Origin of the sequence: Pseudoalteromonas maricaloris (assembly GCF_024746855.1) — a bacterium.
GTDB classification, from domain to species: domain Bacteria; phylum Pseudomonadota; class Gammaproteobacteria; order Enterobacterales; family Alteromonadaceae; genus Pseudoalteromonas; species Pseudoalteromonas maricaloris.
Genome location: NZ_CP024625.1, coordinates 417,501 through 475,171, shown reverse-complemented (window position 1 = coordinate 475,171; position 57,671 = coordinate 417,501). Strand labels below are relative to the sequence as shown.

Sequence of the window (57,671 nt, the reverse complement as noted above, 5' to 3'; positions counted from 1 at the left end):
AACGATGTTGATTTAACCCGTCATTACACTTGGCTTGAGAACCCATTTACGTCAGCATACACCGTAGAAAGTAAGGCGATTTTTGGTCAATACGTGCATCACCTTTCAGACAAAACTCGCCTAATCGGTGGTCTTCGCGCGGAGCAATATGACGCTGACTATATAGATAGTAACGGCTTTAGTATCGAAACCGATGATGTAATGTGGGGCGGAAAAGTCGCGCTTGAATATCAAGTTGTACCGCGCACTATGATCTACACCAGCCTTACTCGCGGTTACAAAGTCGGCGGTGTAAACGGCGAAGCACTGGCAAAAGCCAAAGATGAAGGTTTAAACATTCCGGCCGAACACCATTACTTTGACCCTGAGTATGTTTGGAACGCTGAGTTTGGTGTAAAGGGTGAGTCTGAAGACAAACGTCACCTTGTGCGGGTTACCGCGTTTTATATGCAACGCGATGATATCCAGCTAAAACAATGGCAAGTTTCTAACCAGCAATTTGCAGGCTACATCGACAACGCCAGTAAAGGCAGTAACTACGGCCTAGAAGTTGAAGGTAACCTACAATACACGGACCGTCTTGGTTTTAGTTACAGCGCAGGCTATTTAGAGACCGAGATTGAAGACTTTGTGGCTGCCAGTGGCCTCAACCTTGATGGTCGCGACCAAGCACAAGCGCCAAATTATCAATACTCGTTTGCCGTCAATTACGAGTTAATGGATAACCTAGTGGTTGAATTAGGTGTGGAAGGCAAAGACAACTATTACCTCTCGGATAGTCACAACGAGCAAGCGCGTAATCATAACCTGATCAACGCAAGCCTTAGTTACTATGGCGACAACTGGTCATTAACGGCTTGGGGTAGAAATCTTGCAGACGAAGACATTGTGGTACGTGGCTTTAGGTTTGGTAATAATCCACTAAACGGTTGGCAAGACAATACCTATGTACAATACGGCGAGCCACGCGTTTATGGTTTAAGTTTTACTTACGAACTGTAGTACGACCCATTTATCGCCTACACATAAGGCGATAAACACGCACAAAAAGAAAAAAGGGGGAACGTAAAATTAGAGTAAAACGTTCCCCCTCACCGCAAAAACTCAAAAAGCAATTACCCTTTTAGTTATTCCATGCTTGGGGCACTGGAATACACCAACTCAACCAGATTATTCATCGTTTTTGACTTCTGCATGTAAGCCTTTTCCATATGGGCAAGCTCTTGCAGTTCAAACAAAGTTGTTTCCACCAGTGCTAACCATTTAGTTGTGGTGTCTGGCACCTCGTCACCCTGCCTTGCCGCCTTCTTGAGGGCATCGTAATAAATCGTTAAGTCATGATATTGGCGTAGATAATCCATATTGCTCTCCAACATGTCACTTTATTTCACACTAAAGTAACAAAAGCTTCGAGCAAAAATCTGCGCGAAGAAAATTTTTTTGAATTTATTTGTAAATTAATTAAAAACGCCAAAATCATCATCGCAACACCTCAGTTAAATAATGAGTTACTCATCTCAGGCTTCGCCTAAAAAATCGAGCGAAGATTAATTAAATGCAACAAAATGTTCATTTTTAGACGGACTACTCTTGAAAAAGAAATTTTCTACGATAGACTCGCGTTTACGGTTTAGATACAAAAATGCAACTTGGTTAAGCGAACAATAGAGACAAACAGATAGTATACATCCGGCTACATAGGGACTGATGCTGTTTGTGACGCGAGTGCGATAGGCAAAAAGGATTGAGTTGGTGGGGAAATTTGATAAGCGCTTTACAGGGGACGACCTGCGCCGCATGCGCAAAGTCGCCGGCAAAACCACGCAAGAAATGGCTAACTTGGTCGGCGTGGAGCGTGGCACTTACGAGAACTACGAAAAAGGCGTAAGCAAATTTCCCTACGAATATTTTGAAGTATGGTGCGACGCCTGCGGCATCAACCTCAACCCACTTAGAGAACAAATCCTTGCCTTAAGAGACAAAATTGACGATGCCAAATTATGGCGCAGATCTCCAACACCACGAAATAACAAACCAAGCAACGAGGATAACGGCAAATGAAAGATGCGCACTTTCATAGCCTCTCACCACAATGGCAAACGATAAAGTTACAAATAAAGTCTATTTGCAACACGATGTTTTCAACATTGTTTTTAAGGGGTAAAGTGGAGTGGACAATAATCACCGCAAAACTTAACTTAGAAAGGACGTCATTATGCGCTTTTTAACAAAAAATAAATCATGTCAATTTACACGCTTAACTCCACTAACTAAAAGCCAAATTAACATAGTATCTGGTGGTACCCTTGGAGGTAAGACAAAGGATCCTAGAGGTGAAGAAGCTTCAGCGAGCACAACGGCTAATAGGCTATTACTTGTGGAGAATAAATGAAAAACTCTTGGTACTTTTGCATATTGGCTATATTAATGACAGTTGCATTTTCAGCTCTTCATTATTTTACAGATTTTGCCTATATGATTCATATAATGGTCTTACTAGTTGTCGTGACCTTTGTGTCACGCCGACTAGTAAACTTACAACATATAAGCGTAGTACTCTTATTTATTACTGTTATTGAGTACGCATTTGTTCGCTATATATTTGAATTAAGCGCTTCAGGTTTACCTCCATATAAAACAAACGCCTTCATCTTTGGTGCTCACTTTTTACTGGACTTAATAATTTTTCTCTTGCTCAAACATAGAGTTTTATGGTCATTGCGCTTTATACGTCTCACTAATCCAAATAACTGGCGTAGTATTTATATGACCTATGCAGACCCAATTCTATACGGTATTTTCTTTGCATTTATATTGGTTGATTTGGCAGCCTTTGGTGAAAATCTAATTCGCAATATGGATCTTTTCTTTGGTGTGTCCGAAGAAGCCTCTAAGCCCTATTGGAGTTGGGGCTGGGTATATAAAAACTACGAAATCCTGAAATCAATTTTATCAGCTCTAGTATTGACGACCATACTGGCCACTAGCTTTGTCGAACGACAGCGCCCTGATACGCCTGATGAGGAATCAGAAAGCGAATCTTAGTGACTTTATAACTGTCACCTTATAATCAGGCACAGTTGTGCTCTATGCGCTTATATGATGACTTAACAAGAAATTTCAGACATTAAAAAAGGCGCTTGCGCGCCTTTTTTAATTCCTTAATTTACCGCTGATTATTCAGTTTCTGGTAAATTGCGACCGTAGAACACTTCCTGAATTTCACGATTCAGCTTAAGACGAATTTCTTCCTCTTCGTCTGCATCTAAATCATCAGTACTAATTCCAAATAGATATGCATTTAGGTCTGTTTCCTTAAGCATCATCTTAGTATGGAATAGGTTCTCTTGATACACGTTTACGTCTACCATGTGGTATGCGTCTTTAGTATCTTCCGTCATGTAATTCTGGATCGAGTGAATTGCGTGGTCGATATAGTGTTTAACACCATTAACGTCACGAGTAAATCCACGAACACGATAGTCAATCGTCACCACATCTGACTCTAAAGAGTGAATTAAGAAGTTAAGCGCTTTAAGTGGCGAAATAATACCACACGTTGAAACTTCGATATCCGCTCTAAAAGTACAAATGCCATCATCAGGGTGCGCTTCAGGATAAGTATGAACACAGATGTGACTCTTATCTAAGTGTGCTACCACTGACTCAGGAAGTGGACCTGGTGCTTCATTACTATCAAAAGTCTGTTGATCAACAGGCTCTTCTGATACTAATATCGTCACACTCGCCCCTTGTGGTTCATAATCTTGACGTGCGATATTCAGTACGTTTGCACCGATGATATCCGTTACGTCTTTTAGAATATCCGTCAAACGATCAGCACTATACTGCTCATCAATGTATTCTAGATATTCTTTACGTTGCTGCTCGGTCTTGGCGTAGCAAATATCGTAAATGCTAAAGCTTAAACTCTTAGTTAAGTTGTTAAAGCCATGGAGTTTAATTTTATCAAAGGGCTTGTTCACGATAGACCCACCTTAATACAAAAAATCTGCGCTGCAGAAACAAAAGTTCGCGGATTTTATACGAAAATAGCGCTATGAAAAAGCGTTATTTTTCGTCAATTTCAACCACCTCATGGCTATGCGTAATTTCTACTGCTTTTTCAAGCATTAATGCCACTGAGCAATACTTTTCAGCGGATAAACTTACGGCTCTTTCTAGGTGTTTTTCAGAGACATTACGCCCTTTCACCACGAAGTGTAAATTGATCTTGGTAAAAACCCTAGGTGCGCTTTCTGCGCGCTCTGCGGTTAATTTTACTTCCACGTCGGTAACATCCTGACGCGCTTTTTGTAGAATGCTGACTACATCGACTGACGAACAACATCCCGCTGACATTAATACCATCTCCATTGGACTTGGCGCAGCACTATCAGAACCGGCATCAAATACCACATTATGTCCCGACGCAGAGCGACCGATAAAGGTATCTCCTTCAACCCATTTTACGCTAGCTAACATAGTTATCCTCTATAAAGCATAACACCGCCAAATGGCGGTGTATCTTAAACCTAGAATTGCCTCTAAGTGTGTTTTCTACACTGTCGATAGTGATTGTGCCAAGCTATACAGCAGAATCAAACAGGTTTTTGACCAAACCCGCGAATTCTTCGATAAATTCTTTTTGTTCTACGGTGACACGTCTATCAACAACACTTGATAGCACTTCTTGTAAGTCGTACACAATGCCATCTACCTCACGCACGATCATGCTGCGCTGCTCTGTAGATAACTCAGTGTGCTGCTCGCATATACGGATAACGTTTTCAGCGATCACATCTTCGATTAATTCCATGACTGTTGGAGCCCCTGGTTCAACCGTCCCAGACTTCTCAAACAAGGCTAAGTTTTGCGTCAAATACATGACTAAATCATCGTACCCTTGTTTATCTAAAACCATACTTTGCTCACCCGAACCTATCAAAGACATCTCCTATTGATTTAAGCAGAAAGTTTTTTCGATTGCTACTTTTGTAGTCAACTAGACACAAAAAAGCAGCCGAAGCTGCTTTTCTTATCAATTTTTATTGAGTAAACCTCAATATTGGCATTTTAATCCAAAGATAAACCTGGGCTCAAGCTAGAAGGTAAAGTTACCTTTTCCAGTTCCACAGAAGCCACTGGGTATGCACAGTAATCTGCCGCGTAGTATGCACTTGCACGGTGGTTACCTGATGCACCGATACCACCAAACGGAGCTGCACTTGAAGCGCCAGTGATTGGGCGGTTCCAGTTTACGATACCTGCGCGAATACGACGTAAGAAACGGTCGTAGTCAGCTTCGTTGTCGCCAAGCAGGCCTGCAGATAAGCCAAAGCTTGTCTCGTTCGCTTTTTCGATAGCAGCGTCAAAGTCTGTGTAGCGGAATATTTTTAACAGCGGACCAAAGTGTTCTTCATCAGGAAAGTCTGCAATGTTAGTACATTCGATGATCCCTGGCGTCACAAAGCCCGTGCCCTCTGTGTGCGTCAGCTCGATAAGCGACTCACCACCGAGCTCAACAAGCTGTTGCTGTGCTTTTACCATGCCAGCGGCGGCTGCATTTGAGATCATTGAACCCATGAACGGTTGATCTGCATCGTCAAAGTTACCCACTTTAATCGCTTTAGTTGCTTTGATCAGTTGCTCAAGGATTGTGTCACCTTGTTCACCTGCAGGAAGGAATAGTTTACGAGCACAAGTACAACGTTGACCACTTGAGATAAACGCAGATTGAATAATGTCGTGTACTGCCGCTTTGGTATCCGCTACGTCTTTTACGATAAGTGGGTTATTACCACCCATTTCAAGCGCTAGGATCTTACCCGGTTGACCTGCATATTGTTCATGTAGCAAGTGACCCGTACGAGAAGAGCCAGTAAAGAATAAGCCGTCAATACCCGCGTGTGATGCAAGTGCTTTACCTGTTTCAACTTCACCCTGAACTAGGTTAATCACGCCAGCAGGAAGACCCGCTTGTTGCCAGTATTTAAGCGTTAGCTCAGCAACATAAGGCGTCAGTTCAGATGGCTTAAAGATAACCGTGTTACCAGCAAGTAGCGCAGGTACGATGTGGCCATTAGGTAAGTGACCTGGGAAGTTATATGGGCCAAATACAGCAACTACACCATGCGCCTTGTGACGGATCACGGCACGGCCAACTGGCATTGGATTTTCCACAACGCCTGTACGCTCTTGATAGGCTTTCTCAGAAATCGCGATTTTACCTACCATAGCACCCGCTTCTGTACGAGTTTCCCAAAGTGGCTTACCCGTTTCTTTAGCAATTGCAATAGCCAGCTCTTCGCTATTTTCTTTTAGTACTTCAGCGAAACGCTTAACAATTTCTAGACGCGCTTCAAAGCTCATGTCGCTCCATGAATAAAAAGCTTCACGAGCCGCTTTTACTGCGCCATCAACTTGCTCAGCAGTAGCTGCGTTTGCGCTCCAAATAACGTCGTTGTTTGCTGGGTTTACAGAGCTAAAGCTTGCGCCTTGTCCTGCAATCCACTCACCATTTATTAGTTGTGCTGCATGTGTTGTCATAATCTGTTCCCAATCTTAAATCTTTACTAGGCTTACTTGATCGCCTTCTTCAACTTTTAGCGCCGCGGCAACATGTGGAGCAAGCGTCACTTCATTGCTATCAGTCAGGGCTAACTCGATTACCGCCGCGCGATAATCAACAAGTTTACCATTTGCGACCATAACAGGGAATCCACCGTTGCTTTCGCCTATTTTCACAGTACGAGTTTCACTATTGCGAACCGTGCGGATATTCCCCACTTTTGCTTCTACCGTTGGACCCGCGTCGAAGATATCAACATAACCATTAAATGTGAAACCTTCGCTTTTTAGTAGCTCAATAGCAGGACGCGTATTGTCGTGAACTTCACCAATCACCGCTTGTGCTTCTTTACTAAGCAGGTTCACGTAGATTGGGTACTTAGGCATTAATTCAGCAATAAAGACCTTTTGGCCGATCCCCGTTAGATAATCCGCTGTCGGGAAATCCATCGAGAAGAAATGCTCTTCAAGCCATTGCCAGAACGGACTTTCGCCTTGCTCGTTAGAAACACCGCGCATTTCCGCGATAACGGTTTCAGCAAAACGATCACGATGTTGATTGATAAACATAAAGCGAGAGCGAGACAGCAATTTGCCATTTGCGCCTTTGCGATAGCCATCTTTTAAAAACAGAGTGCATAATTCCGTCGCGCCAGTGTAGTCATTACATAGCGTTAAAATATCCACTGCTTTATAAACATCGAGTGTGCGTGAAGAGTGGATCACTTTGCTTAGGTGATAATGATAAAACGCATCATCTAAACCAACCGCAGCTTCGATACCGCTGGTACCAACCACCTCGCCTGTTTCAGTATCTTCTAATACAAATAAATAACCTTCATCAAAAGGCTTGTCAGCTTGCTTGCCAAAGGAAGCAACTGAGCGTGCAATCTTCTTCTGTAATAGCTCTTCGTTTACAGGCAAAGAGGTAAAACCGTGACCTGATTCGTGAGCAATGTTTAAAAGCGCTGGATAATCGCTTTCTTGGATTGGGCGAAGGATCATCATGAGCCCGCTTACTCCTCAAAAATGTGGATAACAACAAGGCCACCAAAAGGTGACCTTGCAACCAGTATTAAGCGTTGTTAGCAACTACCGCAGCAACGGCTTTTTCGAAGCGTGCCATCCCTTCGCGGATGTCAGCTTCTGGAATAACAAGAGATGGAGTGAAACGTACTACGTTTGCACCTGCAACAAGTGACATCACGCCTTGCTTGATACCTTCAACCAAGAATTCTTTTGCTTTGCCTTCGTACTTTTCAGTGACTACACCACCAAGCAATAGACCTTTACCACGTACTTCGGTGAATACGTTGTACTTTTCGTTGATGTCGTTTAATAGTTCACGGAACAGCTGCTCTTTTGCTTTTACGCCATCAAGTACAGCTGTTGTGTTTACTGTGTCAAATGCCGCTTCTGCAACCGCACACGCCAGCGGGTTACCGCCGTATGTAGAACCATGAGTACCTACTTTTAGGTGCGCAGCAATCTCTGTTGTTGTGATCATCGCGCCGATAGGGAAACCACCGCCAAGCGCTTTAGCCGTTGTTAAAATATCAGGGGTTACGTTTAAACCTTGGTATGCATACAAGTCACCAGTACGGCCAACACCAGTTTGCACTTCATCAAAAATAAGTAGCGCATTGTGCTTGTCACACAGCTCGCGAACACCTTTTACAAACTCAGAAGTTGGTGAAATGATACCACCTTCGCCTTGTAGCGGCTCCATCATCACGGCACAAGTGTTGTCTGAAATAAGTGCTTCAAATGCCGCTAAATCGTTATAGTCTGTATGAACAATGTCGCCCGGCTTTGGACCAAAGCCATCAGAGTATGCAGCTTGACCACCTACAGTTACAGTGAAGAAAGTACGGCCGTGGAAACCTTTGTTGAAAGAGATGATTTGCGACTTTTCAGTACCAAACTTATCTAGTGCCCAACGGCGTGCTAGTTTAAGCGCCGCTTCATTCGCTTCTGCACCTGAGTTTGCAAAGTAGACTTTCTCTGCGAACGTCGCATCAGTTAGCTTTTTCGCTAAACGTAGTGCAGGCTCATTAGTCATCACGTTAGACAGATGCCAAATTTTCTCGCCTTGCTCTTTAAGCGCGCCCACCAAAGCTGGGTGACAATGACCTAGACAGTTAACTGCGATACCACCAGCAAAGTCGATGTACTCACGACCTTTCTGATCCCATACTCGAGAACCTTCACCTTTCACTGGAATTACCGCTGAAGGTGCGTAGTTAGGTACCATTACGTCGTCAAACAATTCACGATTGATAGTCATTTTATTTCCTCATATTTGGTGAGTGAAAGTGCAAACAAGGAGTCATTTCCTTTTGGAGGTCGGCGCGTTGCCGCCACTTGATAGGATATTTATTCACACCAATTCGGTGCTATGTATTTTGACCCGCCCCTTGATGGCACAAAATTCATACGCTCATTATTCCAGAAAAAGCGCCATTTGTCTCACTTATACCACGTTCTCAGCCCTTAGTATTCAAGGGTTTAACATATATTCTCAACTCAAGTGAATAACTATCTAGGGCAGATATTTAGGGCAAAGCAAGCGCCGTGCAGCCTTGCACAGATCATTTAAGATTAGGTTTTGAATGAATAGTCGCAAAAAAAATTTCAATTTTTTTTACAAAATCGTCAACTGCAGGTTATGGAACGCACATTTTGCCAATTGCTGACGCATTTCCTCGGTAAGTTCTAAATGATTGAGCAAAATCTCGGCTTCGTCATCTTCAATTAACTGACTATCTTTTAAAACAAGCAGTTGTGCGTAGCCATAGGCTTTTTGCATCACTTGTGTCAGAGGTAATGGGTCAGCAATGTTTTTATGCGCATTTGGTAGATAAGTTTGCGCATACTCTTCCATGACGGCATTAAAGGGCAAATAACGTAACTCCATTTTTTCAATTAGCTTACGTGAAATCTCTGCCGAATGTTCTATCAACAAGTTACGTAAAAATAATGGATCAGGAGATAACTCCATTAATGCGGTGTGTAGGTCTTTTTGCTTTTTGTCTCGTGCTATTTGTACCTTGGCTTGCCACACTTTTTCGAAGGTGCGTAAATAAAGACGGATCAAGGCCACTTTCCCAAGCTCTAGTAACATGCCTAAAGTAAATGCATGCTGTTCTTTTACCCCAAAAAATGGTGCCAGCTCTTTTGCCGCAATGGCTGTGCTCATGCTCAGCTCGCGTAATTTACGCTTCATTAAGCCAAATGGTTCTGTAGCATGCGGCATCCAGTGTCTTACCGCCATTGTCGGGATCACCATTTGCAAGTTCTCAAGGCCTAAATACCTTAATGCTAATGCTGGAGTGTCGACCTTAATGGACGTGCCTTTACTGTTTTTTTTGCGATACTGTGGCAAGTTGACTAGCGAAACCAGCTCACGACCCAACCAACTTAAGTCATTGACCAAAGGTTCTAAACGCCCAACCGAAGCTGAGCGCACAGCTAGAATATCTAAGATCGCAGGAACGGAGTCTTGAATGCCAATGACTTCATGATAGATGTTATCAAGGTCATGCAGTTGCTTTGTGATAACTTCTTCGATAACGGAATGTAGATGCTTACTCGCTTTGGCAATATATTTATGATGACTTGTGCTGCTCTCTTGGCGTTTTGCAGCCGCAGCAATTTCCACCTCTAGCATAGTGCGCTGTGCGATATTCTCACCGTAGCTAATATCAAATGTATGGATATAGCCTATTTGCTTCTGCGCAAAGTTGAGGCTGATAAGAAGGTCATGGGCACGTTCGGACAGCGCTTGTGCCATTCTAATTTGCTTATTTTCTTGCGTCATGCATGCTACTTATCTAAAAGAAAAACACTGAGTTAAGCACTCACAGAATCGTCTTACTGATTAACATTATACCAGTAAAAGCAATATTATGATTTGATATTGCGCACAATAGAATCAAAAAGTTATGTATCAAAAACTAGACCCTAGTCTAACCAACAAAAGCGCGGCAAATATGGATATATAACACCTAGGCGAAACTCTGTTGGATTTGTTTAAACTTTAGAAGCGTTTTATAAAGTTATCAAGTAATGCTAAGCCGTGTTCAGTGAGGATAGCTTCTGGGTGAAATTGCACGCCTTCTAGTGCTCTATCGGATGCTACGAGTCCCATAATTTCATCACGTTCACCTTCTTGCGTCTGTGTCCAAGCCGTTACGGCTAGAGATTTTGGTAAGCTACTTTGCTCAACAACTAAAGAGTGGTAGCGGCATACTTCGTATGGTGATGGCAGACCTTGAAATACACCCATATTGTTATGGTGCACTTGCGACGTTTTACCATGCATCACTTGTTTTGCTCGAATGATTTTACCACCTAAAGCTTGTGCAATAGTTTGATGACCAAGGCAAATGCCAAGAATAGGGATTTGTCCCTGTAGACGTTTTACGACTTCAAGCGAGATCCCCGCTTCATCAGGACTGCAAGGGCCAGGAGATAGCACAACATATTTGGGATTAAGCTGCTTGATTTGTGAGGCGCTGATTTCATCATTCCGCTTTACCAGCACGTCCACGTCTAAGCGCTGAAAATACTGCACTAGGTTGTAGGTAAAGGAATCATAGTTATCAATCATCAACAGCATGTAGGTACCACTAAAAGAACCAAGCAGCCTATTCGCCACTAGGGTAAAGATGTTCGTTATAAGTCTATTTTATCACGAACTCAACAGGAGGGTTTTCTTATATCTAGTATCTGCTTTAAACCAAGGGGCAATAGGCCCTTGTAATACAAAAAGACACCATAAATGGTGTCTTTCTTTGTGTTTTATTAACCGCGAGGAATAAAACCGACGGCGTCATACACAGCTTTAAGCGTTTTTTCGGCACGAATACTTGCTTTTTCCGCACCTTTTTTCATGATTTCGTTCAGCAGAGTTTGATCTTCACGGATTTCTTTAAAGCGCGCTTGAATAGGCTCAAGCATATTCACTACCGCATCGGCAGTGTCTTTCTTCAAATGGCCGTACATTTTGTCTTCGTACTCTGGCACTAACTCTTCAATTGAGCGTTTAGTTGCAACACTAAGTAGAGTCAGTAAGTTGGATACACCAGGTTTTTCAACACGATCAAAGTAAATGCGTGCTTGCTCATCTGAATCCGTTACCGCTTTTTTCAGCTTTTTCTCTATCTTCTTAGGTTCATCCAACAGCATCACAAAACCATTTGGGTTTTCGTCTGATTTTGACATCTTCTTGCTCGGATCTTGCAAGCTCATAACACGAGCGCCAAACTCTGGAATATAAGGTTCTGGGATCTTAAAGACATCGCCATACAGATTGTTAAAGCGCGTTGCGATATCGCGGGTCAACTCAAGGTGCTGCTTTTGGTCTTCACCAACCGGTACTTGATCCGCTTGATACAATAAAATATCCGCAGCTTGCAATACTGGATAGGCGAATAAGCCAACGTTTACGTTATTGGCGTGCTTTGCTGACTTATCTTTAAACTGCGTCATGCGGTTTAATTCACCCATTTGTGCATAACAGTTCAGTACCCAACCTAGCTGTGCATGCTCAGGAACCTGTGATTGTACAAATAGTGACGATTTATCTGGGTCGATGCCGCAAGCGGTATATAGTGCTACGCCGTCTAATACGCGATCGCGTAGTTGCTGTGGCTCTTGGCGAACCGTAATGGCATGCAAGTCAACCAACATAAAGTAACAATCATGATCGTTTTGTAGTTTAAGCCACTGGTTAATGGCACCTACGTAATTGCCTATTGTCATACCACCGGTTGGCTGAATACCACTTAATACTACAGGTTTACTCATGTCGTTCCTTTATTTCTTCATTGAATTAACGTTGATTGATAATGGGAATAATATCTAAGAATCCATCACAAAGGTACTGTGGATTGAACTCTTTCAAATCGAATCCCTGATTATACCCATAATTTAGCGCAATCACAGGTATCTTAGCGCCCTGAGCGGCCAAAATATCGCTTTTAGAATCTCCAACCATAATAAGCTTATCCGCTGGTATACCAAGACGCTCGGCAGCCAGCAATAGCGGAGCTGGTGATGGCTTTTTGTCAGTATCATCACCACAGACGATACAATCAAAATGCGATGTGAGATTTAATTTATCTAGCAGCTTTAGCGTAAATGCACGATTTTTATTGGTCACGATGGCTTTTGGCACTGCGGCAAATGCAGATAACCCCGTCTCAACATGCGGATATAAACCTGCATACTGACCAACTAATTCATCATAATGCACTTTAAAACGCTCAATGGCGGTGTGCGCTAAACTTTCGGATAGCTCTTCGCTAACTTCATGGCTACCGCTTAGGCCTCTTTTTACTAACATATCGATGCCGTTACCTACCCACTCACGCACCAGAGCATGACTAACAATTGGATGAGCAAGCTCAGACAGCGTTAAATTGAGCGCCATGTACATATCCTCGACGCTATCAACTAACGTGCCATCGAGGTCAAATAAAATACCCTCAAAACGCATTATTTTACCTTTGCTAATTCTTGACGCATGGCGTCTATTACCGCTTTGTAATCGGGTTGATTAAAGATAGCGGAACCCGCAACAAACATGTCTGCACCGGCAGCTGCAACTTCAGCAATGTTGTCCACCTTAATCCCCCCATCCACTTCAAGACGAATATCGCGACCGGACGCGTCAATGCGTGCTCTCGCTTCTTTTAATTTTTCAAGTGTATGTGGGATAAAACTTTGGCCGCCAAAACCAGGGTTTACCGACATCAAGAGGATTTGATCAATTTTATCCATCACATGATCGAGATAATGCAGCGGTGTGCCTGGGTTAAATACCAAGCCAGCTTTACAACCTGATTCTTTAATCAGCGCAAGGCTTCTGTCTATATGCTCGCTGGCCTCTGGGTGAAATGTAATAATGCTCGCTCCGGCTTTAGCAAACTCGGGAATTAAACTATCTACAGGCTTTATCATCAAGTGTACGTCGATAGGAGCTGTAATTCCGTAATTTCTTAATGCGTCACAAATCATTGGACCAAAAGTTAAATTTGGCACATAGTGATTATCCATTACATCGAAATGAACCACGTCGGCACCTGCTGTCAGTACCTTTTCAACATCTTCGCCTAACCTCGCAAAATCTGCGGATAGAATGGATGGTGCAATTAAAAAATCAGACATACTTTTCCCCTAAACGTAAGACCGCGATACTGTACCGTAAATTGCCCAAAATGTCTGCGATTTAAGGCGCTTTATGATTGTGCAATAAACGAACATTGTGTATCATTATGTGATATCTAACTTCTGGGGATAGGGTTATGGTTTCTAGATATAAAGCACGGATTGCTCTGCTTGGGACGGTATTAGCCGTGTCGGCAGGGGTATTTTCTTTCGACAATGATGAAAGTCTTGCCGCAAATTACTCCGCATGCACTTGTAGCACTGGCAATTTAAGCAGTCGAATAAATGCAGTGGAATGTCAGCAAGAAGCGCACACCAGTTGGGCTGCGTGGTTGACTGGCGGTAGTTCGAGTGGCCAATTCCATTATTTGGATTTGCTTGAGCTATTACTTGGCTCTAAAGACAATCAAAGCAGTAGTAAAGTTTCATCTCCTTACTAATACCAGTTGAGCCAATCAACTGGTAAGAGGTAAACACTATGGCTTCTTCCAATAGTAAATTCGCATTAGTTCAAAGTGTCTGTGCAGCAATGTTTGGTGTGCAGAGTGGTCAAAAACAAGCATATGACTTTAACAAAAAGCATTTTTGGCCGTTTGCTTTTGCAGGCATCGTTTTTGTCGCCGCCTTTGTCATTGGCTTAATTTGGTTTGTGAATGGTGTGGTTTTGGCTTAGTCCTTTATGCCGCAGCAAATTACGGACGGTGATATAACGCCATTAGTTCGTCAACTTTATTCCGCCCATTACCTTTAGGGCTAATTGTACGTTTCACCTTGATCACATCTAGCTTCGCTTGATTATAAATCTTTCGTGTCCATACCGTATCGTGATTGGAGATTAACACTGGCGTTTGTTTTTCAAAAGCCGCGGTTTCCGCAAGATTCGCCAATTGCGCTTGGTCATCTAAGTTAAAGCCACCTTTTGCATAGCTAGTAAATGATGCTGTTTTGCTCAGAGGCACATACGGTGGATCGCAATACACTACCGCATTTTTTGGCATAGTTTCAAATACTTGGCTGTAACTTTGACAGGTAAAAGTAGCCTGTTGAGCCTTTTCAGCAAACACATATAGCTCACGCTCTGGAAAGTAAGGCTTTTTGTACTTACCAAAAGGGACGTTAAAGATCCCCTTTAAGTTATAACGACATAAACCATTGTAGCCATGGCGGTTCATATATAGAAATAGAATCGCACGCTCATACACATCAATGCTTTCGTTAAACTGTTGTCGATACGCGTAATAAGCATCTGGGTGGTTATTCAGCTCGACGAATAGCCTTTTAGCGTCACTGATAAATTCATCAGGAATACGCTTCAACTCTTTATACAGGTTGATAAGATCAGCGTTAATGTCATTTAAGACATAATGCTTAAACTGAGTGTTAAGGAAAACAGATCCCGCTCCAACAAAAGGTTCTACTAGCGTGTCGGCTTCATTACTTGCTGCTTGTAGGCGCTTAGAAATATCTTCTACTAAGCTGTATTTTCCGCCTGCCCATTTTAAGAAGGCTCTAGTCTTTTGTTGCATGCTCGTTCTATGTCGTGAGTGGTTGCGCGATTTTACACTAAATGTGGCTAATTACCGAGAGACTGAGTAATTTCTTGTTTAATTTTACTCATTCTCTTAAAAAATGGCTGACCTTTTCGTAGCGCCTCAGGCAATACCGCCTTTGCTTGCTTCGCTGAGGCCAAACTATCATAAGCATCAGTTGTAACCACAAACCAAGTTCGGCCGTTTCTTAAGACAGTAAACTGCTGTGTCACCACCTCGTTATGCTCCGCCATAAACCCAGCTGCAATCTCACTTTCTGTCACAGCAAGTAACTGGATCACCCATTCATCATCTGAACGACTGAGATACCAAGGGTTTCCCGTCAATGGTTCAGGCTCTGCGTACTGAGGCTCTTTTACTGGCGATAAAGTGGCCAGAGTACTACCAACATTGGCTTCTTCAGCTTCATTCGCTTGCTCTGATAGTGCGTTATTGTTGTTTATAGTATCTTCTTTTGCTTCAGTTAATGCAGATAAAATACTACCAACAGGTGCGGTTTCAATTTGCGTTGGCGCTTCGGCTGGCAACTCTGGTTGTACGTTGTTTTCAACTTCAACTTTTTCAACTGTAGTAATTGGCGCTTCAAACACAGCTTGCGCATCAATAGCAGTAGCGACGGTTTCTTCATTATCTTGAGTTGGCGTCCAGTATCGTTTTAATTCTTGCTTATACACTAAAGCAACCATTAACGCGGTCAGTATCAAACAAAGCGCAATGACATACCATTGCCATTGTGATTTGCTACCCACTTTAGAACTTTGTTCACGTAAATTCAGGCTCTGTTGCTGCGGCTGCCAAGAAAGTAAAACACTCGGATTACCCCGAGCTTCAGCAACAAACGTATTAAAAATAGGATCTTCATCAGGCGGTAAGTCTTTGTAAAACATGCTCATCAAACGCTTGCTTTCAAGCATAGATAAAGGCTCGATATGAATATCCAAACTTTCAGGGATCAGCTGAGGCTGCTGCGCCGTAGCGAGTATGTAAATTGTTTCGCGAGAAGATTTTGCGAGCTTTTGTAGTTGTTCCGCAAGCTCTTGGGTTAAATGCCTAACGTTGTCTAACACCCATAAGCATGGTCCACAAGCTTGTTCATCGTGGAGCAACATGAAATTTTCACTTAGAGATAACTTCTGATCAATGAGAGGACTGCGAAAGCTATGCTCAAGCAGTTGCCGCACTACATCAAACTCTTGAGTATTTGCAGTTAGCTTTACAAACGCTTTGTTAAAGTCTGGATACTTATCGGTAAGAAACGATTCTGCAAGGTAGCTTTTACCAAGACCCGAAGAGCCGACTAAGGTTATCAGGTTTTGGCCATAGTCGAATTGCATAGCAATTCTATCTACCAATGCAGCTCTGCTTGGTAAAATTTGCGACTGCATTTAACGACCTATTAGAGTTACCACGGTTTCATCGCTAACATCATCCACTAGCGCACATTGACCTAGTTGCGTTGGCAGAATAAAGCGAATTTTGCCTTGTTTGTTCTTTTTGTCTTTGCGCATATGTTGTAAAAACTGCGCTGCGGTCATCTCGCTTGGCGCTTCTGTCGGTAATTGATAAAGCGCAATAACGCGACGGATCTTTTCAACATCAGCAGTACTAAGCGCGCCACGCTGGCAAGCCAAGTTTGCAGCTATCATCATTCCAGCAGCAACAGCCTCACCGTGCAACCAATTACCATAGCCCATTTGCGCTTCAATCGCATGGCCAAAGGTGTGACCCAAATTAAGTAATGCACGCAACCCTGCTTCGGTTTCGTCTTTTGCGACGATCTCAGCTTTTATTGCACAACACTTATAAATAACTTGTTGAAGGCTTTCAGCATCTAGTGCGCTGAGCTGAGGGTGCTGATCCGTTAATGTATCAAGAAAAGATGCATCATAGATCAACGCATATTTAATGACTTCAGCCATACCCGCAGCAAACTCTCTTGCAGGTAATGTACTTAAGGTCTTGGTGTCGATAAAAACCGCTTTTGGCTGATAGAAAGCACCAATCATGTTTTTACCTAACGGATGATTTACCGCAGTTTTACCACCAACTGACGAATCGACTTGTGACAACAAAGTCGTAGGGATCTGAATAAACGGAACACCACGCTGGTAGCATGCCGCAACAAAACCAGTCAAATCACCAACCACACCGCCACCGAGGGCAATCAAACACGTATCTCGACCACAATTATGCTCGAGCAAAAAGGCAGAGATCTTTTCAAACCACTCTAGTGATTTGTATTGTTCACCATCAGGGATAACAAAATGTAGCGGTTTTTGATCGTCAAATATCGCTAACAGACTGTCTAAATATAGAGGCGCTATGGTGGTGTTGGTGATGATAACAGGACGACTTTGCCCAACGTACTGTTTAAGTCGTCCTTCATCTGATAAGAGATGTTCACCAATGAAGATGGGATAGCTTCGCTCGTTTAAATCAACCTTTAATTCAAGCATGGCTTCCCTCCTATGGTGTTGTTATTAGAAATCTAATTTTTCAATAATTTGGTTTGCAACTACTTTAGCGCTTTGCTCATCCGTACGAACAACGTGATCTGCCACTTCTCTATATAGTGGTTCACGCTCATCGGCTAAGCGCTCTAGTACGTCACGTGAGTCTTCACTGGTTTGTAGTAATGGACGACGCTTATCACGCTGAGTACGAGCTACCTGTTTTTCGATCGGCGTTTCTAGGTAAACAACAATACCGCGCGCAGACAACTTATTGCGCACTTCTTTGCTGATCACAGAGCCACCACCTGTTGCTAACACAATGCCTTGCATTTCTGTTAGGTCAGAGATGACGCTTTCTTCACGCTTGCGGAACCCCTCTTCGCCTTCAATATCGAACACCCAAGAAATATCCGCACCTGTGCGGCGCTCAATTTCCTGATCCGAATCGAAAAATTCAAGGTGTAATTGATCTGCAATGTGACGACCAATCGTGCTTTTACCAGCCCCCATCGGGCCTACTAGAAATATATTACGTTTCTCAGCCATATCTTTTTAGTACAAACGAACTCTAAAATTTGAAATAAAACCCCGCCTAACGACCTGGCCCCAAAATTAAGGAGGGGATTATCTCAGTAATCCGTGAACAATTTCAAGTCAAACCACGCAAAAAGCGTAATACTTTTACTGTCAACGGGCCTATAAACTGTCTTGAATGATCTTAGGCGTCACAAATATCAGCAATTCTCGCTTTTCGTTAATATCACGAGAGTTCTTAAACAATAGACCTAAATATGGGATATCGCCCAAAATTGGGATCTTACTTACTGCTGTTTTCACTTCTTGCTGATAAATACCACCCAGTACGATAGTTTGACCATTTTCGACCAGTACTTGTGTTTGGATCTGTTGGGTGTTGATCGCTGTCGCCGGGCCATTCGGCGTCTGCACGGTATCACCTTTAGTGTCTTGTGTAATCACTAAGTCGAGAATTATTTTATTATCGGGTGTGATTTGCGGTGTCACCTCCAAGCTTAATACCGCTTTTTTGAAGCTTACCGTTGTAGCACCACTTGACGAGGCCTCTACGTATGGGATTTCTGTACCTTGCTCAATACGCGCCTTTTTCTGATTAGCGGTAGTGATGCTTGGCGTTGCGATTATCTCCCCCTTGTTCTCTTGCTCCAATGCAGACAACTCGAGATCAATCAACGTACCATCCGCCAATTTAGCAATGTGCATACCAATACTGCCTGCAGGGACCCCTTTTACGCCTAAATTAACATTTAAGCGATTCTCCAAAGACGGAATATTGCCATTGGATAGCGCATTAGCACCGTCTAGCGTACCAGAGATAGCATCACTGCCTTGCTGATCGCTAAAGCCCCAACGAACGCCTAGGTCTTCTTGTACGGTATCATCCACAGTAACCATACGCGACTCAATACGCACCTGCTTTACCGGCACATCTAAGGTTTCAACCATCCGACGCACACTTTCAATGCTACGCGAGGTATCTTTAATCAATAAAGTGTTGGTACGTTTATCAACGGACACACTACCACGATGGCTAATAATAGAATTGATATCGGTTTTAAGTAAGTCAGCAAACTCTTCCGCTTTTGCGTAATTAAGTTGAATATATTCGCTATATAATGGCTCTAGCTCTTCCACTTGCTGGCGCGCTTGTAATTCTTTGGCTTCTCGCGCTGCAAGTTCTTCTGATGGTGCAACCATCAAAATAGAACCATCCATACGCTTATCTAGCCCTTTCACACGTAACACAACGTCAAGCGCCTGATCCCAAGGTACACCGTCTAAACGCAAGGTAATATTGCCAGATACAGTGTCACTCGTTACTAGGTTAAAGTTGTTTGTATCGGCGATGATCTGTAGTACGGAGCGAATTGGAATATCCTGAAAATTCAGCGTGATTGGCTGACCTTTATACTCTTTTTTATCGCCAAAGGTTTTATTACCTTCGTCTTTCTCAACTGATAACGTAAAGATGTTATCGAGCTGTTGATAGGTAAACTTGAATGCCGCATTTGGCTCAATCACAATGCGGCTTTTATTGTCTTCTTTAAAGGTCTCGATACGAGATACTACAGTGCCAAAATCTAACACATCAAGTTCGTATAGCAGGTCTTCCGCAATATCAATATGGTGGAAGTCCGCAATGATTTTGCCTCCACGCTCTTGTACATCAATGGCCGCTTGGTTGTGCTCTAGAAACGCAAGTACCTTAGCCTCACCTTTCTCACCACGACGAAAATCGATAGCTTGAATTTGATTGATAAATGCGGTGACTTTTTGACTTTGATCTTGTTCAGAGACAATCGGTTTGTTAGATACTTCCACTATCACCAGATTATTCTTAACCTCGGTTTTATATAGCTTCAGCTCATCCATGTTGATGGAAACGACAAAACCACCATCTCTGAGTTCACTGGTAATCCCTTGAATACCAGCTTTATCAATACTTAAAGCTTTTAAGCTCTCTTCAAACTCAGCCTGCTGGAAAAACAATTCAATGCTGGCACTTTCGCCAACAACGCGAACTTTTGGCTCCGTATTGAGTTTTTCGTCAAACACCAGTTGTAGCTGGGTTTCCCCAGTTGGCACTGGGTTATAGCGAATGTCATACAACATAGGAATGGCATGCGCAATTGACGAAAGGCCAACTAAGGCAACACCGAGCACAGAACGCCACAGTGCTCGAGTGCTTTTAATGGTTGATTTTATAACGTTATTGTTAGTATTCACTCGTGCCACCTTGTTCCGCTTCTAACATTTCCACTTTTGTTAGCCTTTCTTTCCAACATCCCGTTCCATCTGGGATCAATTCTAATAATTCTAAATGATCGGCATGTACACTCAGCACTTTGCCATGATACAAACCCATATATTCGCCACGTTTAACACGATACAAGCCCTGTGTCGCCGCTTCGATTAGCGCCCAGCGACCATCTGATTTAGCAATAATGCCTTTCATACGCAGGTTATCCAATGGAAACTTCTCTAACGGATAGCGATCTCTATCTGGGTCTGGGTGTAAGCAGTTTTTAATTTGAACTAATTTATTTTCAATTACTTCAGGCTGCGGTGCAACAAAAGGGCTACGTAACTCCGAAGCGCTATACTTAAACGGTTCATAATTTTGCATTTCAGGTATAGGCTCGATTTTTGGCGTTGAGCTTGCCTTTACCTGATCAATAAACTCTTTTTGTTCTGCCGTACTATCATTACAACCTGAGATGAACAGCAATGTGGTTACGCAGAGCACTAACCGGATCATTTCTGACCTCCTTGCTCATAGCGATAAGTTTTTGCCACAACACTAAATACTAGCTCGCCGTTTCCTGCATTTTCGATTCTAAAATCGTGTAGGCTGACTATGCGAGGTAACTCAGATACTTTACTCACAAACTGACCAAATTCATGATACTTACCAATCACCTCTAACTTAATAGGCAATTCAGTATAAAACTCTTTGCGTACCTCTGGCATCCAGCCAATTTTTAGGAAGGTTAATCCGCTTGAGGTACCAACGTAAGTCAGATCATCAAGTAACCCAGGCGTTTCGTTGGAACTTGGCAATCGTCTCAACAGCTCTGTAAATTGCGCTTCCATATCAATCATTTGCTGTTTATATAGCTCTAGATTGTTTGCTCTTGCGTATTTTATTCGGTAGCTCGTTCTCAGCTCTTGCTCTTTTTTAACCGCTTGATCGTAACGGTCTATTGAGCTTGAAACCATCAGGTTATAACCCAATACCATCATTAATAAAACCACCAGAACGGAACATAAAACTTTTACAGGAAAAGGCCAATGACCTATGTTGTCGAGCTCCAGCTCATTCCAATCGATTTCTTTTAAACTGTTTAAGTCAAAATTCATGCACTGTGCCTCCGCCCTACTTCGCTTTATCGGCTAAGTGGATGTCTTCATGAGACTTAACATAAAAATGCATCGTAAAATCACTCAGTAATTTTGAACTTTGCTCACCGGCTACTATGCCTTGGATCACAGGTCGCTCTAATAAATAAGACGATTCAACTTGTCGTAGCATTTGCGATAAACGGTTATTTGATTCACTACGACCAATGACTTTGATCATATTGTCTTGCCGTTCAAGACTGGTGAGATAAACCCCAGCCGGAACTACTCGTGCTATTTCATCGATAATTTGCGTGCCAAGGCTACGATTAAGCTGCAATTCTTCAATCAGCCGAATACGACGTTGCAAATTTTCTTTTTGCTTATTCAAATCGTTAATCGCGACTATCCGGGAATCTAGTTGAGAGATCTCACTTTCGAGATAGCGGTTTTTAATTTCTTGCCCAGTTTTTAAGCCGTCATAAAAACTACCAAGCATGTACATTATCAATAGACAAGCCGCGATGATCACCGCAATGATAGTCAAAAAGATTTGTTGCGATGCTTGCCTTTGCTGCTCGCGCCAAGGAAGTAAATTTATATGTGGCATGATGAGAAGCTCCTTAATGCCAAGCCTGTCGCTAAGGCAAACTGCGCTTTATGCTTTTGCAGCACATGCCTATCTACTTTTGGTGCGATCTCCATGTCGGTAAACGGGTCTGCCACTATTGTGTGGATCCCAAGCTCGTCAATGAGTAGCTTATCTAAGCCATTCACCAACGCCGTTCCCCCCGTCAACACGATGTAGTCAATATGATCTTTACCACTGGTCGTCATAAACATTTGCACCGCTCGGCGAATTTGCTGCAGCATAGAAGTTTGAAAAGGAGCCAAGACTTCAAAGGTATAGTTTGGCGGTAAATCACCCGTCGTTTTCGCCAGTTCCGCTTCATCGTAGGTTTTGTTGTAATAAGCAACAATGCTGTTGGTATATTGCTCACCACCAAACACTTGGTCACGGGTGTAAATCGTTTTCCCAGATTGAATAACGCTTATCAACGTAAGCACAGCGCCAATATCTATCATTGCTACGATTTTATCAAAGGCATCATTTGGCAGTTCAGGGTAAATGACGTCCATAGCTCTACTTAGTGCGTAGTTTTCTACATCAACAACTTTCGCTTTGAAACCCGCTTCTTCCAATGCGCCTACCCGTGCTTGCACGCTTTCAGTACGCGCAGCAGAAAGCAGCACATTCATTTTTGACGGATCGGCTTCGTTTACTCCAATTTTTTCAAAATCTAGACTAACTTCATCTAACGGGTAAGGGATCAGGCTATCTGCTTCAATCGCTATCTGGGACTCGAGTTCAGCATCAGTTAATGACACATCCATAAAGATCACTTTTGTAATCACGGTTTGACCGGATACGGCAACTGCTGCATATTGCGTGAGCTTTGGAATGCGCCGCTTCATTTTAGTTATCGCGTTGCCGATCGCTTCAATGTCTTGAATGGCCCTTTCATTTACTGCTCCTTTCGGAATAGGTTCAATCGCAACGGCTTCTACTCGGTAGCTGGAACTTGTCTTCGACAGCAACACCGCTTTGACACAATGGGAACCGATATCGATCCCTATCATCAGAGGTGCTTGTTTTTTTAGTAGTTGGCTCAGCATGTGAAGCGCCCGTTTCCTTTTAAGACTGTGTACCATAAAAATTTAGCACACAAAAATATTAATCGTTTTTTAATCAAGATATACTAGCAGTGTCTACCTGTAATTGGGAGTCTAACTAGGGATAATTCCGTGAAATTATTGAAAAGATTTTTACAATTCGTTTTTGTTTGTACCCTTTTAGGCGTGTTGACACTTATCAGTCTTTATTATTATGTCAAATCTGACATACCAAGTGTAGAGGTTTTGAAAGATGTTCAACTACAAACACCCATGCAAGTCTTTACACGAGACGGAAAACTCATCAATCAGTTTGGTGAAAAGCGCAGGATCCCTGTACGTTTGCAGGATGTTCCACTTCCCATGCGAAAAGCATTCTTAGCGACAGAAGATAACCGTTTTTACGATCATTTCGGCATTGATCCGATAGGTATCGTCCGCTCCGCTTTAGTGCTTATCACCACAGGGCAAAAAAAGCAGGGAGCCAGTACGCTCACCATGCAACTTGCCAGAAACTTTTTCTTAACAAGAGAGAAAGCCTATATTCGTAAAGTGAAAGAAATCTTTATTGCGTTGCATATTGAGCAACTATTAACGAAAGATGAAATTTTTGAGCTTTACTTAAACAAAATTGAACTGGGCAATCGCGCCTTTGGTATCGGTGCAGCAGCACAAGTCTACTACGGTCGCTCACTATCAGAATTAACTTTAGCAGAAATGGCAATGATTGCAGGCCTGCCAAAAGCGCCTTCTGCGTTAAATCCAATTCGTAACCCAGAGCGCGCACAATTGCGCCGGAATGTTGTGCTCGGACGAATGCTTGCTGAAAAGTATATTACCCGCGCAGAATATGATGAGGCGACACAAGCTCCTATCACGGCTAAATTCCATGGCGCCGAAATCGAGCTGTATGCACCTTATATTTCTGAAATGGTTCGCGCCTATATGGTCGAACGCTACGGTACTGATAAAGCTTATAACTCAGGCATGAAAGTTTACACCAGTGTGGAGTCTGACATGCAACAGGCTGCTCAGCATGCATTAGTTGATAATTTACATGCCTACGATATGCGTCACGGCTTTAGAGGCGCAGAAGAAACCTATTGGCATGCTGAGACGGGATCGCCGCTAAGCCATGAAGGCATTATTACTCGCCTTAAAAAGGTCAATGAAATTGGACCGTTAAAAGCCGCTGTAGTGCTAAACATTGCAGAAAAAACGGCCGACCTGCTCTTAAAGACCGGTGAACAAATTACATTGGAATGGTCAGGCTTAAGTTGGGCCAGACAATACATCAGTGAGACGCGTCAAAGCTTACCACCAAAAACAACCGCAGATATCCTCGCGCCGGGCATGCAAGTGTTTGTCCGTAAACAAGACGACGGCTGGATGTTAAGTCAGTTGCCACAGGCATCCAGTGCTCTTGTCTCACTCGACCCGCAGGATGGGCGTGTAAAGGCGATTGTGGGTGGCTACAGCTTTGAGCTTAGCCAATACAATCGTGCTACCCAAGCTAAGCGTCAGGTGGGTTCAAACATCAAACCTTTTATTTATTCATCCGCATTAGAAAATGGCTATACCCTAGCCACCATTCTTAATGACGCCCCGATTAATCATTGGGACAGAAGCGTTGGCGTGGCTTGGCGTCCGAAGAATAGCCCTGAAGTGTATAACGGCCCAATCCGTATTCGTCGAGCGCTTGCACAATCGAAAAACGTGGTATCTGTTCGTTTGATCAAAGGTGTTGGCATAAATAAGGCTGCTGATCATTTGCTTAAATTTGGTTTTCAAGACGCAGATATTAATCGCAGTGAGTCATTGGCGCTTGGTAGTGCTGCACTGACTCCTATTGAAATGGCGCGCGGCATGGCCACTTTTGCCAACGGCGGTCACCTCATTGAGCCGTACTTTATCGATAAAATTACCGACTCATTCGGCACTGAGCTGGGTTCGGCAGAGCCGTTATTGGTCTGCGACGAGCAGCAGCTGGAAGAACAACCTGAGCGCTGTGCACCGCAAGTAATTTCGGAGCAAAACGCATTTCTGATTGCTGATGCGCTTCATAGTGCAATCTGGGGTGGCGGTAGCTGGAAACACGACACGGGTTGGAGCGGCACAGGCTGGCGTGGTCAGTGGTTAAAACGTCGTGACCTTGCTGGAAAAACGGGTACCACCAATGACTCAGTAGATACTTGGTTTACGGGCTTTAACCGCAATGTCCTCACCACAGTTTGGGTTGGCTTTGATGATGCGAGTAAATCCTTGGGTCGTGCGGCCTACAACGCTAACCTTGGTAATAATCAACTTGTTGGCGCAGAAGCCGGCGCGATTTCAGCACAACCTGCTTGGATAGACTTTATGCGTGAGGCACTTAAAGATGAGCCTTTGGCTCCAATAGAGCCGCCTCCTGGGCTTATTTCAACTCGGATTGATTTAAAGACAGGGCTTTTGTCTCGTAAGAACGATTACACATCTCGGTTTGAATATTTCGAGCAAGGTACAGCGCCAACCAAATATGTATTAGATACGGATAGCAGCACACCGTTTGACGATACCGCGCCGCTACCGACTCACGAAGAGTTATTCTAAAATAGAAATGCCGATACAAATGTATCGGCATTTTGTCTTATACCAGTAGTATTATATCTATTTTCTTAAAAGAGTTATTTTAGATTTTGCGTCAGCCAGAATAAATCGGAATGTATTCCCGCAGCTGTCACTTCTTTACCTGCCCCTGGGCCTTGGATCACCAGTGGGTTTTGTTCATACCATTTAGTGTGGATCACAAAAATATTATCACCCGGTGTTAAATTCGCGATTGCCGAGCCGTTTGGTACCTGTGCAATGCCTACTTTTGCAGACACTTTGCCATTGCTTGCAATTTCAAGTGCACCAGTATAACGAAGCTCTGCGTCATTCGCTGTGGCCTTCGCATAGTGTGTCGCATAAAAGTCATCGAGTTGCTGGCGATTTTCTAAAAACGTTTGCCATGAACCCACACTCAAGGACTCAGGCATTAACGCTTCTAATTCAATATCTTCAAGCTCAAGTTCAATGCCTAACTCTCGTGCTAAGATCAAAAGCTTACGCTGCATATCACGGCCAGATAGGTCTTCTCGCGGATCGGGCTCAGTAAAACCAAGTTCTTGCGCCCCAAGCACTAGCTCAGAAAATGCTTCAGAACCATCATAGCGACTACAAAGCCAAGATAAAGTGCCGGAAAAGACGCCTTCAATTCTCACCACTTCATCGCCACTATTTTGCAGATCAGCCAACGCAAAGTTAATGGGTAGACCCGCGCCAACACTGGTATTGTAACGCCATAACAGGTTACGCTCTTGTAACTGCTGACGCAGCTTTGAGTACCAACCTTGTTGTGCCGTGCCGGCATATTTATTGGCGCTGATCAAATGACAGTCATGTTCAACAAACAGCGGATACAACTCACTGAATCGCTCGCTCGCAGTAATATCGACCACCACTTTATGCTCGTAATCTAGCTCTTTAATACGAGTGAATAGCTCTGCTTCATTGTATTCGATGGCCTCATTTTGCCATTGCTGTTGCCACGATGCTAAATTCAACCCGCTTGGACAGAACAACATTTGCTTAGAACGCAGTAAGCCAACCAACTTAAGATCAAAGTGCTCACTCAGCTTAGCGACTTGGTTTTTGCATTGTTCGATGAACACTTCACCCACATTGCCAACACCAGCTACAATCACAGCAAGCTCTCTGCCTTTATTCACCAAACGTTCGTGCAATATAGCAAGTAGATCGCTATCAATTGCTTGATCGGTTAACACTAAGCTGTAATGGCGCTCTTGCAGCACAAAACGGGTGACAATCGCATGTTCATCCAATAATTCCAGAGCTTGCTGATGTAACCCAGCAACATCCTGACTTGGGGCTACAATAGCAAAGCCTTGTACTTGCGACTCAATAATATTGGCTCGCGAATCCAGCGCTTTGATCACAACATGGCTAAACTCAGATGGCACCAGTAAGTGTGCCTCTCCGCCTTTAACAAAATGATGAATGCTATGCTGAATAAGCTGGCTTAGCTGTTTCACTTCACCACTTTTTAGCTGCTCAACGCGTAACAGGTCAAGTTGTCCAAAAGTGGTAATAAAGCGCTTCTCTTTGCTATAGCCTGCCTTTACTATCTCAGTGCCAAGTGCATCGGCGTCAAAGCTGCTGCGAACTTGTAGTTTTATATCGGTATCTTTAAGTGGAGACAGCGTTTTTGCATGCAGTACCGGATTGCCTAATCGTGCGAGTAATTCAGCTTGGCCACGACATACCTTAGTGTATTTTATGGCATTAGCGACTTTACGTGGATCTGTGCTGAATACACCAGTTGTATCCGTCCAAATTGATACTTGAGCCGCATCAAGATAACTTGCCAACAAAGTTGCGCTATAGTCACTGCCATTTCGGCCTAAAGTCACCGTTTCACCTTGTGTATTTGCAGCAATAAAACCGGTAACGATATAGATAGCGTGATCATCAATGGCGCGATAGCACGCTTCTTTGTTATGGGCGTGTAGTAACACCCCCTCTTGTTGTACAAATAACGTACGAGCGTCGATAGCTTTGGCTTCAACACCTTGAGAGCTTAGGTAGTTTGCTAATATACGAGCCGACCATAGCTCTCCATGTGCAAGTAAACTCGCGTAGTGAAGATGTTGTTCTTCTCGCCCTAAAGCGATTGCTTGCAGCTCATTGACGAGCTGTTTGAGTAACACACTGTGTTGTTCACCTACAAACAGGGCATCAATTAATTCTCGTTGATGATTTTCAACTTGTAATAAAACATCGTTAAATGCGCGAACATCTTGCTGCTCAAAACTTTGCCATAACTTCACTAGGGTATTCGTTGTTTTTCCTGCAGCAGAAACCACAACACTGTCACCTAGCTGACATTGCTCTAACACTATCTTGGCAACCGCCTGATAACGCTCTGGCGAGCTTAAACTCGAACCACCAAACTTATGTACTACTTTTGCCATTTACTCACCACAACGCTACTGTATGTGCAGGCGTTAATTTGAATGACTTAGCATCATCACTCGCCTGACTTTCATCAATACATGCAAATCCTGATTCCAGATCTGCAATGAGATCCTGTACATCTTCAATTCCTACAGAAATACGAATCAACGTGTCGCCCACTCCCGCTTCTAAACGCGCTTGCGGATCCATACCTGCGTGTGTCATCGTCGCTGGATGGCAAATAAGACTCTCAACCCCACCTAAAGATTCTGCCAATGAAAAGTGTGTTAGAGACGTTAAAAACTTCGCTGATGTTTGCAGATCGCCTTTGATATCAAAGCTCACCATGCCACCAAAGCCGAGCTGTTGTTTTTTCGCAAGTTCGTGTTGAGGATGCGACTCAAGGCCAGGGTAATAAACTTGGCTAACATACGGCGACTTTTCTAAATACTCCGCAATAAGCTGAGCATTTTCTTGATGTTGGCGTAAACGCACGTTTAAGGTGCGCAGTCCACGTAGGGTTAGATAACTATCAAAAGGTGCACCTGTAATACCGATATTATTCGCCCACCAAGCTAACTCATCACCCAACTCCTGTGTACGCGCGATCACCGCGCCCCCCACGACATCAGAATGACCATTGATATATTTAGTAGTTGAATGCACGACTACATCTACGCCAAAAGCAATGGGATTTTGTAGTGCCGGAGACAAGAAGGTATTGTCGGCGGCGACCAAAGCCCCCACAGCGTGTGCTGCATTTACGACAGCTTCTATATCCGTTAGCCTTAATATTGGGTTACTTGGTGTTTCAATCCAAACTAATTTAGGTTTGATCTGCTGCAGCTGTGCAAGACTTTCTGATTGTGTGAGATCCAAGACGGTTAATTTGAGCAATCCACGCTTAGCAAGCGATGTAAACAAGCGATAGCTACCACCATAACAGTCATGTGGAATAACCAGCGTATCGTCATGGTTAAGTAGCTGAGTTACTAGGTGAACGGCAGCCATGCCAGTCGCGGTAATAATGCCACGAGCACCACCTTCAAGTTCGGTAAGTGCCTGTGCAAGCACATCACGATTAAAGTTACCACTGCGGCCATAATCGTAGTTGCGTTTGGTATCAAAATCGGCAAAAGAATAGGTGGTAGAAAGGTAAAGCGGTGGCACTACTGCCCCATGTGCTTTATCAGCTTCTATACCATGACGCACTGCAACCGTCGATTTGTTAACTTGACTCATAAGGTCACCTAGATAGTTGGATGTTTAGACGTCTAAAAGGTTAGAGCAACAGAAACTAGAAGTCAAAACATTTATACCGCTAAATGGCTAAATAACTAGTATTTGACTATCTTTTTTAAACCGATAAAATTTCGCCACTCTAGGCGTTGCTAATACGACTGAGTTATTGAAAACTATGGCAGAGATTCTTCTATCTCGCTATGGCGGATTAGTTTATTCATCTATTTGAGTTTGGGATTTATCTTTAATTCGTAAGGTTATCCCTATATTCATGCGGTTGGTGAATAATGTAGACCAGAACCCAGTCATATTGGCATTGATGTAACTGAGGCAAGTACACAATTATGGCAAAATGGAACGGTGAGTATATTCACCCATATGCAGAACACGGTAAGAAAGCAGAGCAAGTAAAAAAGATCACGGTGAGCATACCTCTGAATGTACTCAAAGTGCTAACTGATGAGCGTACACGTCGCCAAGTGAATAACTTACGTCATGCCACGAACAGTGAGCTTTTATGTGAGGCGTTTCTACATGCCTTCACAGGTCAGCCACTGCCGAGCGATGAAGACTTGAGAAAAGATAATCCAGAGCGTATTCCGTTAGAGGTAAGACAAATAATGGAAGAACGCGGTTTGGAGATCCCAGAAATAAACGAAGAGTGATAACTACTCTTTTTCTGTGGACTTACAGACACAAAAAAAGCCTCAATCGAGGCTTTTTTCATTTGGATAATACCAATGGTATTATTCCATATATCCAGCTGGCATATCGATTTGTGCCACACCTGATTCAATTGCAGCTACCGCTACCGCTTTTGCGATACGAGGTAACAAACGCGGATCCATTGGTTTTGGAATAATGTACTCAGGACCAAACTCAAGACTATCCACGTCAGCCGCTTTTAACACTTCAGCAGGCACAGGTTCTTTCGCAATCGTTCTAATTGCTTCAACCGCTGCAATCTTCATTTCGTCATTGATAGCGGTTGCACGTACATCAAGCGCACCACGGAAGATAAACGGGAAACACAGCACGTTGTTTACTTGGTTTGGATAATCTGAGCGACCTGTCGCCATGATCAAATCATTACGTGCACCGTGTGCAACTTCAGGGCTGATCTCAGGATCTGGGTTAGAACAAGCGAATACCACTGGCTTGTCAGCCATTAACTTTAGATCTTCAGCAGAAAGTAAGTCTGGGCCAGAAACACCAACAAATACGTCCGCATCCGCAATCACATCTTGTAACGTACGCTTATCCGTGTTGTTTGCAAACAGCTCTTTGTATTCATTTAGGTCATCACGGCGAGTATGGATCACGCCTTTTCTGTCTAGCATATATATGTGCTCACGTTGAGCACCGCATTTGATCAGTAATTCCATACAAGCGATAGCGGCTGCACCCGCGCCAAGACACACAATAATCGCATCATGAATATCTTTACCTTGAATTTCCAACGCATTCAGCATACCCGCAGCGGTTACAATTGCGGTGCCGTGCTGATCATCATGAAAAACAGGAACGTCACAACGTTCGATTAGCGCACGCTCAATTTCAAAGCACTCTGGCGCTTTAATATCTTCAAGGTTAATACCGCCAAATGTGTCTGCGATATTTGCCACCGTATTAATGAAGTCTTCGGTGGTGTTGTGCTTAACTTCGATATCGATTGAATCAAGACCCGCAAAACGCTTAAATAATAGCGCCTTACCTTCCATAACAGGCTTTGACGCCAAAGGACCTAAGTTACCCAAGCCAAGAATTGCCGTACCATTACTGATCACCGCAACCATATTTCCTTTACCCGTGTAACGGTATGCATTCGCCGGATCAGCCGCGATTTCACGTACTGGCTCTGCAACACCTGGGCTGTATGCAAGTGCTAAGTCTTTTACGGTCTCGGCAGGTTTAGTGAGCTCAACACTGATTTTACCTGGAACGGGCTTCTCGTGATAATCTAGAGCTTGTTGACGAAAATCTGTCATGGCGCGATATTTTCCTACGAAGTTAATGTGAGAGTGTGGTAAACGTTCGCATTCTGAATGTTGGCAACCTATCAGGCTGGTTACAGCAACACACAGTGCGATTAACTATATGAGCGACGACATTCAACCACTCAACAAGCGCATATGCTTTGCTGTCGCGGTATGTCAATAGGACATATAGTTAATCGACCGTATTCACACAATACCGAGTTTTGCTCATTATTCAAGTAAAATCAGGTCTATCCACTAGCACGGTATTTTCTATACTTTTCCGAGAAGATAAGCTCAATTTTAAGAAAGATTTCACAAATAAAATGACTAAAACTTAAAAAATAAGACGCTAAAACCAGCACAAAATGTAGAAAATTAGCACAAATGTACACTAACTATAAAAACAATAAGAAAATAGCAACTTAGCTAATTTTAACGTCAAGATACCGACATTTAATCACAATATACTGACTTTGGTTTATATTAAGTGCTCATACCTGATACTATTTACTATATGAGCTTTGATTATTTTCACAACTTAAGCTCGTAAATATTCAGTATTTATCTACTAAATAGAGTTTTTACTCTACTCAAGAGATCAGTAAAGTTTTGCTGCCAAACTGGCAAGTTTTTTATTTTAGAAGAATAAAAGACACAATGAAGGCGGGATGACTGACGGCCTATCTGCTGATGCAGAATAGGATGTATAAATCGAGAAGGTATTTTCAAACCGGCACAAAAAAAGCACCCTAAGGTGCTTTTTTCGACTAGACCAACAAGATTACTTCTTGCTGCTAAGTGCACCGAAACGCTTGTTAAAGCGATCTACACGGCCACCTGTGTCAAGGATCTTCTGCTTACCAGTGTAGAACGGGTGACATGCAGAACATACGTCTAGGTGAATATCTTTACATAGCGTTGAACGAGTTTCGAACTTGTTACCGCAAGAGCACGATGCAGTGATCGTCTCGTAATTAGGGTGAATACCTTCTTTCATAGCAACCTCTAGTTAAGGCCGTATCGCTCTCCAAACCCGAAGTCTGGCACCATACGTAGTTATACAAAAATGTGGACGCGTATTTTAGTGCCTATCTGAACAATCTACAAGCAATATTTCAGAGTTTTTTGTCACCGTCGCAGAGTACGTTTTCAATTCGTACCACCTTAGGTATATACTTCGTCACTGCGCTCACTTTATGGAATTGTAATACATGCTCATTCTTGAAGTAGCTTTAAAGCTGCCACTGCACCGAACATTCGACTATTTGCTAGCACCAACCATGCAAGTTGAAGCAGGAATGAGAGTCACCGTCAATTTCGCCAACCGCCGTTGCACTGCAATTGCGCTTGCTAAAAAAGACGACACCGATGTACCAAAAGAAAAGCTCAAGCAAATTATTGAGGTGTTGGACGAGCATCCTGTCTTTAATCAAGCACAACTTAGCTTCTTACACTTTGTCTCTCAGTATTACTGTCATCCAATTGGCGATACCTTATTCACAGCACTACCGGCAGTACTTAGAGACGGCGGAAGCCCAGACAAAACTCAGATCCCTGTCGTCAGATTAACGGAAAAAGGGCAGAAACTACCAACACTGCGAGCCAAAAAGCAACAAGCACTGCTTTCACAATTATATGAAGGTGGCGCAATAAAATTAAGCGAACTCAAAGCGCTCGGATTTGCAAGCCAAACAATTAAAGCATTGGAAGAAAAAGCGCTTATCTCACAATCTATTGAGCATGATAGTGATTGGTCGCAAAACGAATTACAGCTTGGCGAAAAACCACGCCTAAACGACCAACAAGCGACTATTTGCAGCGCCGTCAATGCACAAGTCGGTTACCGTACCTTTTTAATCGAAGGTGTAACGGGAAGTGGTAAAACCGAAGTCTACTTACAAAGCCTTGAAAACATAATAAAAGCGGGTAAACAAGCACTGATCTTGGTGCCTGAAATTGGACTCACACCGCAAACAGTCAACCGCTTTAAGAAGCGCTTCAATAACCTGCCCATTGATTTATGGCACTCAAATCTAACCGATAACGAGCGCCTACATACTTGGCGTCGCGCCGAAAAGGGTCTGAGCGCTTTGGTTATCGGTACTCGCTCGGCCATTTTTTTACCATTTCAAAATCTCGGCATGATCATCGTTGACGAAGAGCACGACAACTCGTTTAAACAGCAAGAAGGCCTGCGCTATCACGCCAGAGATCTCGCTGCATTTCGAGCGCATCAGGCACACTGCCCTTTGCTTTTAGGAACCGCAACACCGGCATTAGAAACATTACACAAAGCCATTACCAACAAATACCAACTCGTCACACTGAGTAAACGAGCGCAGACCCAGCACGATAACCAATTTCACCTTGTAGACATGAAAGGTCAGCCAGAACAAGGCGGGTTTTCAGCAATGAGTTTACATTGGATGGAAAAAACACTCGCTCGCGGTAAGCAAGTTATGGTGTTTCTAAATCGTCGAGGCTTTGCACCAACATTGATGTGTCACGAATGCGGATGGCTTAATACCTGTAAACATTGCTCTACCAGCGCCACGTACCATAAAAACATGAACCGCTTGGTATGCCATCATTGTGGTGAACAGGACTTTGTACCGAGACAGTGTCCAGATTGCGGCAGCACCCAAATCATGCCCACAGGGCTTGGTACAGAACAACTCGAAGGCTTTTTAAGCGAACGCTTCACCGATATTCCCGTTACTCGCATTGACCGAGATTCTACGCGCCGTAAGGGCAGCCTTGAAAGCGCACTCGAAGAAATTAATCAAGGTGGCGCGCGAATTCTGGTCGGCACTCAAATGCTTGCCAAGGGCCACCACTTTGCCGATGTCAGTCTTGTGATTATCTTGGATGTGGACTCAGGACTTTACTCTTGCGACTTTAGAGCAACCGAGCAAATGGCGCAGCTTATTACGCAAGTTGCTGGACGAGCCGGACGCGCCGGTGAAGCGGGAACCGTGTTATTGCAAACGCATTTTCCAGAACATCCATTATTGCAAGATTTAATCAATAATGGTTATGGCGACTTCGCGCGATATGCCTTACAAGAGCGTGAAGAAGCTATGCTTCCCCCCTTCGCACACTTAGCTATCATCCGCGCCGAGGCAACAAATATAAATACAGTATTGCGCTTTTTGTCGGATTTGGTTCCAGCTACCCCCTATCCTGGTATACAATTGCTGGGTCCAATTCCAGCACCACTTGAACGAATAGCTGGAAAGTTCAGATATCAATTACATATACACGCACAACAACGCACTGTGCTGCGGGACTACCTTTCGCAACTTGCGCGCTATATTGCTACGCATGAGTCTGCCAATCGAGTACGCTGGAGCATAGATGTTGATCCAATGGATAGCTATTAAAATCAAATAACCTATGGCACAGCACGATTACATCAATAAGAAACCTAAAGGCAAGGGGAAAGACAAGCCAGAAAAATCGGCAAAATTTCCTGTTATTGCTGCTATTTTTGCATTTCTACTAATCGGTGGGTTTGCCTACGGTCTTTGGTTTATAAAAACCAATGCCGATCCTACAGAAGTAGAGCAAGCCAAAAATCCGCACCCAGTTGCCGAGCAAAAGGTTATTAAACCAAAGCCTCGCCCACCTGAGTTCATTGAAGAAATTAAAAATCATGAAATCAAGGTCGAAGTTAAAGAGATCGAGAGCAAAGGCCCCTATCAAATGCAGTGTGGTTCATTTAGAACCCATAGCCAAGCCGAAGCCATGAAAGCCAAAGTTGCGTTTGCTGGATTAATCGCGGAGATCCGTCGTACCGAAGGGAGTAACGGTGTCTGGTATCGTGTCCGTCTTGGTCCCTACGATACCAAACGTTTAGCCGAGAGCGATAAAAACAAATTGCAGCGTGTTGGGATATTTGGCTGCGGGATTTGGGGCTGGACTTGATTTTTATAAGTCTACCCATATTTCCTACTAATCTAGAGTTACACGGGCACAGGCCCAGATAAGGATTACTATGACTACCATCGTTAGTGTTCGTCGCGATGACAAAGTGGTTATCGGCGGTGATGGCCAAGTTTCGCTTGGTAACACAGTTATGAAAGGCAACGCACGTAAAGTACGTCGTCTATACAATGGTAAAGTACTGGCAGGTTTCGCTGGCGGTACGGCTGATGCATTTACATTATTTGAACGCTTTGAAGCAAAGCTTGAGATGCACCAAGGCCATCTCACTAAAGCAGCCGTAGAAATGGCAAAAGACTGGCGTACCGACAGAGCATTAAGAAGGCTTGAAGCCCTACTTGCGGTAGCCGATGAAACCGCCTCGCTTATCATCACAGGTAACGGCGATGTGGTGCAGCCAGAGCATGATCTTATTGCTATCGGCAGTGGTGGTAACTTCGCACAGGCGGCTGCAACCGCACTACTTGAAAATACAGACTTAAGTGCGAAAGAAATCGTGGAAAAGAGCCTGAAGATCGCTGGCGATATCTGCGTATTTACCAATAATTTCCAAACTATCGAAGAATTGTAATAGGACTCGTCATGACAGCTATGACTCCAAGAGAGATTGTGCACGAGCTTGATCAACACATTATCGGTCAGGACAAAGCCAAAAAAGCCGTCGCGATTGCACTGCGCAACCGTTGGCGTCGTATGCAGCTTGATGAAGAGCTGCGTGCAGAAGTTACACCAAAGAATATTTTGATGATCGGCCCAACAGGTGTGGGTAAAACTGAAATTGCCCGCCGTTTAGCAAAGCTTGCTAACGCGCCATTTATCAAAGTAGAAGCTACTAAGTTCACCGAAGTGGGTTATGTTGGTAAAGAAGTTGAAACCATCATCCGTGATCTAGTCGAAGTTTCTTTTAAACTAACACGTGAACAGCAAACCAAGAAATTCAAATTCCGCGCTGAAGAAGCCGCCGAAGAACGTATTTTAGATGCACTTTTGCCACCAGCAAAAGACGCTTGGGGTGAGTCTCAGCCAAATGAAAATTCGTCAACACGTCAAGTATTTCGCAAGAAGCTACGTGAAGGTCAGTTAGACGACAAAGAAATTGAGATCGACATCGCAGAAACGGCGCCTCATGTTGAGATCATGTCTCCTCCTGGTATGGAAGAAATGACCAGCCAGCTACAGAGCATGTTCCAAAACATGTCGGGTGACAAGAAAAAGAACCGTAAGCTGAAGATTAAAGAAGCACTTAAGCTATTGATTGAAGAAGAAGCTGCAAAGCTTGTTAATCCAGAAGAGCTTAAAGAGCAAGCTATTGAGTCAGTTGAACAAAACGGTATCGTGTTTATTGATGAAATCGATAAAATTTGTAAGCGTGGTGAATCTTCTGGCCCAGATGTTAGCCGTGAAGGTGTACAACGCGACTTACTACCACTTATCGAAGGTTCAACCGTTAATACTAAACACGGTATGGTAAAAACCGACCACATTTTATTTATCGCGTCAGGTGCGTTCCAAATGGCCAAGCCGTCGGATTTAATCCCTGAACTACAAGGTCGTTTACCTATTCGCGTTGAACTAGAAGCACTGACTGCGGGTGATTTCAAACGTATTCTAACTGAGCCAAATGCATCTCTTACAGAGCAGCAACAAGCGCTACTGAAAACAGAAGACGTCACTATCGACTTTACCGATGACGCTATCACCAAACTGGCTGAAGCTGCATATCAGGTCAACGAGAAAACTGAAAACATCGGTGCGCGCCGCCTTCACACTGTGATGGAAAAGCTGATGGAAGAGATTTCATTCGATGCCAGTGAAAAGGCCGGTGATACCTTGACGATTGATGCCGCCTACGTTGAACAGCATTTAGACATGCTTGTTCAGGATGAAGATTTAAGCCGCTTCATTCTATAAATTAAAATCAAAAGCGGAGCAAGGCTCCGCTTTTTGAGTTATACCAATTATGTATCAAGTCACCAAACTTCATTATCATACGCTCAGTAAAGTGCTCGATGTTTCTTTTGAGGACGGCCGCTGTTTTACACTAAGTGCCGAATTCTTGCGAACACACTCACCATCAGCCGAAGTGCAAGGGCATAGTCCGGCGCAAAAGCAACTCGTGCTAAACAAACAGAATGTCGCCATAAAGAAAATTGAACCCGTTGGTCACTATGCTGCACGCTTTGTTTTTGATGATGGTCACGACTCAGGGCTCTACAGCTGGCAATACTTATACACTATAGCTACACAACACGATGCGCTATGGCAGGAATATGTAAACGCTGTAGAAGAGTATCAAACTCAAAAGGACAGCGTACCTATCAAGTTTGTGCCTTAACCAAACCGCCATAGCAATGCATGCTGCTCATGGTATTGAATAAAGTCATTCTTAAATGCAATGTACTTCTCCATATCCTGGTTACAGGCGTTTACAGCTTCTTGCTTAACCCTAGCGTATTGCCTCGCTATATCTGGAAAAGTAATTAACCTGAGCTGCGGATAATTAATGCCTTTCTAGCAGAAAGTTTTAGCGCTAACTGCGTTGAATTCACTTCCAATAGCCAGCTATTGGTGCGTAAATTCGCCTTGTTTTCCCTAAAACTCTCTGGCTAGACAAGGAGAAAACTAAGTTGTGCTTTAGCAACAATGAGTTGGAACATTCCTTATCCAAACCTCAGGTTAATTAAATAGTCACGAAAGGCAAGGTGACGTTTAACTCCATCAGAACCGGCTAAAAAAGCATGCAGATGATGAGTTCTAGACGCTATGCCTTTACGAAAATAACGACGCCCAGCAATACCAAACTCTCCCATTATCTCATAACCTAAATCACGCAGTTTTTCTGACTCTATGTCTAATTTATCTAAGTCATTTACTTCCAATAGCATATCAACTATTGGTTTAGCACACAGCTGTGGCACCGATGTACTGCCTATATGGTGTAAAGCAGCTACATTTGCCTTGGATAGATGAGCGAGTATCGCCTGTTTCTCTTTATTGAACTGGTGCGGCCAATCCGACTTGTAACTTACCACTGCTATATTGGTATTCATTTAAGTGATACCTATCTTGAGTCTAAATAAAAGCCCCACTATAAATAAAGTGGGGCTTTGACATAAAGAACCTCAGGTTGAATTGGTGTTTATACCTGATACTTAGCCACGGCTTCGTGTAATACGCGCGCTTGCTCTGCGACTTCTTCACTACTTTGCGCATTAGAGCGAGCATGCTCTGACGCACCTTGCGCAATGTCTCTGATCTTAACCACGTTTTTATTCACTTCTGAAGCAACTTGGTTTTGTTCATCAATTGCCGTCGCGATATGCGTGCTCATTTCCATAATCGTTTGCACATCTTGGGTGATCATGCTGAGCAACTCCCCTGCTTTTTCGGCTTGCGACACACTTTCATTGCCTTGCTCACGGCATTGTTCCATGATGTTCACCACTTCTCGTGTACGCTGTTGCAGTGTAGAAATGATACTTTCGATTTCTTGTGTGGAGTCTTGAGTACGCTGCGCAAGAGACCTCACTTCATCCGCCACAACAGCAAAACCTCGACCTTGCTCACCTGCGCGCGCAGCTTCAATAGCAGCGTTTAGCGCAAGTAAGTTTGTTTGTTCTGCAATACCACGGATCACATCCAATACCGAGCCAATGGTTTCACCGTCACGCTCTAACTGAGCAACAACGCTTGAAGCACCACCTAACGATTCCGATAACTGCATGATGTGCTCAATTGTTGCTGTAACCTCACGGCGACCTTGTTGCGCATTTTCATTCGTTGTCTCGGCTTTATGCGCCGCTTCACCCGTATTATGAGAAATGTCTTGGATCGTCGCTTGCATCTCGGTCGCTGCGGTGGCGACCATATCCGCTTCGTGCAACTGCTCAGCCATTCCAGTACTCGTTTGGGCAGTGGTTTCCGTTAAATGATCCGTGGCTTCATTGATGGTCGCCAATGCTCCATTCACGTCCGCGATAAGATCTCTAAAGTCAGAAATTAAGCTATTAAAGTCACGGGTCATAATTGTGATTTCGTCATTACCGCTTTGCTCAATTTGTAGACTTAAATTATTTTCACGACGAATGCGCTCAATGGTTTGATAAACACGCTCTACGGGCTGAATAATTGAGCGACTAGTCGATAACACCAAAGTCATCACGATAATACCAGCCACAACAAATACACTGATGGCAAGCATCTGAGTTTTATCAACGTTTTCTTTGATCTCTGCTTTTGCCTGTTCCACGACTTCAGAGACCACCGCATCACTCTTCTCAACACTCACTTTCATCTTGCCAAGTGCACCGCTGGTCAAATCTAAGCCGAGTGTCTCTTGAGCTTTAACTAAACTCGCAAATTTGGATTGATAGGTGTTCAATAAGCCAAGCAGCTTAGATTGATATTGTGCATTAAACCCAGCGCTGCGAATTTCCTGAGAAAACTGTGCAACCAGCTCGTCAAAGCGTTTCAAGTATTTAGTATCAAAACGTAGCATAAAGTCTTTTTCAGCTCGACGAAGCTGCAGCATGGTTGAAAGGAGTTGATAATTCTGCTGCTCTTTTAGTAGTGTTTCTACCTCGTGTACCGCACCACGAAGCTCACCGTAAAGAGCATCCTTTGGATGCAAGCCAATTTTCTTTTGTAATTGCACCACTTTTTGAAAGTCATCGTAATAACTTTTTGCTAAGCGTTCAAATTCGTTGATCCGACCTAAATCAATATCAAAATCAGAAAAAGTACCTTGCAACAAAGCGAGCTTAGTTTGAAGCTCACGATACTCGTTTTCAAACTCATCGAGTGAATCTACCTGCTTGTAAAAAAGGAAATTTTTCTCGTGTTTGCGCATTGCTAATTCATGAATGTCGAGCTCTTCTGCATATTGAATCGTTTCATTCAATTTCAGCATAGTACGAGCTTCGTACATGATCATAATTAACATAACAACCAAGGCAATCCCTACCACTAATGCATTCACTTGCAAACGACGTCTGATAGTCAGATTTTCTAATACCGCCATCGGCTTACCTACAATGTTAATAGACTGGCTAAAGTATAGCTGAAGCCTTTCTGCCTTGCCTCATAATAGGTAATTATTCTGGGTTCATATTACAAAATAATATATTTACGCCGCTTTTATATACAAGTTATTAACACCATTCCAGAGTTGATTGTGTAATAAATCAATATTGTGCCATTGACCTTCCATCAACCACGCCACTAGCAAGCTAGGATCGGATGGAAAATAAAACGATGCTTTCGCGTCTGTTTGCAGCCATTCTTCCAACGCGCCAGCATTGAGATAATTCATCACTTGGGCATGACCGAGTTCGGCTAGCGTCTGCGCATTATTCTGCTGTTCAAATTGACCATCTAATGGTTTAAGTAGCAGTTTCTTACCGAGTTTTAATGCTTCACTAGAAAGCTCAAACCCAGCATTTGCAATCACACCACTGGTATTTCTTAAGTCTTGAATAAACCCAGAACGACTCGGTTTTCTCAGGTGAATATGTTGCAACGAAGCATTGTCAGCATCCGGGTGATAGCAGTAAAACTCCTTATCGGGGAAGTCTTTTAACAACTCAATAATGCTATCCAATGCTTCAAACGGCAGATAAACCAAAACTTTGTTAATTATCGATGCACATTGCTCCTGCTCAGCCTCATAAGGAATAAAAGGCGGAATAATATGCTTATCAAACGGTTGCCAGTGCACCCCAAGATGAATATCAGCTGGTGCAAAATACCGGATCAAAGCTTTATGCCAAGGCTGTACGGCAAATTGTGGAACAGCATCATATAAATATGACGCTTGATGACTCATTGCTATCACCGGAACCTTTGTCAGCTTTCCTGCCCACGCGCTGACAGGCTCAAAGTCGTTAAAGATCAAATCATAACCTGATACATCTAATTTTCTAACGTCGCGAATAAACTCACCAAACTTGATCGATTGGAAGGTTTTTATGCGATTTAACTGGCCGCGCTCGGTAACGAATGACAGCCCTCGGCAACTGCGATAATCACCAAAATCATGCATATCGAAATAGTTTTCCGAAGGACGTCCAGAAAAAAAGTAGTCAACAGAAATTCCCATGTTGCGAAAGCAATTTGCCATTACCCGAGCTCGAGTCGTATGGCCATTTCCCGTTCCTTGAACACCATATAGTATTTTCATACGCTTCCTAATATCACTATCGCTAAACTTGCACAGGCAACACCCATTGCCGCACCAAGCACCACATCAAGTGGATAATGTACCCCTACAATTACGCGTGACAATGACACTCCTGAAGCCCAAATCATCAACGGAAACGCAGCCAGTGGAATTTGCTCCATCAAGCAAGTCGCATATAGCCAAGCGCCAGCACTATGCCCCGAGGGCAGACTAAATTTATCGCTCGGCGTCAACAAGGCTTTCACTGCGTAGCAGTCACATGGTCGTAATCGTGCAAAACGATTTTTTAGATAGAAGTAAAGCGGCCTTTCAATTGCAAAGGCCAAAATCACGGTGAGTGCAAACTGCTGACCTAGCTGCTCCAAAAACAGAGCACACGCAATTGCGACCAACACATAGAGTCCACCGTTGCCACTTTTGGATAGACCTAATGCTATCAATCTAAACCAGTTTCTTGGCTTAGGGCAAAACACCACAAAGTATAATGCAGCGTCCAGCTCGGCTAGTTTTGCTTTCATCATTCGAGTCACGCCTAATTGCTCACAATATCAGCATAGAAGAGCAAAATAACAAATGGGTGACACTTTTAAGACACAAATATGTAAGTTGAATCAAAGCATTGCTAAGCACAAGTATGAGAGTATACTGGTTATCGACAATCAATATTCGAGGATTCAATATGGAATACAGCACTTCTGATCTTTGCGACCACTTTGCTGATGTGGTTGATGTGCTAGAGCCTATGTTCATCAATTTTGGCGGCCAGACGTCATTTAGTGGTCGTATCACTACCGTCAAATGTTTTGAAAACAATGAGCAAATCCAAGATGTACTACAACAAGACGGTACTGGTCGAGTGCTGCTCGTTGATGGTGGTGGTTCAACTCGTCGTGCATTGGTTGATATTGATTTAGCTGAGCTGGCGGTCGAGAACAACTGGCAAGGCATTATCGTTTACGGCGCAGTGCGCCATGTTGATGAACTAGAAGAAAGCGATATTGGCATTCAAGCAATCGCTTCTATCCCAGTAGCAGCAGATAGCAGTGGCAGCGGCGAAGTCGGTATTCCCGTTAATTTCGCAGGTGTCTCTTTTTACGAAGATGATTTTGTTTACGCCGACTCCACCGGCATTATCATCTCTGCAGAAGAGTTAGTTTTAGAAGATGATAACGAAGACAATTAAGCGCTAGAAGTAACAGTCATGAGTACAGCAGTCCGTATATATGATGAAAGTGATATTGCCACTTTTGTCAGTGCAAGAGCCGGTGAAACCAGAATTTGGCAAAGCATAAGCTTTTTACAATGTGATCATGACTACGCGGCTTCGCTTAGAGACGCGGCCCAATTTGGGATCCGTTATGTGTTGTTGGGGATCCCCGAAGATATAGGTCCGCGCGCCAATTGCGGGCAAGGCGGCGCCGAGCTTGGCTGGCGAGCCTTCCTCAAACGCTTTTTAAATCAGCCCGATAACCAGTTTTTGTCGGGCGACAAGATTTTGTTGCTAGGCGAGGTGGATACCCAGGCTATTCAAACGCGCGCACTATCGCTCGATAACACTAATAGCGAACAGCTAGCGCAGTTACGCGCTCTCTGTGCCGACCTCGACAACCAAGTTATTGCAACCCTAGCACCTATCTTTGCTGCAGGCTTGGAGCCAATTATCATTGGTGGTGGTCACAATAATACTTTTGGTATTTTGCAGGCACATTTTGAGGCCAGCAAGCGTGCCGCTGGTGCCATCAACTTTGACCCTCATGCTGACTTTCGAGCTTGTGAAGGTAGACACAGCGGTAATGGCTTCAGTTACGCGCATCAAGCTGGTAGCTTGTCGCATTATCATGTCATCGGCTTGCACGAACACAAAAATAACCAAACAATCCTTACTCAATTGCAAAACGCTGGATTCGGATTTTCAAGTTATCAAGCAATAAAAACCAGACAAACTCAGAGTTTATCAGCATCACTCGACAAAGCGTTGGCGACCATGCCAAGCGACATTCCATTAGGCGTAGAGTTAGATGTTGATGCCATCGTCGGTATGCCTGCAAGCGCCTTGACCTATCAAGGCTTCACAAGTAGCGATGCCGAATATTTTGTGTACCGTATTGCTCAGGCTCGAAATGCTAAATACTTGCACTTATGTGAAGCAGCCCCAGCTAGACACCCACTTGGTGAGCAGGCGGGTATCGAACATTGTGGCCAAATACTAACGAACCTTGCGAACGCTTATTTAAGTACCCGGCAACAGAGGCGCTAAACTCTACCGCAGCCAAAACCTATGTAAGGGTAAGGCGCTCCTAGTTATTGAGGCAGCCTTTGTTTCAGCCAACTGATCAAAATATTGCTGTTCTGTGGCCGAGAAAAGTAAAACCCTTGCGCTGCCACCGTGCCAATGCTTTTTACAAATTCGAGTTGCCCGAGAGATTCAATACCCTCGCCAATCACGCGACAGTGCTTTTCTTGATGCATCTCTACAATGCCTTTTACCAAGGATTTGGTATGCCCCATATGCTCAGGCTCTTGCGTCATATTGCGCGACAGTTTCACGTACTCAAAACGCAGTGCCGGTAATTTAGCTAGCACCAGCGGCGCATCACCAAAACTATCGACACACATTTTTACACCCAAGTTCTTCAAACGACTGATCATCGCAATTTCTTGCTCATCTAGTTCGGCAAGCATACTCGCTGGACACTCAATAATGATAGCACCTGGGCTTAACTGATGGTTGAGCATGGTGTAATCAATAAACTCGATAAAGCTTTCGCTCAACAGCTCAGCACCAAAGACATTAATACTGATGGGAACGCTGATCCCTTCCATTTTCAGTGCCAATGCGATTTCGCAAGCGCGCTCTAGTACATATTCAGCAACGGGAATAGCAAGTCCAACTAAACGAATATCATCAATGAACTCATTGGCACTTAAAATCCCTTGCTTTGGATGCTGCCAGCGCAACAGTAATTCCACAAACTCAATACTGTTATCTTCATGACGAACAACTGGATGAAAATAGAGCTCAAATTCAGATCTAAAGTTGATTTTAGCTAACTCCGACAACCTAACCTGTTGCTCCAGTCGATGAATTTGCATACGTTGTTGATACGGTACGACTTGTTGATGGCTATGCTGATGCGCTTCTGATTGTGTATCTAGCGCTAAAAACACGCAAGAAATCAGGTTCTCAAGTTGCCCCATTTCTTCATCGCAATTCACGTAACTCGCACGCATCATGATCTCTAACGTACAGCTACCAACATTGAATGGCTTTAAAGTGCTGTTTGATATTTCCTCTATCAGCTGCTCATGAAAGTGCTTACCATGCTTTAACGAACAGACAAACGCAAAGTTAAGACCACCTAGATGCGCCATTTTCGCAGTTTCATTGCCATGAGTGATGGCCATAACATCGCCGGATTGCAAACATTGCGCAATACGATTAGCCGATTGAGCTAACAGCAAATCACCAAACTCACGCCCTAAATGAAAATTCACCTGCTCGAAACCCATGAGACGGACTAGCACGAGCATACAAGGGCTCCCTTCCGTTTGGCGATATTCATTAAAAGCACGTTTAAAACTTTGCCGACCAGGTAACCCCAAACTTTCATGCTCGGTGTGGTCATCATTGTGTTCTTTCAATTCAAATTCATTTGCGCTGCTATACGCTTGATAGGCAAGGAAAAGAATATACATAAACACAATGACAATTGCGCCATGCTGGGCAGGAAGTGCCCATAGATATTCAGATACTGTCCACATTACCAAAGTGATTATCGCAGCAGCACTTATCAACAGTAAGCCACTTTTATGCTCCTGCAGACCATGGAATAGATACAGGAGTATCGTCAGAGTAAGTAAATGTAATGTAGTGATATTGCCCGTAAAGGCGAGCAGTATTGCAAGTGTTGCACTGCTAAGGTGAGCCAGTTTGAGCATACCAGAGGGGCGCTGCAGCATTAATGCTAACGCCCCCATTACAATGGCTCCGGCCATACCAGCCATCATTGGCGTAATTAGTATCGCTATTCCTTCAGACAGCAATAATTCCGTGGATCCGCCACTAGCTGTTGAAATTGAAAGCATAATTTGTTGCTTATAAAAGGATCATTACTGATTAAGTTTACCTAAGATCCACAAATTTGACAGGTCCGCTACACCAAATTGATAACTTAACTGGGCAGGATGGGTAATGTCCCATAACGCTAAGTCCGCGCGCATTCCAGCTTTCAATACACCACGGTCGCTCAACCCCAAGGCTTTCGCAGCATTAACCGTTACACCACGAAGCGCTTCCTCCGGTGTCATTCTAAATAATGTGCATGCCATATTTAGCATTAATCGCAGTGAGCACAAAGGCGCAGTACCTGGATTGAAGTCGCTCGCGAGTGCCATTGCTACTTTGTGCTTTCTGAGCAAGTCAATTGGTGGCAATTGCGTTTCTCGTAAGAAATAAAAAGCGCCGGGTAAAAGTACCGCGGTAACATCCCCTTTCGCCATCGCTTCCACACCAGCTTCATCAAGATATTCAATATGATCTGCTGAAAGCCCTTTAAACTTTGCCACAAGCTCGCTGCCATGTTGATTAGATAGCTGCTCAGCATGACATTTCACCTGTAATCCCAGCTGTTGTGCTTGAGTAAATACTTGCTCAGTTTGCTGATAGGTAAATCCCACGTTCTCACAAAATACATCAACAGCCGTTGCTAACTGGCGCGAAGCAACTTGTGGCAGCATCTCATCACAGACTAAATCAATGTAGGCTTGGCTATTGTCTTTGTATTCTGGGGGTAATGCATGCGCGCCCAAGAACGTGCTATGCACATCAACCGGATGATGCTCATTAAGGAGTTGATTAATTTCTAGCAGTTTTAGCTCGTTTTCGACGTCTAGGCCGTAACCCGATTTACTTTCAACCGTGGTAACCCCTTCTTTGAGTAAACTATTCAAGCGGTTCTTACCGTTAACATACAGCGTTTCTCTGTCTGCCAACCGTGTTGCCTTAACGGTACTTGCAATACCACCACCTTGCGCAGCAATCTCTTGATAGGATGCCCCCAGTAATCGCTGCTCAAATTCGTTGGCCCGAGAACCTGCAAATAAAATATGCGTGTGGCAGTCGATTAACCCTGGGGTCAACCATTGGCCATTGGCTTTATGAATAGGGGTTGCTATGGCGTCAACCTCAGGTAATTCACTACGAGGGCCTAACCAATTAATTTTGCCATCTTTAATAGCGATCGCTGCGTTTTCTATCGCACCATAAGGGGTATCCAAATTGGGATCCATAGTTGCAATATTGACATCGATAATAAGCAAATCGGCTTCTAACATCATACTTGTCCTAATCTAAATCAAATCCATATGCCAACACATTAAAAGAAACTCGCTCACTGCGAGATTTATCCATTGAGTCTATCAGGGATACTTGTATATACAAGAGAAGTGTGCCATCTTTATTTACATAAATATGAACTCGAGACAACAACTGTGCCTGAGCTTCCTAAATTTGCGCTGATAAAACAATATATTATCGATAATATTCGCGCCGCGCGCTGGCTCGAAAACGAGCGCGTGCCATCGGAAAATGAGTTAGCTGACCAATTTAATGTTAGCCGAATGACCGCAAGACGAGCACTAAGCGAGCTAACTGAAGCCGGAATTTTAACTCGTAGCCAAGGTCTAGGTACTTTTGTTGCCAGTTTTAAATCTCAGTCTTCGTTACTTGAGATCCGCAATATTGCCGACGAGGTCAACGCACGCAATGGCAAATACTCATGTACCGTACTGACGCTTGAACTTATTGCTGCAGTAGCGCCTATCGCCATTGCACTGGGTGTAGAAGCGGACGCGCCAGTCTACAGAAGCGTAATTGTACATAATGAAAATGAACAACCACTGCAAGTCGAAGAGCGCTTTGTCAATCCACAGTTGGCACCGGAGTATTTAGACCAAAACTTTGAACTGACTACCCCTCATGAATATTTATCTCAAGTCGCGCCGCTCACAGAGGCTAGACACACCGTTGAAGCTGTTATGCCATCACCAGAGGTTTGCCAGTGGCTTGGGCTTTATAATGAAGAACCATGCTTACAAATGATCCGCCGAACTTGGTCTGCAAAAGGCATTGTTAGCTTCGCGAGGTTAATTTCGCCAGGCAGTAAATATCGCTTAGGTGGTCATCTCACCTTTAAGCAAAGGTCGTAACACATAAAGTGTCGCCAAACATCGCGACAGGTAAATCAAAACGACATGGCGGCCTAGATTGCCATGCAATACAAATAGACTAACAACCTAGCGAAACTAAGCAATCGCAACAACTAGACATTTCACTTAGGTTGTATATACAACAGGAGAGAGCAGAATGAGTGACAACCCAAGATTAGACCTTAGCCGCGAGATCCGCGCGCCACGAGGTGCAGACATTACCGCAAAGAACTGGCTTACTGAAGCCGCAAAGCGAATGTTGATGAATAACCTTGACCCTGAAGTTGCGGAGCACCCAAATGCACTAGTAGTTTATGGCGGTATTGGCCGCGCCGCTCGCGACTGGGCATGCTTCGATAAAATCGTCGAAACGTTAGACCGCTTAGAAGAAGACGAAACCTTACTGGTGCAATCAGGTAAACCTGTCGGGGTATTCAAAACTCATAGCAATGCTCCTCGCGTCTTAATTGCTAACTCAAATTTAGTACCACATTGGGCTAACTGGGATCACTTCAACGAACTCGATAAAAAAGGCCTGATGATGTACGGCCAGATGACCGCTGGCTCTTGGATCTATATTGGCTCACAAGGCATAGTGCAAGGCACATACGAGACCTTTGTAGCAATGGCAAAGCAACACTTTAATGGTGAGGCAAAAGGCAAGTGGATCTTAACCGGTGGCCTTGGCGGCATGGGTGGCGCGCAACCACTCGCAGCAACTATGGCAGGCTTTAGCGCCCTCGTTGTTGAGTGTGATGAGTCACGAATCGATTTTCGTCTTAACACACGCTATGTTGACCGAAAGGCAACCACACTTGATGATGCGTTAGCTATCATTGATGAAGCGAATGCTGCTGGGCAACCGGTATCAGTTGGCCTGTTGGGCAATGCAGCGGATGTGTATGCTGAATTGGTTGAGCGCAATATCACGCCTGACGTAGTGACCGATCAAACTTCTGCGCACGATCCATTAAACGGCTACTTACCGCAAACGTGGACTATGGCTCAGGCAGCCGGGCTTCGCGAAAGCGATCCAAAAGCAGTTGTAAAAGCCGCAAAACAATCTATGGCGGTGCAAGTACAAGCCATGCTAACGCTGCAATCGCGCGGAGCTGCGACAACTGACTACGGGAATAACATTCGCCAAATGGCCCTAGAAGAAGGGGTTGATAACGCCTTTGATTTCCCGGGCTTTGTTCCTGCCTATATTCGTCCACTGTTTTGCCAAGGTATAGGCCCATTCCGTTGGGTTGCGCTGTCTGGCGATCCTGAAGATATTTATAAAACAGACGCGAAAGTTAAAGAGCTTATCCCAGATGACCCACACCTTCACAATTGGTTAGACATGGCGCGCGAGCGCATTCAATTCCAAGGCCTGCCAGCTCGTATTTGCTGGGTTGGCCTGAAGGACAGAGCGCGTTTAGCACGAGCATTCAACGAAATGGTCAAAAATGGTGAACTCAAAGCACCGATTGTGATTGGTCGTGATCACTTAGATTCTGGCTCTGTAGCCAGTCCAAACCGTGAAACGGAATCGATGATGGATGGTTCAGATGCAGTATCGGACTGGCCGTTACTCAATGCCTTGTTAAACACGGCTGGCGGTGCAACTTGGGTCTCACTGCATCACGGCGGTGGTGTTGGTATGGGCTTCAGTCAACATTCGGGAGTCGTTATTGTGGCAGATGGCACAGACGAAGCAGACGCCCGTTTATCTCGCGTACTATGGAATGACCCAGGTACCGGTGTAATGCGTCATGCCGATGCTGGTTATGACATAGCCAAAGACTGTGCAAAAGAACAAAAACTAGATTTACCTATGCTGGAAGGAAAGTAAGTATGTACTCACTAAATTTAATCCCAGGCCAACTGACTTTAAACACGTTACGACAAATCAATCAACAGCCTGTTCATCTCAGCTTAGACGGATCAGCGAAAGCCGCTATTGCTAACAGTGCAGACACAGTTCAGCAAGTGATCAAAGAAGGACGCACCGTTTACGGCATTAATACGGGTTTTGGCTTGCTGGCCAACACCAAAATTGCAAAAGACGAATTAGAGTTGCTACAACGCTCTATTGTACTGTCGCACGCAGCCGGTATTGGCGAGTTAATGGACGATAGTACCGTTCGACTCATGATGGTACTAAAAATCAACTCACTCTCTCGTGGTTTCTCTGGGATCCGCTTAGATGTAATTGAATTCTTAGCGGCCTTGGTTAATGCCGAAGTCTATCCTTGTGTGCCCAAGAAAGGCTCAGTCGGGGCATCAGGCGATCTCGCACCACTATCGCATATGTGTTTACCGATCCTCGGCGAAGGTCAGGTTCGCTATCGTGGCGAGCTTATTGATGCCATTGATGGGTTAAAAATAGCAGGACTTGAACCACTTACTTTAGCTGCAAAAGAAGGTCTCGCACTACTTAACGGTACACAAGCATCTACCGCTTTTGCACTGCAAGGCCTATTCAGAGCTGAAGATCTTTATGCGCAAAGCTGTGTCGTTGGTTCAATGAGCATTGAAGCAGCTATGGGCAGCCGCTCGCCGTTTGATGCGCGTATTCACGAAGTCCGTGGTCAGCAAGGCCAAATCGACACCGCACTGGCGTTTAGAGATATCTTACAAACTCGCTCAGAAATAAGTGATGCTCATGTTGATTGTGAAAAAGTACAAGATCCTTATTGCTTACGTTGTCAACCACAGGTGCTTGGTGCCTGTTTAACTCAGATCCGCCAAGCCGCTGAGGTGATCCTTGTAGAATCCAATGGGGTAACAGATAACCCGCTGGTATTTGCAGATGCTGGAGATATTATTTCTGGCGGCAACTTCCATGCAGAGCCGATAGCGATGGCGGCTGATAACCTAGCGCTTGCCATTGCTGAAATTGGTGCATTGGCTGAGCGTCGTATCGCACTGCTTATTGATTCGAGCTTATCAAAACTGCCTCCCTTCTTAGTTAACAATGGCGGTGTAAACTCGGGCTTTATGATTGCGCAAGTCACTGCTGCGGCACTGGCCTCTGAAAACAAAACACTCGCACATCCTGGCAGTGTTGACAGCCTCCCAACCTCGGCAAACCAAGAAGACCATGTTTCCATGGCAACCTTTGCGGCAAGACGCTTACAGGAAATGGCTGACAACGCCCAAGGTGTACTCGCAGTTGAATATCTTGCTGCAGCGCAGGGGTTAGATTTTAGAGCGCCACTTAAGCCATCTGACAAAGTGGCTACAGCTCAGCAAATATTACGAGCAGTCGTGAGCTTTTATGACAAAGATAGGTATTTTGCACCTGATATTGAAAGTGCTAATGCGTTATTGGGTCAAGCTGCACTGGCGCACTTGCTACCAGCACAACTCTTACCTTCAGCCTAACTTAGATTCATTAACAATCGGATGATGGTAGGCAAAGCCGAGTTTGGTAATACGCTCGGCTTTGATAATGCGCGCTTCTTCTTTTGACGAAGCGAAACTCGGCATCTCAGTCCCTAATTTTTCACAGTGATATCGATAAAACGCCTGTCTCGTGGGGTGCGCTGGATAGCAAACATTATAAATGTCTGCAGCATCCTGCCACTGCGCGATCACGGTATTGATTGCGGTAACAACATCACCGCGATGAACCATATTCACTCTACCATTCGCTGAGCTAGATAAAGCTTTTCCTGCTACAAATCGCCCAGGCTCCCTACCGGGACCTTGAAGACCTGCTAAGCGTACAACCTTGCCGCCTGTGTTAAGCACCATCTCTTCAGCAGTTCTTAGTATATCAACACGCCGGTTGGCTTTATCCGCTAACTTACCTTGTTCATCATATTCACCATTTTCGGTGCTATAAACGCCAGTGGTCGAACACAATAAGAAGCCAGCTGCTGACATCTTCTTTGCAAGTAACAATGCCTGTTCTAACGTTTCTAAATAGTTACTATCGACATGCCTCGCTCTTGGTGGGATCGCACACACCCAATACGCGTTGTGTAAAGAAATTGAGTGCGCTAAGGTGCCATTTTCAGTTAAGACCAGCTGCCTTGACCAGCTATGCATCTCGTTAGCTTGGGTTCTGGTGCCTTCTATTTGCCACCCTTGCGACTCAGCTTCGCGACACAACGCTTCACCGAGCCAACCCGCGCCCAGTACGACCAGACTACGATTTAGTACTTTCATATGAATATTACCTTAACCAAGAAGTTACCTTGTATTATCTATGTAAAAGAAGTTAACGCAAACGGTGGCGTTCTCCCGTTATCTATGGTTTGATTACCGTTTGCATAAGCTAAAAATAAGAAGTGTCATGCTTGAGAATTTATCCCTTAGAAAGAAAATATTGCTGCTAATTGGCGGCACCATTTCCGTATTATTAATTATTGCATCAAGCTTTTTCGTCAGCCATATTGCAACGCTATCTCGAGATGGTATTGAGCGAGAAACGCAAAGCTATATTCAAGCCGAAAAATTGGCAATGGAAGCATTCTTTGGCCAATACGGCAAAGTAGTTGAAACCTTTGTTTCTACGCCTCATAACATTCATTGGTTTGAAAATTATAATACCCGGGGCGCCGATCTGACTAAAGATAAAGACTATCAAGAGGTCAATGAAGACTTAGTTAGGATCGCCAAAGGCGATGAAAATATTCTCTCAGCCTTTATTGCCTCAGCAAACACCGGTGAATATTTTAAAGAAAATGATCGTACATCAGCATATTCGGATGGTCGACCTTACTACGCCTATCAGCGCCCATGGTGGCAGGATACGCTTGATGTAGGTAAATTGTATGTCGGTCCAATTGCAACCGATATCAATACCGGTGCGGTGTCTGCTGTGATCCGTCAACCTATCTACAATAACGGCGGCAAACTCGTCGCCATGGGTGGCGTCGACTTACAGATCAATAAATTGAACGATATGGTTGAACGTATCAAGTTTCAAGATAAAGGTTTTGGCTTTTTGCTCGATGGTGATTTAAATGTTGTGCATTTATCCAAGCGTACTGGTCACTCACTCTCTACCACAGATGAAGGCGAGAAAGGCAAAGAAGGTTTAGATGGCCTTGAATCCCAGTTTGCCAATACATCAGGCTTTGACGCTCTAAATGCCGCTATCAAGCGTAACCCCGTTGGCAATAGTACGGTCACGTTCAAAGGGGAAGCGTATTATGTTGTTTATGACAATGTAAAATTAGACAACCCCCTATTGGATTGGCACGTTGGCCTACTTATTCCGGTGTCGCTGATCGAAGCACCTGTAAATGACGCCGTAATGAGCACAATCACAGCCTTGATTATTATCTTAGCCATTATCGTAGCAATGATCTTGCTCGCCACGCAAATGATCACCAAACCGATTGTAGCCCTTACCGAAACCATGCGAGACATCGCATCGGGTGAAGGCGACCTAACTAGACGTATCGATATCACCAGTAAAGATGAAGTCGGTCAACTCGCGCTGCATATGAATACCTTCATCGATAAACTTAGAGCAATGATGCTCGATACCGCAGCACAAGCTGAGCAATTAAGTAATGCTTCCGCCCAATTGCGTGAAGTATCAAACAATACTAACAGCGAAATTCAGCGCGAAAAAGAACAGGTAGATAGCGTAAGCGCGGCAGTGACCGAGATGGCAGCTACAGTGACTGAAATCTCACGTAATGCACAAGAGACCAACCAAGCCGCTGATGTCGTGCAACGTATTACCAATGAAGGTGCAGGACGTTCATCACAAGCTCAAGAAGTCATGACTGAACTAGCACTTCATATTGGCGAGGCTGCAAAAGTGGTTGCCGGACTTGAACAAGAAACCAGTAACATAGGTGCCGTTATTGATGTGATTAACGGTATTGCTGAACAAACGAACTTACTGGCACTCAATGCCGCCATAGAAGCCGCCAGAGCGGGCGAGCAAGGTCGAGGCTTTGCGGTGGTTGCTGATGAAGTAAGATCGCTTGCAAGCCGCACGCAAGAGTCTACCGACGACATTCGCAATATGATCTCTCGTTTACAGCAAATTGCCCAACAAGCTTCAGTGATGATGCAACAAGGTCAAGACCGCGCAGAGGGGACCGTAGGGGAAACACAAGCCGTGCTTGATGCCTTGAAAGAAATCACAGAGTCGGTCACGACAGTACAAGACCAGAGTCATCAAATTGCGACATCAACAGAGCAGCAAACCGTTGTTGCAGAAGATATTAACAATAGCCTTAACCAAATTAATGAGCTCGTTAATAGCACTGCCAATCACGCCAATGTACTGGCAGATGAAGCCCGCGACTTGAACGACTTAGCCAAGGCGCTGAACTCAACAGTCAACCAGTTTAAGCTTTAATCAAACACCAAAACACGTCGCAATCGCGGCGTGTTTTGATCTGAGGCAAATCTAACCTAGGCGGTAAAAAGTACACTGACACTCTTAATAAAACTCGAGAGTGCGTATCGTGATTAATTTACCTATTTGGAATGATTCCCTTATCAACAAGTACAATATATCTGGTCCTAGATATACTTCATATCCAACGGCCCTATCGCTTGATTCTGGTTATAGCCAAAAAGAGTTACAAGCGGCTATTACTGGTTCAAAATCTCGTTCACTCTCGCTGTATATTCATATCCCTTTTTGTCATCAACTGTGCTACTACTGTGGCTGTAATAAAATCATTACTCGTCATCAATCCAAAGCTGACGTTTACCTAGATTACTTAGCACAAGAAATCGCAGCAAAAGCGCCGCTATTTTCTGAGTATCGTGTAGAACAACTTCATTTAGGCGGTGGGACACCAACTTTCTTAACTACCGAACAAATGACACGTCTAATCGAAATGCTGAATAGTGCATTTAACTTCTCTCAAAGTGCACAGCGTGGTATTGAAATAGACCCAAGATCACTTGCACCAAATATGATGCGCCACCTACACGAGCTCGGATTTAATCGTGTGTCTTTTGGCGTACAAGATTTTAATGATGAAGTGCAAGCCGCGGTAAACCGCCCACAGCATCTAGACGAAGTGCTGGCTATCTTAACTGAAGCGAGAACGCTCGGTTTTAAATCTATTAATATGGATATGATCTATGGGCTACCATTTCAAACAGTAGAGAGCTACAAGCAAACGATTGAGCAACTTATCGCGCTTTCTCCCGATAGAGTCTCTGTATTTAACTATGCCCATCTTCCGGATAGATTTGCAGCACAGCGAAAACTAAAAGAAGCCGACATGCCAAGTGCGGGAGAAAAGCTTGAGATTTTTAAGCAAACACTGGAACAGATGACCTCCGCTGGGTATCAATTCATCGGTATGGATCACTTCGCCAAAAAAGACGATGAACTAGCTGTGGCGCAAAATGAAGGGCATCTACACCGTAATTTTCAAGGCTATACCACTCATGGCGAGTGTGACCTGTTAGGTCTTGGTGTCTCATCCATTTCCCAAATTGGTCACATGATTTTGCAAAATGAAAAAGAGTTAAAACCTTATTATCAGGCTTTAAGTGATAAAAAGTGTGCGATCACTAAAGGGATAACTTTAAGTGGTGATGATGAAATACGCGCGGCTGTGATCAAACAGCTTATTTGTCATTTTGAGCTAGATAAAAAGGTGTTCGAGCAACGCTATGATATAAATTTTGACGAATATTTTGCTCAAGCACTTAACGCTCTAGAACCGCTAGCAGCAGATGAACTGGTAGAGCTGAATGAGCACACCATAAAAGTCACCAGTAGCGGGAATTTATTTATTCGCATCATTTGCATGTGCTTTGATGCCTACTTACAAAACCAAGTCAAAAACACCCGCTTCTCTCGCGTTATTTAACCACCTTACTCTCAAAGTTACCACAACCTCCCACAATACTGTGTTTATAGTGGGAGTGGGTGCACCTCGCGAGGTTTTTAAATCACACATAGCAAAAAACCCGTCGCATTGCTGCAACGGGTTTTGATGCACATGTTTTTTTGCTGGAACTTCATTGCAAGCATCGGTGGGTGAACCACCTCCTACCATATTACACTGTGCTGATACTGTGGTGGGAGCGAGTTCATCTCGCGAGGTTTTCTAAATCCTATACAGCAAAAAACCCGCTGCATTACTGCAACGGGTTTTTCTTATTTGGCCCTGGCGATGTTCTACTTTCACATGGGTAATCCACACTATCATCGACGCTGTTTTGTTTCACTTCTGAGTTCGGCATGGGGTCAGGTGGGTCCAAAACGCTATAGTCACCAGGAAATTCTGTTCATCAATGAAGTCTCCCTCATCAATGTAAATCCGGAAAAAGCTATTAAATTCTTTTGTCTACTTTAGTCTATTAACTTCTGTCACTTATAAACCACTTTGGCGTTGTATGGTTAAGCCTCACGGGTAATTAGTACGAGTTAGCTTAATGCCTCACAGCACTTCCACATCTCGCCTATCAACGTTGTAGTCTTCAACGGCCCTTCAGTTGACTCTAAGTCAAAGTGAGAACTCATCTCGAGGCCTGCTTCCCGCTTAGATGCTTTCAGCGGTTATCAGTTCCGAACGTAGCTACCGGGCAATGCAATTGGCATCACAACCCGAACACCAGCGGTTCGTCCACTCCGGTCCTCTCGTACTAGGAGCAGCCCCTCTCAATTCTCAAACGCCCACGGCAGATAGGGACCGAACTGTCTCACGACGTTCTAAACCCAGCTCGCGTACCACTTTAAATGGCGAACAGCCATACCCTTGGGACCGACTTCAGCCCCAGGATGTGATGAGCCGACATCGAGGTGCCAAACACCGCCGTCGATATGAACTCTTGGGCGGTATCAGCCTGTTATCCCCGGAGTACCTTTTATCCGTTGAGCGATGGCCCTTCCATTCAGAACCACCGGATCACTATGACCTACTTTCGTACCTGCTCGACGTGTCTGTCTCGCAGTTAAGCTTGCTTCTACCATTACACTAACCGTACGATGTCCGACCGTACTTAGCAAACCTTCGTGCTCCTCCGTTACTCTTTGGGAGGAGACCGCCCCAGTCAAACTACCCACCAGGCACTGTCCTCAACCCCGATTCAGGGGCCCAAGTTAGAACATCAACACTACAAGGGTGGTATTTCAAGGTCGGCTCCACAGAAACTAGCGTCTCTGCTTCAAAGCCTCCCACCTATCCTACACATGTAGGGTCAATGTTCAGTGCCAAGCTGTAGTAAAGGTTCACGGGGTCTTTCCGTCTAGCCGCGGGTACACAGCATCTTCACTGCGATTTCAATTTCACTGAGTCTCGGGTGGAGACAGCGTGGCCATGGTTACACCATTCGTGCAGGTCGGAACTTACCCGACAAGGAATTTCGCTACCTTAGGACCGTTATAGTTACGGCCGCCGTTTACCGGGGCTTCGATCAAGAGCTTCGCCTAAGCTAACCCCATCAATTAACCTTCCGGCACCGGGCAGGTGTCACACCGTATACGTCATCTTACGATTTTGCACAGTGCTGTGTTTTTAATAAACAGTCCCAGCCACCTGGTCACTGCGGCTCTCGTTTGCTTACAGAGCAAGTCCTTCACAAACAAGAGCGTACCTTCTCCCGAAGTTACGGTACAATTTTGCCTAGTTCCTTCACCCGAGTTCTCTCAAGCGCCTTAGTATTCTCTACCTGACCACCTGTGTCGGTTTAGGGTACGATTCAGTATGAACTGAAGCTTAGAGGCTTTTCCTGGAAGTAGGGCATCAACAACTTCACCACCTTAGTGGCTCGTCTCGACTCTTAGCCTTAGCAACCCGGATTTTCCTAAGTCACCAGCCTACAGCCTTTCACATGGACAACCAACGCCATGCTTGCCTAGCCTGCTCCGTCCCCCCATCGCATTCATACCGAGTAC

52 protein-coding genes and 2 rRNA genes (2 of these 54 cut by a window edge) are annotated in these 57,671 nt (G+C 44.1%); 19 read left to right on the top strand and 35 right to left on the bottom strand.

Translation table 11 applies throughout. The features are described 5' to 3' along the window. Positions 1–1,002: the end of a TonB-dependent receptor gene (locus CTT31_RS01925; protein WP_260491852.1), read on the top strand. Its footprint begins 1,077 nt before the window's first position; only the last 1,002 of its 2,079 coding nucleotides appear in the window; the start codon falls outside the window, past its left edge; it ends in the stop codon at positions 1,000–1,002. 125 nt (positions 1,003–1,127) lie between these two features. Here the strand turns inward: CTT31_RS01925 and CTT31_RS01920 are convergent, their stop codons facing one another. Further along, entirely contained in the window at positions 1,128–1,361 is a 234-nt protein-coding gene (locus CTT31_RS01920; protein ID WP_010607079.1) for a hypothetical protein, read from the bottom strand. A 391-nt stretch (positions 1,362–1,752) separates the two neighbouring features. On the opposite strand from CTT31_RS01920, the gene CTT31_RS01915 reads away from it, so the two are divergent. Both CTT31_RS01915 and CTT31_RS01910 read left to right on the top strand, forming a co-directional pair. After that, on the top strand, positions 1,753–2,061 hold the full coding sequence (locus CTT31_RS01915; RefSeq protein WP_260491851.1) for a helix-turn-helix domain-containing protein: 309 nt from the start codon (positions 1,753–1,755) through the stop codon (positions 2,059–2,061). 327 nt (positions 2,062–2,388) lie between these two features. After that, complete coding sequence (locus CTT31_RS01910) at positions 2,389–3,045, top strand: hypothetical protein (RefSeq protein ID WP_260491850.1); 657 nt, start codon at positions 2,389–2,391, stop codon at positions 3,043–3,045. Between the two features lie 131 nt (positions 3,046–3,176). On the opposite strand, the gene speD is transcribed toward CTT31_RS01910, so the two are convergent. The 11 genes from speD to rpe all read right to left on the bottom strand — a co-directional run bounded on the left by speD (position 3,177) and on the right by rpe (position 13,743). Next, positions 3,177–3,986 (bottom strand): adenosylmethionine decarboxylase, encoded by an 810-nt coding sequence (speD, locus tag CTT31_RS01905; RefSeq protein WP_010607075.1) that lies wholly within the window; start codon positions 3,984–3,986, stop codon positions 3,177–3,179. 85 nt (positions 3,987–4,071) lie between these two features. After that, the gene (locus CTT31_RS01900) at positions 4,072–4,485 is read right to left on the bottom strand and encodes an OsmC family protein (protein ID WP_010607074.1); all 414 of its coding nucleotides are present in this window, start codon (positions 4,483–4,485) and stop codon (positions 4,072–4,074) included. A gap of 103 nt (positions 4,486–4,588) precedes the next feature. Further along, on the bottom strand, positions 4,589–4,924 hold the full coding sequence (locus CTT31_RS01895) for a DUF3802 family protein (RefSeq protein ID WP_029215895.1): 336 nt from the start codon (positions 4,922–4,924) through the stop codon (positions 4,589–4,591). 152 nt (positions 4,925–5,076) lie between these two features. Further along, positions 5,077–6,549, bottom strand: a complete 1,473-nt coding sequence (astD, locus tag CTT31_RS01890; RefSeq protein ID WP_010368876.1) for a succinylglutamate-semialdehyde dehydrogenase — start codon at positions 6,547–6,549, stop codon at positions 5,077–5,079. A gap of 15 nt (positions 6,550–6,564) precedes the next feature. Then, on the bottom strand, positions 6,565–7,578 hold the full coding sequence (gene astA / locus CTT31_RS01885; RefSeq protein ID WP_010368879.1) for an arginine N-succinyltransferase: 1,014 nt from the start codon (positions 7,576–7,578) through the stop codon (positions 6,565–6,567). A 67-nt stretch (positions 7,579–7,645) separates the two neighbouring features. After that, a complete protein-coding gene (locus CTT31_RS01880) occupies positions 7,646–8,857 on the bottom strand; it encodes an aspartate aminotransferase family protein (protein ID WP_260491849.1) in 1,212 nt (403 codons plus the stop codon). Between the two features lie 357 nt (positions 8,858–9,214). After that, positions 9,215–10,390 carry an HDOD domain-containing protein gene (locus tag CTT31_RS01875; RefSeq protein ID WP_260491848.1) on the bottom strand — a complete coding sequence of 392 codons (1,176 nt, stop codon included), beginning with the start codon at positions 10,388–10,390 and terminating at the stop codon, positions 9,215–9,217. Positions 10,391–10,609: 219 nt separating this feature from the next. Beyond that, positions 10,610–11,191, bottom strand: a complete 582-nt coding sequence (locus tag CTT31_RS01870; protein WP_211859114.1) for an anthranilate synthase component II — start codon at positions 11,189–11,191, stop codon at positions 10,610–10,612. 185 nt (positions 11,192–11,376) lie between these two features. Continuing rightward, positions 11,377–12,381, bottom strand: coding sequence for a tryptophan--tRNA ligase (gene trpS, locus CTT31_RS01865; RefSeq protein WP_039494036.1), 1,005 nt, complete (start codon positions 12,379–12,381; stop codon positions 11,377–11,379). A 25-nt stretch (positions 12,382–12,406) separates the two neighbouring features. Beyond that, on the bottom strand, positions 12,407–13,072 hold the full coding sequence (locus tag CTT31_RS01860; RefSeq protein WP_211859113.1) for an HAD-IA family hydrolase: 666 nt from the start codon (positions 13,070–13,072) through the stop codon (positions 12,407–12,409). Then, a complete protein-coding gene (gene rpe / locus CTT31_RS01855) occupies positions 13,072–13,743 on the bottom strand; it encodes a ribulose-phosphate 3-epimerase (RefSeq protein WP_010368892.1) in 672 nt (223 codons plus the stop codon). Before rpe ends, CTT31_RS01860 begins: the two co-directional genes overlap by 1 nt. A 137-nt stretch (positions 13,744–13,880) precedes the next feature. Here rpe and CTT31_RS01850 point away from each other — a divergent pair, with 137 nt between their 5' ends. Further along, entirely contained in the window at positions 13,881–14,183 is a 303-nt protein-coding gene (locus tag CTT31_RS01850) for a hypothetical protein (protein WP_010368894.1), read from the top strand. A gap of 38 nt (positions 14,184–14,221) precedes the next feature. Further along, positions 14,222–14,416 (top strand): DUF2970 domain-containing protein, encoded by a 195-nt coding sequence (locus CTT31_RS01845; RefSeq protein WP_010368896.1) that lies wholly within the window; start codon positions 14,222–14,224, stop codon positions 14,414–14,416. A 19-nt stretch (positions 14,417–14,435) separates the two neighbouring features. Here the strand turns inward: CTT31_RS01845 and CTT31_RS01840 are convergent, their stop codons facing one another. The 9 genes from CTT31_RS01840 to CTT31_RS01800 all read right to left on the bottom strand — a co-directional run bounded on the left by CTT31_RS01840 (position 14,436) and on the right by CTT31_RS01800 (position 23,299). Further along, on the bottom strand, positions 14,436–15,269 hold the full coding sequence (locus CTT31_RS01840; RefSeq protein ID WP_010368897.1) for a Dam family site-specific DNA-(adenine-N6)-methyltransferase: 834 nt from the start codon (positions 15,267–15,269) through the stop codon (positions 14,436–14,438). 47 nt (positions 15,270–15,316) lie between these two features. Continuing rightward, entirely contained in the window at positions 15,317–16,678 is a 1,362-nt protein-coding gene (locus CTT31_RS01835; protein ID WP_260491847.1) for an AAA family ATPase, read from the bottom strand. Beyond that, the gene (gene aroB, locus CTT31_RS01830) at positions 16,679–17,749 is read right to left on the bottom strand and encodes a 3-dehydroquinate synthase (protein ID WP_211859111.1); all 1,071 of its coding nucleotides are present in this window, start codon (positions 17,747–17,749) and stop codon (positions 16,679–16,681) included. 24 nt (positions 17,750–17,773) lie between these two features. Continuing rightward, on the bottom strand, positions 17,774–18,292 hold the full coding sequence (aroK, locus tag CTT31_RS01825) for a shikimate kinase AroK (protein WP_010607062.1): 519 nt from the start codon (positions 18,290–18,292) through the stop codon (positions 17,774–17,776). A gap of 150 nt (positions 18,293–18,442) precedes the next feature. Then, positions 18,443–20,509: a type IV pilus secretin PilQ gene (locus tag CTT31_RS01820; RefSeq protein WP_260491846.1), complete on the bottom strand. Its 2,067-nt coding sequence runs from the start codon at positions 20,507–20,509 to the stop codon at positions 18,443–18,445. After that, positions 20,499–21,041, bottom strand: coding sequence for a pilus assembly protein PilP (locus CTT31_RS01815; protein WP_211859109.1), 543 nt, complete (start codon positions 21,039–21,041; stop codon positions 20,499–20,501). The genes CTT31_RS01820 and CTT31_RS01815 overlap by 11 nt, the downstream gene beginning before the upstream one ends. Further along, on the bottom strand, positions 21,038–21,643 hold the full coding sequence (locus tag CTT31_RS01810) for a type IV pilus inner membrane component PilO (protein WP_010607059.1): 606 nt from the start codon (positions 21,641–21,643) through the stop codon (positions 21,038–21,040). Before CTT31_RS01810 ends, CTT31_RS01815 begins: the two co-directional genes overlap by 4 nt. 16 nt (positions 21,644–21,659) lie before the next feature. Beyond that, positions 21,660–22,232, bottom strand: coding sequence for a PilN domain-containing protein (locus CTT31_RS01805; protein ID WP_211859108.1), 573 nt, complete (start codon positions 22,230–22,232; stop codon positions 21,660–21,662). After that, a complete protein-coding gene (locus CTT31_RS01800) occupies positions 22,220–23,299 on the bottom strand; it encodes a pilus assembly protein PilM (RefSeq protein ID WP_039494021.1) in 1,080 nt (359 codons plus the stop codon). Before CTT31_RS01800 ends, CTT31_RS01805 begins: the two co-directional genes overlap by 13 nt. Positions 23,300–23,428: 129 nt before the next feature. On the opposite strand from CTT31_RS01800, the gene CTT31_RS01795 reads away from it, so the two are divergent. Continuing rightward, positions 23,429–25,885 carry a penicillin-binding protein 1A gene (locus CTT31_RS01795; protein ID WP_260491845.1) on the top strand — a complete coding sequence of 819 codons (2,457 nt, stop codon included), beginning with the start codon at positions 23,429–23,431 and terminating at the stop codon, positions 25,883–25,885. 74 nt (positions 25,886–25,959) lie between these two features. Here CTT31_RS01795 and metL read toward each other — a convergent pair whose 3' ends face one another. Together metL and metB are read right to left on the bottom strand one after the other, a co-directional pair. Further along, positions 25,960–28,308 (bottom strand): bifunctional aspartate kinase/homoserine dehydrogenase II, encoded by a 2,349-nt coding sequence (gene metL / locus CTT31_RS01790; RefSeq protein WP_260491844.1) that lies wholly within the window; start codon positions 28,306–28,308, stop codon positions 25,960–25,962. A 4-nt stretch (positions 28,309–28,312) separates the two neighbouring features. Beyond that, positions 28,313–29,533: a cystathionine gamma-synthase gene (gene metB, locus CTT31_RS01785; protein ID WP_260491843.1), complete on the bottom strand. Its 1,221-nt coding sequence runs from the start codon at positions 29,531–29,533 to the stop codon at positions 28,313–28,315. 344 nt (positions 29,534–29,877) lie between these two features. Between metB and metJ the strand changes: the two genes are divergently transcribed. Next, positions 29,878–30,198 (top strand): met regulon transcriptional regulator MetJ, encoded by a 321-nt coding sequence (gene metJ, locus CTT31_RS01780; RefSeq protein ID WP_010368921.1) that lies wholly within the window; start codon positions 29,878–29,880, stop codon positions 30,196–30,198. An 81-nt stretch (positions 30,199–30,279) separates the two neighbouring features. Here the strand turns inward: metJ and CTT31_RS01775 are convergent, their stop codons facing one another. Both CTT31_RS01775 and rpmE read right to left on the bottom strand, forming a co-directional pair. Then, entirely contained in the window at positions 30,280–31,521 is a 1,242-nt protein-coding gene (locus CTT31_RS01775) for a malic enzyme-like NAD(P)-binding protein (protein WP_069020522.1), read from the bottom strand. Positions 31,522–32,293: 772 nt separating this feature from the next. After that, the gene (rpmE, locus tag CTT31_RS01770; protein WP_010607053.1) at positions 32,294–32,509 is read right to left on the bottom strand and encodes a 50S ribosomal protein L31; all 216 of its coding nucleotides are present in this window, start codon (positions 32,507–32,509) and stop codon (positions 32,294–32,296) included. 214 nt (positions 32,510–32,723) lie between these two features. Here rpmE and priA point away from each other — a divergent pair, with 214 nt between their 5' ends. The 5 genes from priA (at position 32,724) to CTT31_RS01745 (ending at position 37,792) form a co-directional block, all read left to right on the top strand. Further along, positions 32,724–34,895, top strand: a complete 2,172-nt coding sequence (priA, locus tag CTT31_RS01765) for a primosomal protein N' (RefSeq protein ID WP_260491842.1) — start codon at positions 32,724–32,726, stop codon at positions 34,893–34,895. A gap of 13 nt (positions 34,896–34,908) precedes the next feature. Beyond that, positions 34,909–35,439, top strand: coding sequence for an SPOR domain-containing protein (locus tag CTT31_RS01760; protein WP_211859103.1), 531 nt, complete (start codon positions 34,909–34,911; stop codon positions 35,437–35,439). 70 nt (positions 35,440–35,509) lie between these two features. Continuing rightward, positions 35,510–36,028, top strand: coding sequence for an ATP-dependent protease subunit HslV (gene hslV / locus CTT31_RS01755; protein ID WP_010368932.1), 519 nt, complete (start codon positions 35,510–35,512; stop codon positions 36,026–36,028). An 11-nt stretch (positions 36,029–36,039) separates the two neighbouring features. Further along, complete coding sequence (gene hslU, locus CTT31_RS01750; RefSeq protein WP_010607051.1) at positions 36,040–37,368, top strand: HslU--HslV peptidase ATPase subunit; 1,329 nt, start codon at positions 36,040–36,042, stop codon at positions 37,366–37,368. A 49-nt stretch (positions 37,369–37,417) separates the two neighbouring features. After that, positions 37,418–37,792, top strand: a complete 375-nt coding sequence (locus CTT31_RS01745; protein WP_260491841.1) for a gamma-butyrobetaine hydroxylase family protein — start codon at positions 37,418–37,420, stop codon at positions 37,790–37,792. Here CTT31_RS01745 and CTT31_RS23595 read toward each other — a convergent pair. The 5 genes from CTT31_RS23595 to CTT31_RS01725 form a co-directional block, all read right to left on the bottom strand. Next, on the bottom strand, positions 37,789–37,923 hold the full coding sequence (locus CTT31_RS23595; protein ID WP_370649640.1) for a GrpB family protein: 135 nt from the start codon (positions 37,921–37,923) through the stop codon (positions 37,789–37,791). The two genes, CTT31_RS01745 and CTT31_RS23595, sit on opposite strands and share 4 nt — an antisense overlap. Before the next feature lie 194 nt (positions 37,924–38,117). Continuing rightward, a complete protein-coding gene (locus tag CTT31_RS01740; protein WP_260491840.1) occupies positions 38,118–38,507 on the bottom strand; it encodes a GrpB family protein in 390 nt (129 codons plus the stop codon). Between the two features lie 89 nt (positions 38,508–38,596). Beyond that, positions 38,597–40,477 carry a methyl-accepting chemotaxis protein gene (locus CTT31_RS01735; protein WP_260491839.1) on the bottom strand — a complete coding sequence of 627 codons (1,881 nt, stop codon included), beginning with the start codon at positions 40,475–40,477 and terminating at the stop codon, positions 38,597–38,599. A gap of 105 nt (positions 40,478–40,582) precedes the next feature. Beyond that, positions 40,583–41,635 carry an MJ1255/VC2487 family glycosyltransferase gene (locus CTT31_RS01730; protein ID WP_260491838.1) on the bottom strand — a complete coding sequence of 351 codons (1,053 nt, stop codon included), beginning with the start codon at positions 41,633–41,635 and terminating at the stop codon, positions 40,583–40,585. Next, a complete protein-coding gene (locus CTT31_RS01725) occupies positions 41,632–42,156 on the bottom strand; it encodes a phosphatase PAP2 family protein (protein ID WP_010368944.1) in 525 nt (174 codons plus the stop codon). The genes CTT31_RS01730 and CTT31_RS01725 overlap by 4 nt, the downstream gene beginning before the upstream one ends. Before the next feature lie 158 nt (positions 42,157–42,314). On the opposite strand from CTT31_RS01725, the gene rraA reads away from it, so the two are divergent. Further along, positions 42,315–42,818, top strand: a complete 504-nt coding sequence (rraA, locus tag CTT31_RS01720; protein ID WP_010368946.1) for a ribonuclease E activity regulator RraA — start codon at positions 42,315–42,317, stop codon at positions 42,816–42,818. Between the two features lie 18 nt (positions 42,819–42,836). Beyond that, positions 42,837–43,892, top strand: coding sequence for a formimidoylglutamase (locus CTT31_RS01715; RefSeq protein ID WP_260491837.1), 1,056 nt, complete (start codon positions 42,837–42,839; stop codon positions 43,890–43,892). Positions 43,893–43,936: 44 nt separating this feature from the next. Here CTT31_RS01715 and CTT31_RS01710 read toward each other — a convergent pair whose 3' ends face one another. Beyond that, a complete protein-coding gene (locus CTT31_RS01710; protein ID WP_260491836.1) occupies positions 43,937–45,721 on the bottom strand; it encodes an EAL domain-containing protein in 1,785 nt (594 codons plus the stop codon). 24 nt (positions 45,722–45,745) lie between these two features. Then, entirely contained in the window at positions 45,746–46,969 is a 1,224-nt protein-coding gene (hutI, locus tag CTT31_RS01705; protein ID WP_260492392.1) for an imidazolonepropionase, read from the bottom strand. A 111-nt stretch (positions 46,970–47,080) separates the two neighbouring features. On the opposite strand from hutI, the gene hutC reads away from it, so the two are divergent. The 3 genes from hutC to hutH all read left to right on the top strand — a co-directional run bounded on the left by hutC (position 47,081) and on the right by hutH (position 51,214). Beyond that, positions 47,081–47,842, top strand: a complete 762-nt coding sequence (hutC, locus tag CTT31_RS01700; protein WP_017217272.1) for a histidine utilization repressor — start codon at positions 47,081–47,083, stop codon at positions 47,840–47,842. Between the two features lie 157 nt (positions 47,843–47,999). After that, entirely contained in the window at positions 48,000–49,679 is a 1,680-nt protein-coding gene (hutU, locus tag CTT31_RS01695; protein WP_260491835.1) for a urocanate hydratase, read from the top strand. 2 nt (positions 49,680–49,681) lie between these two features. Next, positions 49,682–51,214, top strand: a complete 1,533-nt coding sequence (gene hutH, locus CTT31_RS01690; RefSeq protein WP_260491834.1) for a histidine ammonia-lyase — start codon at positions 49,682–49,684, stop codon at positions 51,212–51,214. On the opposite strand, the gene CTT31_RS01685 is transcribed toward hutH, so the two are convergent. Beyond that, the gene (locus tag CTT31_RS01685) at positions 51,206–52,003 is read right to left on the bottom strand and encodes a Rossmann-fold NAD(P)-binding domain-containing protein (protein ID WP_260491833.1); all 798 of its coding nucleotides are present in this window, start codon (positions 52,001–52,003) and stop codon (positions 51,206–51,208) included. The genes hutH and CTT31_RS01685 overlap by 9 nt on opposite strands. Positions 52,004–52,130: 127 nt before the next feature. Here CTT31_RS01685 and CTT31_RS01680 point away from each other — a divergent pair, with 127 nt between their 5' ends. Next, a complete protein-coding gene (locus tag CTT31_RS01680; RefSeq protein WP_260491832.1) occupies positions 52,131–54,161 on the top strand; it encodes a methyl-accepting chemotaxis protein in 2,031 nt (676 codons plus the stop codon). 109 nt (positions 54,162–54,270) lie between these two features. Further along, positions 54,271–55,641: an oxygen-independent coproporphyrinogen III oxidase gene (hemN, locus tag CTT31_RS01675; RefSeq protein WP_260491831.1), complete on the top strand. Its 1,371-nt coding sequence runs from the start codon at positions 54,271–54,273 to the stop codon at positions 55,639–55,641. A 298-nt stretch (positions 55,642–55,939) separates the two neighbouring features. Here hemN and rrf read toward each other — a convergent pair. Then, a 5S ribosomal RNA gene (gene rrf, locus CTT31_RS01670) occupies positions 55,940–56,053 on the bottom strand. Between the two features lie 117 nt (positions 56,054–56,170). Continuing rightward, positions 56,171–57,671 (bottom strand): 23S ribosomal RNA (locus tag CTT31_RS01665); it runs 1,384 nt beyond the window's last position.

What these genes read in the sequence shown, in the direction of transcription:
- CTT31_RS01710 (WP_260491836.1), bottom strand. Translation starts at nt 45,721, where the DNA reads ATGCTTTCAATTTCAACAGCTAGTGGCGGATCCACGGAATTATTGCTG.
- hutI (WP_260492392.1), bottom strand. Translation starts at nt 46,969, where the DNA reads ATGTTAGAAGCCGATTTGCTTATTATCGATGTCAATATTGCAACTATG.
- CTT31_RS01870 (WP_211859114.1), bottom strand. Translation starts at nt 11,191, where the DNA reads ATGCTGTTGATGATTGATAACTATGATTCCTTTACCTACAACCTAGTG.
- CTT31_RS01730 (WP_260491838.1), bottom strand. Translation starts at nt 41,635, where the DNA reads ATGAAAATACTATATGGTGTTCAAGGAACGGGAAATGGCCATACGACT.
- CTT31_RS01910 (WP_260491850.1), top strand. Translation starts at nt 2,389, where the DNA reads ATGAAAAACTCTTGGTACTTTTGCATATTGGCTATATTAATGACAGTT.
- CTT31_RS01715 (WP_260491837.1), top strand. Translation starts at nt 42,837, where the DNA reads ATGAGTACAGCAGTCCGTATATATGATGAAAGTGATATTGCCACTTTT.
- priA (WP_260491842.1), top strand. Translation starts at nt 32,724, where the DNA reads ATGCTCATTCTTGAAGTAGCTTTAAAGCTGCCACTGCACCGAACATTC.
- CTT31_RS01760 (WP_211859103.1), top strand. Translation starts at nt 34,909, where the DNA reads ATGGCACAGCACGATTACATCAATAAGAAACCTAAAGGCAAGGGGAAA.
- CTT31_RS01895 (WP_029215895.1), bottom strand. Translation starts at nt 4,924, where the DNA reads ATGGTTTTAGATAAACAAGGGTACGATGATTTAGTCATGTATTTGACG.
- hslU (WP_010607051.1), top strand. Translation starts at nt 36,040, where the DNA reads ATGACAGCTATGACTCCAAGAGAGATTGTGCACGAGCTTGATCAACAC.
- CTT31_RS01850 (WP_010368894.1), top strand. Translation starts at nt 13,881, where the DNA reads ATGGTTTCTAGATATAAAGCACGGATTGCTCTGCTTGGGACGGTATTA.
- CTT31_RS01860 (WP_211859113.1), bottom strand. Translation starts at nt 13,072, where the DNA reads ATGCGTTTTGAGGGTATTTTATTTGACCTCGATGGCACGTTAGTTGAT.
- CTT31_RS01735 (WP_260491839.1), bottom strand. Translation starts at nt 40,477, where the DNA reads ATGGCGGTATTAGAAAATCTGACTATCAGACGTCGTTTGCAAGTGAAT.
- aroK (WP_010607062.1), bottom strand. Translation starts at nt 18,292, where the DNA reads ATGGCTGAGAAACGTAATATATTTCTAGTAGGCCCGATGGGGGCTGGT.
- trpS (WP_039494036.1), bottom strand. Translation starts at nt 12,381, where the DNA reads ATGAGTAAACCTGTAGTATTAAGTGGTATTCAGCCAACCGGTGGTATG.
- metB (WP_260491843.1), bottom strand. Translation starts at nt 29,533, where the DNA reads ATGAGTCAAGTTAACAAATCGACGGTTGCAGTGCGTCATGGTATAGAA.
- astD (WP_010368876.1), bottom strand. Translation starts at nt 6,549, where the DNA reads ATGACAACACATGCAGCACAACTAATAAATGGTGAGTGGATTGCAGGA.
- CTT31_RS01800 (WP_039494021.1), bottom strand. Translation starts at nt 23,299, where the DNA reads ATGCTGAGCCAACTACTAAAAAAACAAGCACCTCTGATGATAGGGATC.
- hutH (WP_260491834.1), top strand. Translation starts at nt 49,682, where the DNA reads ATGTACTCACTAAATTTAATCCCAGGCCAACTGACTTTAAACACGTTA.
- rpe (WP_010368892.1), bottom strand. Translation starts at nt 13,743, where the DNA reads ATGTCTGATTTTTTAATTGCACCATCCATTCTATCCGCAGATTTTGCG.
- CTT31_RS01920 (WP_010607079.1), bottom strand. Translation starts at nt 1,361, where the DNA reads ATGGATTATCTACGCCAATATCATGACTTAACGATTTATTACGATGCC.
- CTT31_RS01810 (WP_010607059.1), bottom strand. Translation starts at nt 21,643, where the DNA reads ATGAATTTTGACTTAAACAGTTTAAAAGAAATCGATTGGAATGAGCTG.
- CTT31_RS01725 (WP_010368944.1), bottom strand. Translation starts at nt 42,156, where the DNA reads ATGATGAAAGCAAAACTAGCCGAGCTGGACGCTGCATTATACTTTGTG.
- CTT31_RS01680 (WP_260491832.1), top strand. Translation starts at nt 52,131, where the DNA reads ATGCTTGAGAATTTATCCCTTAGAAAGAAAATATTGCTGCTAATTGGC.
- metL (WP_260491844.1), bottom strand. Translation starts at nt 28,308, where the DNA reads ATGGCAAAAGTAGTACATAAGTTTGGTGGTTCGAGTTTAAGCTCGCCA.
- CTT31_RS01900 (WP_010607074.1), bottom strand. Translation starts at nt 4,485, where the DNA reads ATGTTAGCTAGCGTAAAATGGGTTGAAGGAGATACCTTTATCGGTCGC.
- CTT31_RS01740 (WP_260491840.1), bottom strand. Translation starts at nt 38,507, where the DNA reads ATGAATACCAATATAGCAGTGGTAAGTTACAAGTCGGATTGGCCGCAC.
- astA (WP_010368879.1), bottom strand. Translation starts at nt 7,578, where the DNA reads ATGATGATCCTTCGCCCAATCCAAGAAAGCGATTATCCAGCGCTTTTA.
- CTT31_RS01775 (WP_069020522.1), bottom strand. Translation starts at nt 31,521, where the DNA reads ATGACAGATTTTCGTCAACAAGCTCTAGATTATCACGAGAAGCCCGTT.
- CTT31_RS01875 (WP_260491848.1), bottom strand. Translation starts at nt 10,390, where the DNA reads ATGACGCAAGAAAATAAGCAAATTAGAATGGCACAAGCGCTGTCCGAA.
- CTT31_RS01815 (WP_211859109.1), bottom strand. Translation starts at nt 21,041, where the DNA reads ATGATCCGGTTAGTGCTCTGCGTAACCACATTGCTGTTCATCTCAGGT.
- CTT31_RS01685 (WP_260491833.1), bottom strand. Translation starts at nt 52,003, where the DNA reads ATGAAAGTACTAAATCGTAGTCTGGTCGTACTGGGCGCGGGTTGGCTC.
- rpmE (WP_010607053.1), bottom strand. Translation starts at nt 32,509, where the DNA reads ATGAAAGAAGGTATTCACCCTAATTACGAGACGATCACTGCATCGTGC.
- CTT31_RS01880 (WP_260491849.1), bottom strand. Translation starts at nt 8,857, where the DNA reads ATGACTATCAATCGTGAATTGTTTGACGACGTAATGGTACCTAACTAC.
- metJ (WP_010368921.1), top strand. Translation starts at nt 29,878, where the DNA reads ATGGCAAAATGGAACGGTGAGTATATTCACCCATATGCAGAACACGGT.
- CTT31_RS01835 (WP_260491847.1), bottom strand. Translation starts at nt 16,678, where the DNA reads ATGCAGTCGCAAATTTTACCAAGCAGAGCTGCATTGGTAGATAGAATT.
- hslV (WP_010368932.1), top strand. Translation starts at nt 35,510, where the DNA reads ATGACTACCATCGTTAGTGTTCGTCGCGATGACAAAGTGGTTATCGGC.
- aroB (WP_211859111.1), bottom strand. Translation starts at nt 17,749, where the DNA reads ATGCTTGAATTAAAGGTTGATTTAAACGAGCGAAGCTATCCCATCTTC.
- rraA (WP_010368946.1), top strand. Translation starts at nt 42,315, where the DNA reads ATGGAATACAGCACTTCTGATCTTTGCGACCACTTTGCTGATGTGGTT.
- CTT31_RS01805 (WP_211859108.1), bottom strand. Translation starts at nt 22,232, where the DNA reads ATGCCACATATAAATTTACTTCCTTGGCGCGAGCAGCAAAGGCAAGCA.
- hutU (WP_260491835.1), top strand. Translation starts at nt 48,000, where the DNA reads ATGAGTGACAACCCAAGATTAGACCTTAGCCGCGAGATCCGCGCGCCA.
- CTT31_RS01840 (WP_010368897.1), bottom strand. Translation starts at nt 15,269, where the DNA reads ATGCAACAAAAGACTAGAGCCTTCTTAAAATGGGCAGGCGGAAAATAC.
- CTT31_RS01745 (WP_260491841.1), top strand. Translation starts at nt 37,418, where the DNA reads ATGTATCAAGTCACCAAACTTCATTATCATACGCTCAGTAAAGTGCTC.
- CTT31_RS01845 (WP_010368896.1), top strand. Translation starts at nt 14,222, where the DNA reads ATGGCTTCTTCCAATAGTAAATTCGCATTAGTTCAAAGTGTCTGTGCA.